Below are 51,226 nucleotides of genomic sequence, written 5' to 3' on the forward strand. Positions count from 1 at the left end.
CGTCCGACACAAAGGCGCCGTGCACGCGGATCGGCAGGCCCGTGCCGCTGGCCATATAGAGCATGTCGCCCATGCCCAGCAGGGCTTCGGCGCCCATCTGGTCGAGGATGGTGCGGCTGTCGATCTTGGAGCCCACCGAGAACGCGATGCGGGTGGGAATGTTGGCCTTGATCAGGCCGGTGATCACGTCCACGCTGGGGCGCTGGGTGGCCAAAATCAGGTGGATGCCCGCTGCGCGCGCCTTCTGCGCCAGGCGGGCGATCAGCTCTTCGATCTTCTTGCCCACCACCATCATCAAATCAGCCAGCTCGTCGATGATGACCACGATGTGCGGCAGGCGCTGCAGCGGCTCGGGCTCCTCGGGCGTGAGGCTGAAGGGGTTGTAGATGAACTCCTCGCGCGCCTTGGCCTCGTCGATCTTGACGTTGTAGCCCGCCAGGTTGCGCACCCCGAGCTTGGACATGAGCTTGTAGCGTCGCTCCATCTCGGCCACGCACCAGTTCAGGCCGTGGGCGGCCTGCTTCATGTCGGTGACCACGGGCGCCAGCAGGTGCGGGATGCCTTCGTACACCGACATTTCCAGCATCTTGGGGTCGATCATCAACAGGCGCACGTCGCGCGCCTCGGCCTTGTACAAGAGCGAGAGGATCATGGCGTTGATCCCCACCGACTTGCCCGAACCCGTGGTGCCCGCCACCAGCACGTGGGGCATCTTGGCGAGGTCGGCCACCACCGGGTTGCCCACGATGTCCTTGCCCAGGCCCATGGTGAGCATGCTCTTGGCCTCGTGGTAGACCTGCGAGCCGAGGATTTCGGACAGGCGGATGGACTGGCGCTTAGCGTTGGGCAGCTCTAGCGCCATGTAGTTCTTGCCGGGGATGGTCTCGACCACGCGGATGGACACCAGGCTCAGCGAGCGCGCCAGGTCCTTGGCCAGGCCCACGATCTGCGAGCCCTTCACGCCCGTGGCGGGCTCGATCTCGTAGCGGGTGATCACGGGGCCGGGCATGGCCGCCACCACGCGCACTTCCACGCCAAAGTCCTTGAGCTTTTTCTCGATCAGGCGGCTGGTCATCTCCAGTGTCTCGGGCGCCACGGTTTCCTGGCGCTGCAACGGGCCGTCGAGCAGGTCCACCAGCGGCAGCTTGCTGTCGGGCATTTCGGTGAACAAGGGTTTTTGGCGCTCTTTCACCACGCGGGTGCTTTGCGGCACATCCACCAGCATGGGCTCGATGATCTGCACGGGCTCTGGGTGATGCTCTTCGCTCTCGGTGCGCTCCTCCAGCACCACCACGGCCCGCTCGCGTGCGGCCTTGCGGCCCACGGCCACGTCTTTGGCCACCTCACGTTTTTCCAGGCGCGACTGCACCAGGGCATCGATGCGGCCGCCCAGAAACTCGGCCACATGGCCCCACGAGAAGCGGAACACCAGCGCCGCCCCCGCCACCGCCAGCACGATCGCCAGCAGGCCGGAACCCGTGAAGCCCAGCCATTTCACGCTGGCCGGCCCCACCAGGTAGCCCAGCACGCCACCGGCATGGCCGGGCAAAAAGGATTCAAAACGGTACAGGCGCGACCATTCCAGCGCCGTGCTGGCACACATCAGCACAACTAGGCCCAGCCAGAAAACGGCCCGCCGCGCCAGCGGGCTGGCGCCCCCGGCCACGGCCTCGCCCCCGCGCATCCAGCGCGCCAGCGACGACAGCCAGGCCCGCACGCCCGCCGCCACACACCACCACACCGAAAAACCCAGCGCAAAATAGCTGCCATCGGCCAGCCAGGCGCCCACCCGCCCCGCCCAATTGGCCACCATGCGGGTATCGTGCGTGCCCGAGGTGGACCAGGCGGCGTCCTGCGCCGAATAGCTGACGAGTGCCAGCAGCCAGAAAACCAGGGCCAGCAGGCCCACCAGCAGGCCGATTTCGTGGCCAAAACGGGCAGCGCCCGTGCGGGGCGGCGACTTGGCCGCCGCCGATGCATTCAATGTATTAAGGGAGTAGGTCATAAGCGTGCCGGGCGAGCTTACCCCATGCACCTCGGAATGTTGGGCTTGCCAGGCCGCCGCAAGGCGGTGCCGTCAGCCCAGCGCGTTCAGCCGGTCGCGCAGCAGGGTTGCGCCGCTCGGCAGCAACTCGATGAAGCCGCGCTCTTCCAGGTCTTTCATCACGCGGCTGACCATCTCGCGGGAGGCACCCACCATCTTGGCCAGGTCCTGGCGGGATATCTTGTCCTTGATCACCAACTGGCCCTGCGCGTCGCGCACGGCAAAGTCCAGCAAGGCATGGGCCACGCGGCCATATACATCCAGTAACGCCAGTGACTCAATTTTGCGATCGGCATGGCGCAGGCGCTTGACCAGGCCCCGCATCACCACCAGCGCCATTGAGGCGTTCTCGGTCAGGCAGCGGGCAAATTCCGCACGCCCGAGCATGAGCACGTCGGTCTGCACCTCGGCGCGCACCGTGGCCGAATGGGGTTCGTTGTCAATGATGCTCATCTCGCCCAGGTAGTCGCCCGGCGCCAGATTGGCCAGAATCACCTCGCGCCCCCGGCTGTCCGACGTCATCACCCTGGCCCGGCCCGTGAGCAGGATGAACAGCGCATTCGACTTCATTCCCTGCTCCACCAGAGCCTCGCCGCGCTTGTAGCGGCGCTTGATCACCGCCCCGCTGATCACCTCGGCCTGGGCCACCGTCAGCAGCGAGAACAAGGGCACCCGGCGCAGCAGGTCCAGGTTGGACAACATCGTCGACATGCAAACATCTCCTCAACAAAAGGGGCGGCCCAACCGGCGCCGCAGCGGGTTATCCATCGCTTCTTACAATCACCGTGATTGAAAAGGGGCCGCTCGATCAAGCGGTGGCCGGTTGATACTTGCCGACCTGACCCTCAGCTTTCCCAACAGCGCTCCATGTTGCGAGCGCAAAACACAGGCTTTTACCATGTCCACCACCCAACACGCGAAAGTTCTGATCCTGGGCTCCGGCCCCGCTGGCTACACGGCCGCCGTCTATGCTGCGCGCGCCAACCTGAACCCGGTGCTCATCACCGGCATGGCCCAGGGCGGCCAGCTGATGACCACGACCGAGGTGGACAACTGGCCCGCCGACGTGCACGGCGTGCAGGGCCCCGACCTGATGCAGCGCTTTCTGGAGCACGCCGAGCGCTTCAAGACCCAGATCATCTTCGACCACATCAACAAGGTTGACTTCAGCAAGCGCCCCTTCACGCTCACCGGCGACAGTGGCACCTACACCTGCGACGCACTGATCCTGGCCACCGGCGCATCGGCCAAATACCTGGGGCTGCCGTCCGAAGAGGCCTTCATGGGCAAAGGCGTGTCCGGCTGCGCCACCTGCGACGGTTTCTTCTACCGCGACCAGGACGTCTGCGTGGTGGGCGGCGGCAACACGGCGGTGGAAGAGGCGCTGTACCTGTCGAACATCGCGCGCAAGGTCACGCTGGTGCACCGCCGCGACAAGTTCAAGGCCGAGCCCATCCTGGTGGACAAGCTCAACGAAAAAGTGGCGGCTGGCAAGATCGAGCTCAAGCTGTTCCACACGCTGGACGAAGTGCTGGGCGACAACACCGGCGTGACGGGTATCCGCATCAAGAGCACCCAGGACAGCACCACCCAAGACATCAAGCTGCAAGGCTGCTTCATCGCCATCGGCCACGCCCCCAATACCGAGATCTTCCAGGGCCAGCTGGCCATGGAAAACGGCTATATCGTCACCCAAAGCGGCCTCAAGGGCTTTGCCACCCAGACCAGCGTGCCCGGCGTGTTCGCCGCAGGCGACGTGCAGGACCATGTCTATCGCCAAGCCATCACCAGCGCAGGCACGGGCTGCATGGCCGCGCTGGACGCCCAGCGCTTCCTGGAACAAGAGGCCTGAAAGAGGCTTGATCAAAAAACGGGCATCAGGCTATAATCTGCGGCTTTGCTGAATTCGGCCCGTTTTTTCGGTGCCCCGAAACAGGCAAATCGGGTTACCGCCACCCTTTCTGGCGAGGTGAGGCCGCAAGCCAACCTGGGCAAACAACAAGCCCAGGGCCCAGCAAGCGGCCGTTAAAAGTATCGGAGTGTCCTCATGGCACGCGTCTGCGACGTAACGGGCAAGAAGCCCATGGTCGGGAACAACGTTTCCCACGCCAACAACAAAACCAAGCGCCGGTTCCTGCCGAACCTGCAATACCGCCGTTTCTGGGTCGAGAGCGAAAACCGCTGGGTGCGCCTGCGTGTTTCGAGCGCTGCCCTGCGTTTGATCGACAAGAACGGTATCGACTCGGTGCTCGCAGACCTGCGCGCCCGTGGCCAGGCTTAAGGAGTAGCACCATGGCAAGCAAAGGCGGACGCGACAAGATCAAGCTGGAATCCACTGCGGGTACCGGCCACTTCTACACCACGACCAAGAACAAGAAGACCATGCCCGAGAAGATGCTGATCATGAAATTTGATCCCAAGGCTCGCAAGCATGTGGAATACAAGGAAATGAAGCTGAAGTAATTCAGCCCGTTGCCCTCAAAAAAACCGCCCCTCAGGGCGGTTTTTTTATGCCCACCCGCGGCCCGATTGCCAGCGGGATCACCGCGCTCACGCGGCTTTGCGGGGCATGGGCGCCTGGGCCAGTTGCGCCGCCAACAAGGCCCCCAGCGTGCGGTAGCCCGCCTCCACCTCGGCCGTGAACGGCATGCCGCAGCTCAGGCGCAAGAAATGCTCGTACCGCCCGGTGTTGGAGAACATGGGGCCCGGCGCCACACGGATGCCGTTTTGCAGCGCCTCGTCGTACAAACGCGTAGACGAAATACCGGCGGGCAGCTCCAGCCACAGGCTCAGCCCGCCCGGCGGCAGGCTCAGGCGCGTACCCACCGGGAAATAGCGGGCCACGGCCCGTGCCGCCTGTTCGCGCTGGATGCGCAACTGCGCCCGCATGCGGCGCATGTGGCGCTCATAGGCTGGCGAGTCCACGCTGCGGGCCGCCAGCAGCTGCGACCAGGTCTGCATGTTGCGCGTGCGCGCGAACTTGATCATCTGCACCCGCGCCTGCCAACGGCCCGCGCTCATCCAGCCCTGGCGCAGGCCGGGCGCAAAGCTCTTGCTGAGCGATGCGCAATAAATGACCTGGCCCGCATCGCCCTGGCGGTCCCAGGCCTTGGCGGGGCGCAGCACGCGGGGGGATTCGACGAACTCGCGGTAGATATCGTCCTCGATAAGCGCCAGCCCGTGCTCCACACACAGCGCTACCAGGCGCTCCTTGTGGGTGTCAGGCATCACGCTGCCCAAAGGCATCTGCAGGTGGGGCACCACCACCACGCCCTTGAGCCGGGGCTCGTTGCGCGCCGCCAGTTCCAGCGCCTCCAGCGACATACCGGTGTGCGGGCTGCTCGGGATCTCCAGCGCACGCAGCCCGCGCACCTCAATCGCCTGCAGGATGCCAAAAAACGTGGGAGATTCGACGGCAATCACATCACCCGGCTCGGCCACGGCATCCAGGGCAAGGTTCACCGCTTCGGAGTTTCCATGTGTCGCCCCGATCTCGGTAGGTGCCACGCACACGCCAAAGGTAAGCGCATGGCGCGCCATGGCCTGCTGGAACTCAGGGTGGGTGGTCGGCGCCGAGGGGCCGTACACCAGGATGTCCGGCTGCTCCCGCAGCAGGCCGTGGGCCAGCCGGTTGAGCGCAGCCGCATCGAGCAGGCTGGGCGCAGGCATGGCACTGCCCAAATCCAGCAGCAGGGGGCCTGCACGGCGGGCTTTGTCAAGAAAGCGGGAAATGCGCTCATTGATGCCCGCAAACACATGCGGGTCGTGGGCCAGCGGCTCATGCAGCTCGGGCTCGCGCGCCCTGGGCAGCACCACGCCACCCGGCTCACTCACGAAGTAGCCCACCCGCGCACGCGCCTCCACGCAGCCCTGCGATTCGAGCTGACGCAGCACCTGAAGTGCCGTCGTCAGGCTCACCTGGTGCCGCTGGCACAACTCGCGCACCGACGGCATGCGCATGCCGGGCACAAGACTGCCTGCGGCGATCGCCTGTTCATACAAGGCCGCCAGTTGGCGGTAAATCGGGGCTTGCCGGGGCTCGGAGGAATGTGGCATGGCTTGGCTCGGTGTGCCGCCGTAGCGCGGACTCAGCATCAGATCAGCGCATCGTGCCCGAACGCCGCTGGCGGGTACAGATACAGGAAAGAGCAAACAGGACCATAACAGCATTCAATAAATCGATGCTGTTCTACCTCTGTGCGTCGGCGCGTGTATCTGTTGAACGGAAGCTGCTTTTTCTACGCTCAAGCCTTCACTGCAGCCTTTTGTTTGTTCGTCCGGAGCCCCAGCACCATGCCCCTGCACAGCACCCCTACCACCACCACGCCCCCGCCGCCTCTTACTCTTTATCTGGCACCCGGCCAGGGTCTCTGGTTTTGCCTGACACCCGGCAGCACACTGCACACCACCCAGGGAGAAGTGGCCATCCATTTTTCCCCACACTCCTGCGGGCAGACATTGTTGACACCGCCTCACGCCCTGCTGAGGGCGGGTGAACACCTGCCGTGGAATGGTCAGACGCAGGCGACCTGGGTCCAGTTGCACAACCCCTTGCGCGGCCCCGCCCAAATTCAGCTCACGGAAGGCGTACCCGTGCCTGGGCTGTGGCAGAAGATCTGGCACGGACTGCGCACCGCCTTCAAAACCCCCAGGAAGGCTGCCAAGGACTCTGTCTATCGCGACGCGTTCACGCCATGCAATAGGGCGAGAACCCCAAAGAAAAAGGCCTTGCCAACCGGCAAGGCCTTGGTTTGGTCAGCGCAAACCGCCTCAGGCCTGCACTGCACGCAGCCGCAGCGAAAACTCGCGCAACGCGGAAATACCGCTTTCTTCGGCGCGGCGGCACCAGGCTTGCAAATCGGCCGTGAGCTGCTCGCGCGACTGGGTGGTGTTGAGCCACAACTGGCGCAGCTCTTCGCGCATCGTCACCATCTTGTCCAAGGCCGGGTGGGCGGCGCGCGCTTGTGCCAGTTGCGGCAGCGCGATGGCGGGCACCTTCTCGGCGTCACGGTGCAGCCAACGTTTGGCGGCTTGCAGCACCGACACATCGGCCTGGCGGGCTTTCAGTGCGGCGATTTCTTCCTGGCAGGCCTGGCGCACGCCGCGCGCGTAGCCCGCCATCACCTCGTAACGATTGGCAATCAGGGCCTCCAGCGTCTTTTCATCGGCCACGGGCTTCACGTCGCCCAGTTGCAGCTTGGGCGGCACCTTCTTGACCGTGGCCCAGCCCACTTTTTTCATCAGGCTGATATAGACCCAGCCGATGTCGAACTCGTAGGGCTTGACCGAGAACTTGGCCGATGTGGGGTAGGTGTGGTGGTTGTTGTGCAGCTCTTCGCCACCAATGATGATGCCCCAGGGTGAGAGGTTGGTGCTGGCGTCCTGCGCCTCGAAATTGCGGTAACCCCAGTAGTGGCCCACGCCATTGACCACGCCTGCGGCCCAGAACGGAATCCACAACATCTGCACGGCCCACACGGCGGCGCCCAGGGCGCCAAACAGGGCCAAATTCAGAATCAGCATGAGGCCCACGCCCTGCCAGCCATAGCGGGTGTATACGTTGCGTTCCATCCAGTCATCGGGCGTGCCGTGGCCGAACTTCTTCATGGTTTCCATGTTCTTGGACTCAGCGCGGTACAGCTCAGCGCCGCGCCACATCACGGTGTCCAGCCCGCGCGTTTGTGGGCTGTGCGGGTCGTCCACGGTTTCGCACTTGGCGTGGTGCTTGCGGTGGATGGCCACCCATTCCTTGGTGACCATGCCGGTGCCGATCCACAGCCAGAAGCGGAAGAAATGCGAGGGGATGGCGTGCAGGTCGAGCGCGCGGTGCGCCTGCGCGCGGTGCAGGAAGATCGTGACCGCCGCAATGGTGATGTGCGTTGTCGCCAACGTGTACAGAACGATCTGCCACCACGTCAGGTTCCACAGGCCATGGCCCAGCCAGTCGATGGCAGCATTCAGCACAGCCCAATCGGGTAACAGCATATTCAAAAAGCCTTATTGCTTCTCAGGAGACAGACAAAGGGGGAACCTGCTCGCCACTGGAACAAACAGGTGCCTGATTTTAGAGGGCCACCCCCTTCAAACGTTCAGGGGTATCCACAGGGTTCGGGGTGATTTCCCGCCCTGATGCGCGTTTAGAGCGGTCACTCAGCCTTTTTTGACCCAGGTGGCTGCAAAAAAACCGTCGGTCTGGTGCAAATGGGGCCACAGCCGCAGATAGGCGCTGCCCGAAGCGCCGCCACTGCACAGGCTCTTGGCGCCCTCCACCTTGAGCTGCGCGAGCAAGTCGCCCGCATCAAGCAGTTCGAAATCAGGGTGCGACGCGCTGAAGGCCTCGGCAATGGCCTCGTTCTCCTGCGGCAGGATGCTGCAGGTGGCATAGACCAGGCGACCGCCCGGCTTGAGCAGGCGGGCGGCGCTGTCCAGGATGGCGGTCTGCTTGGCCACCAGTTCTTCGACGGCCTTGGCCGACTGGCGCCACTTGAGGTCGGGGTTGCGGCGCAAGGTGCCCAGGCCCGAGCAAGGCGCGTCCACCAGCACGCGGTCGATTTTGCCTGCCAGGCGTTTGACGCGGTCGTCGCGCTCATGGGCAATGGCAGCAGGGTGCACGTTCGACAGGCCGCTGCGGGCCAGGCGGGGCTTGAGGGCGTCCAGCCGGTGTGCCGACACATCAAACGCATACAGGCGCCCGGTGCTGCGCATGCCTGCGCCAATGGCCAGGGTCTTGCCGCCTGCGCCAGCGCAAAAATCCACCACCATCTCGCCGCGCTTGGCATCGAGCAGCAAGGCCAGCAGTTGCGAGCCTTCGTCCTGCACCTCGATGGCACCACGCGTGAAGGCGTCGAGCTTGGTCAGCGCGGGCTTGTCGTCAATGCGCAGGCCCCAGGGCGAATACGGCGTGGGGAGGGCCTTGATGCCAGCCTTGGCCAGCTCCTTTTGCACATCGGCGCGCTTGTCCTTGAGGGCGTTGACGCGCAAATCGAGTGGTGCGCTCTGGGCCAGGCTTTCCACCAGCGGCCAGAATCCGTCACCCAACTGGTCCTTGAGGGGTTTGACCAGCCATTCGGGCAGGTTGTGGCGGTGGCGCTCCATCAGGTCGTCCACCGTGACGGCATCGCACTGGTCGAGCCAGTTCTTTTCCTGGTCGGTCAGGGCGCTCTTGAGGAAGTCGCGCGGGCCGTAGAAGCCCAGGATGGCCAGGCGGCGCTCTTTAGGGCCGGAGCCCGAGGGGGCCATGTGGTCGAACAGCAGCTTTTTGCGCAGCACGGTATAGACCGTTTCGGCCAGCGTGGCGCGCTCGCGGGGCCCCAGGCCCCGGTTGTCGCGGAAGAATCGTGACACCACCGCGTCGGCGGGGTGTTCAAACGTGAGGGTGAGCCTGACCAGTTCGGCGCAGGCGTCGAGAAGAACTTTGGGATGCATCCCCCGATTGTCTCCTGAAGCCCCCATGGACACGGATTCGCGCTCAATCCTTCCAAACCGTTCGGGTTGAGCTTGTCGAAACCTTGCGCGGCGCTTCGACAAGCTCAGCGTGAACGGATTTGCCTTCTTTTTTGCCTTCTTTTTGAGTGCCGATCAGCTGGAAGTGCCTTCAGCGCCGGTAAATAGGCTCGAACGCCGAGCGCTCGATCTGCTGCAGCGTGGGTGATTCGCCCGCCCACAGCACCAGCGCGGGGCCGGGCAGGCTCAGGTTGCGCTCCAGCGCCCGGCACAGGTGATAGCGGCTTTCGTCGTCCATGCCGGGCAACTCCACAAACACCAGGTAGGCCCTGCGCTGGGGGTGTTCGCGCAGGTTCTTGCGCACCAGCCAGCAGCGGGTCAGCGCTGTGCAGCGGGCCAGCTCGGACTGCAGTTCAGCCAGTTCGAACGCACTGAGGTCATTGCGCAGGATCTGGCTGAAAAACGAGGTGCCCGACAGTTCTTCCCAGGCCCTCTCCTCGGACTCCTGCGCGCGCTCCAGCCGCTTGCGCCACTGCTTGAAGGCGGCTGCGTCGTGGTCCATGCCCATTCGCGGGGTCTCCAGCTCGGCCAGCGCGGCACGTGCAGCCCAGTAGCGGTCGCTGCTGCCCGCCTCCCACAACCGGTTCAGCAGCAGGAGCTTGGCCTCGCGGTCTTCATCGGGCAGGCAGGACACCAGCCCGCGCAGGGCGGCCGGGTACTCAGGGCTGCGTGTGAGGACCAGCTCGTACAGCGCTCGCACATCGGCGCGGGGGTCGAGGTGGCGCTTGAGGCGGGCCAGCTCCACCAGGTCGGCGGCGCTGCTCTGGGCCGTCGATGCGGCCAGGGCCTCGGCGCGTGCGCGCACGCGCGCCAGCCAGGCGTGGTGCTGCTTCCATTCAGTGGCGTTGTCGCGGCACCATTGTTTGTCGAAATGCGCCACCCAGCGCTTGGCGTCGGGCCCCAGCAGGGCCAGCGCGTTGCCCCGCGACCAGTCTGGTAGGGTGGGCGTGGCGTCCAACGCCTCGATGCGGTCGCGCAGGCCGGGGTGGGTGTCGTCCACGCTGCTCAGGCGCTTGAGCGCCTGGCGCAACGCATCATTGGCAAAAGCCGCTTCCGGGGCCTTGGCCAACACGCGGCGCATGCTGCGATAAGGGCCCACCGGGAGCGCGTTGTCGGCAGCCACGCACCAGTGATCGCCCCAAAACTCCGATTGCAGCCACGCCCCACGGATCTCGATCTCGGCCAGGGCGGCGGCCGTCACATCACGGCCGAGCAGCTTGCCCGCGATGCGGTCGGCCTCGTATTCGTCCTGGCGAGCCAGCGCAAAGGTTTTGGCGGAAAAACGCGGAAAGTACCAGCGCATGAATGCCTGCGTGGCAGCGGCCACCGGGCCGCTATCGTCCGCCAGGCTGTGGTTCAGCCGCATCCACGACAGGCGCGTGCGATAGATCCAGGCCGCAAACCGGCCATGGTCGCCGCGCAAGTGGCCGTATTCATGGGCCAGCACGGCCAAAAAACGCGGCCGGTCCAGCGCCATCAGCAGGGGCAGGCCAATGCTCAGGTGGTTGACAGCGCCGCCCAGCAGGCCAAAACGCGGCAACTGCTGGATGCTGGCGTTGAACTCGTCGTTGAGCGTGACCTTGTGAATATGCGGCCCCTTGATCTTGCGGCGGATACGCTCCAGCGCCTCGAACAGGTCCGGCGCATCCAGTGCCGTGATCTGCTCCCCCTCAGGCTCGTCAAGACGCACCCACAATGCCCGCAGGCTGACCCACAGCAGCCCGCCCGCCCCCAGCAGGGCCCACACCATGGCGAAGCGAAAGCGCCCTTGCAGCATCTGCGGCACCACCCACGCCAAAATACCCACGGCCAGCGCCAGGCACCCCAGCACCCACGCATAGCCCAACGCGGCAAACGCGGCCACGCTGCGGCGGTAGGCACGGCTGTTGTCCGCACTGGCATGCTCGCTCATGCGCACCAAATGCACAAAATCTGCCTGATCCACGGCATCCCTCACTCTTTGGTTTAAGACAGCATCCTAACCATTCACCATCCACACCCCCATGACCGACGAAGACCTGCCCGCCCTCATCCACACGCCCCCCGGCCTGTACCGCCACTACAAAGGCATGCTTTACGAGGTGATCGACACCGTGCGCCACAGTGAATCCCTGGAGCCCATGACGCTGTACCGCGCGCTCTACGGCCAGCGCGGCCTGTGGGTGCGGCCTGCTGCCATGTTTGAGGAGCAGGTACTGGTGGACGGCGTGCTGCGGCCGCGCTTCGAGCGCTGCGGCGATAGCCCGGACAGCGCGGAAATTTGAATGAAAACAGGCTCTAGCGCTTATTCATCAAGCGCAAGCAGCTATCATTTTTGATTAAATCGACTACTCACAACACCTGAACCAGCGCCCGCACGGCGCGCGGGTAGATCACATGCTCTTGCGTGAGCACGCGTGCCGCCAGCGTCTCGGCCGTGTCGTTTGGCAGCACGGGCACCACGGCCTGGTCGAGGATGGGGCCCACGTCCAGCTCGGCCGTCACCTGATGCACGGTGACGCCCGCAAACTTGCAGCCTGCGTCGATGGCGCGCTGGTGCGTGTGCAACCCGGTGAAGGCGGGCAGCAACGAGGGGTGGATGTTGATCAGCCGCCCCGCGTAGTGCGCCACAAAGCCCGGCGTGAGGATGCGCATGAACCCCGCCAGCACCACCAGGGCGGGCTGGTGGCGGTCGATGGTGGCGGCCAGTTCGGTATCGAAGGCCTCGCGGCTGGCGAAGGCCTTGTGGTCCAGCGCCTCGGCGGCAATGCCCTGCTCCCGCGCAAAGACCAGCCCGGCGGCATCGGGTTTGTTGCTGATCACGGCGGCCACGCGGGCACCGTAGCGTTGTGCCCAGTTCTCTTGTTGTGCGGTGCGGACGATGGTGGCCATGTTGGAGCCCCCGCCTGAGATCAAAATCACGATGTTCTTCATTTGCAGCGAATTATCCCAGCCATGCCCTTCGACCCCACCACCCGCCCCCTCACCCCCCACGAAGCCCGTGTGCTCGCCACGCTGATGGAAAAAGCCCGCACCGTGCCCGACAGCTACCCCATGTCGCTCAACGGCCTGCTGACCGGCTGCAACCAGAAGACCAGCCGCGACCCGGTGATGACCCTGAGCGACGCAGAGGCACAAGAGGCGCTGGACTCGCTCAAGCTGCTGACCCTGGCGTTCGAGACCAGCGGCAACCGCACCACGCGCTGGGAGCACAACTTCCAGCGCGGCGTGGGTGTGCCCGAGCAGTCGGCCGTGCTGCTGGGCCTTTTGATGCTGCGCGGCCCGCAGACGGCGGGCGAGTTGCGCATCAACGCCGAGCGCTGGTACCGGTTTGCGGACATTTCGTCGGTCGAGGCCTTCCTCGACGAACTGCAGGAACGCAGCGCTGAAAAAGGCGGCCCGCTGGTTGTGCAACTGCCCCGCGCGCCCGGTGCCCGTGAGCAGCGCTGGGCACATCTGATGTGTGGGCCGGTGGATACCAGCGCCAGCGCCCCCACCGCAAGCAACGGGGGCGGCACATCGGCCGCCTTGCAGGCCCGGGTGGATGCGCTGGAGGCCGAAGTTGCTGGCCTGAAGGCCACGGTGCAGCGGCTGTGTTCTGAGCTGGGCATTTCCGCCGATTCAGCGCCCATGTCGCCACCCGGACAGGAATAAAACGAACGACCGTGCTACAAATAGAAATTCTCAGGAGACAAGCCGTATGGATCTCGCATTCACCCCCGAAGAACAGGCCTTCCGCGATGAAGTTCGCGCATGGGTTCACGCCAACCTGCCCCAGGAAATCTCGCACAAGGTGCACAACGCCCTGCGCCTGACCCGCGCAGACATGCAGGGCTGGGCCAAAATTTTGGGCAAAAAAGGCTGGCTCGGCTTTGGCTGGCCCAAAGAGTTTGGAGGCCCCGGCTGGACGGCCGTGCAAAAGCACTTGTTTGAAGAAGAATGCGCCCTGGCTGGCGCACCGCGCATCATCCCTTTTGGCCCCGTGATGGTGGCGCCGGTGATCATGGCATTTGGCAATGCCGAACAGCAAAAGCGCTTTTTGCCCGGTATCGCCAGCGGCGAAGTCTGGTGGAGCCAGGGCTACAGCGAACCAGGCTCGGGCTCGGACCTGGCCAGCGTCAAAACCCGCGCCGAGCGCGTGGGCGACAAGTACATCGTGAACGGCCAGAAAACCTGGACCACGCTGGGCCAGTATGGCGACTGGATGTTCAACCTGGTGCGCACCAGCACCGAGGGCAAACCGCAAACAGGCATCTCCTTTTTGCTGCTGGACATGAAGTCCAAGGGCGTCACCGTGCGCCCGATCAAACTGCTCGATGGCGAGTGCGAGGTAAATGAAGTGTTCTTCGACAACGTCGAAGTGCCCGCCGAGAACCTGATCGGCGAAGAAAACAAGGGCTGGACCTACGCCAAGCACCTGCTCAGCCACGAGCGCACCAACATCGCCGACGTGAACCGCAGCAAACGCGAGCTGGAGCGCCTGAAACGCATCGCCAAAACCGAAGGTCTGTGGGACGACCAGCGCTTTCGCGACCAGATCGCGCTGCTCGAAGTGGACGTCGTGGCGCTGGAAATGCTGGTGCTGCGCGTGCTCTCGGCCGAAAAATCGGGCAAGAACTCGCTCGACATCGCAGGCCTGCTCAAGATCAAGGGCAGCGAGATCCAGCAGCGTTATGCCGAGCTGATGATGCTGGCCGCAGGCCCCTTCAGCCTGCCCTTCATCGAAGAGGCCATGGAAGCGGGCTGGCAAGGCAACTTCCCTGGCGGCGTGACCGCCAATGCGCCGCTGGCGTCCACCTACTTCAACCTGCGCAAGACCACCATTTACGGTGGCAGCAATGAAGTTCAACGCAACATCGTGGCTCAGACCGTCCTCGGCTAAGGAGACAAGAACATGGATTTCGATTTTTCTGACGACCAGGAACAACTGCGCGACGCCGTGCGCAAGTGGGTGGACAAGGGCTACACGTTTGAGCGCCGCCGCGCCGCCGTCGAGGCCGGTGGCTTTGACCGCGCCGCCTGGGGCGAACTGGCCGAGCTGGGCCTGACCGCCCTGACCGTGCCCGAGGCCCAAGGTGGCCTGGGCCAGGGCGCCATCGACGCCATGGTGGTGGCCGAGGAGCTGGGCCGTGGCATGGTGCTGGAGCCTCTTGCCCAGGCCTTCATCGCCAGCAGCGTGCTCAGCGCCTACGCACCCGCCGCTGTGCAATCGGCCTGGCTGCCCCGCATCGCCAGCGGCGAAGCCCTGGTGGTGCTGGCCTACCAAGAGCGCAAGGCGCGCTACCGCCTCGATGTTTGCGAGGCAAAAGCGGCACCAGCGCAATCTGGATACACGCTAACAGCTAGCAAAAGCATAGTGCCTGCGGGCGACCAGGCCGACGCCTTCATCGTGCCCGCGCAGTTGGACGGAAAAATTGCACTCTTCCTGGTGGAACGCGATGCCGACGGCGTGGCCACACGCGGCTACCTCACGCAGGACGGCAGCCGCGCCGCCGAAGTGGTGATGGACAACGCCGCCGCCACGCTCATCACCACCGACGGCCTGGCCGCGCTGGAGCTGGCGGTGGACACCGGCATCGCCGCCACCTGCGCCGAAGCCGTGGGCGTGATGGACAAAACAGTGGCACTCACCGTCGAATACATGAACCAGCGCAAGCAGTTCGGCGTGTTCATCGCCAGCTTCCAGGCCCTGCGCCACCGCGTGGCCGACATGAAGATGCAGCTGGAGCTGGCCCGCTCGATGAGCTATTACGCCAGCCTCAAACTGAACGCCCCCACCGCCGAACGCCGCGCCGCCATGGCCCGCGCCAAGGTGCAACTGGGCCAATCCATGCGCTTCGTGGGCCAGCAGGCCGTGCAGTTGCACGGCGGCATCGGCGTGACCGACGAATACATCGGCAGCCACTACTTCAAGAAGCTCACACAGCTTGAAATGACCTTTGGCGACACCCTGCACCACCTGGGCGAGGTGTCGGCGCGGATGCAGGACACGGCGGGCGTGTTCGCTTAAACCAAATACACAGCGCACTCTCTACCGGCCGCATCTTTGCAATGCGGCACCCGGCCCCGCAGACTCAAGATGGTCTGCGGGGTTTTTTACACCCTGATGAAACGAAAGTGAACCGCGTCTGGCACACAAAAAAGCCAGCCGCGCACGAGGTACGGCTGGCTTTCAGGCTCCACGACCCAAGCCTCACGCCGGACATGATGGCGTGAGGCCTAGGAAGTGCGCTCAGCGCTTGCGTTTGTATTGGCGACGGGCCACCAGGCCCATGATGGCCAACGTGGCCGCCAGAAGCGCTAGCGGGTTGTTTGCCGGAATCGCTGATGGCGTCGCCGAAACCACAATGCCTCCGTTGCCAACCCTGACCGTCACCACACCGCGGTCACACACTCTTGGGTTATTCGTCAGGCAAATGGTGTACTCATAGGTGTCAGTGCCGTGGGCGGCGGGGTTGTTGGGCGTGTAAGTGCATGTACCGGCCACACTGCTGCATGTCACTGTGCCATTGGCGCCATTCGTGCTGCCCGTGATGGAAAACTGCGGCGAAGGCCCTGTGGGTGAGCCGTTGGCTCCATACAACTCAGCCGTGTCATTGCCTGACACGCTAGTAACCACCGTTGGCGTTCCGATAGACACATTCACCGTGTCATTGATCGCATCGATCAATACCTTCGGGATGGTGTAAGTCGCCGTAGCGCTTGACTCATCGCTATCGTCGTCGATGGCCTTGAAAGTGAACGATGAAGCCGCGGCAGCAGTACTGGCAAACCACAGTTCCGTCGTGGCGTCCACGGGCATGCCTCCGGCGGGAAGGCTGGTAATAGCCACCGGAACAGCGCCGTTTAGATAGTACAAAGTACCGTTGGCAGGCAGGGTCATGATGCGGTAGGCCACCACGGTGCCGTCGCTATCGGTGCCATTCATGGGTGCAGGATTGGTGGAGGCCGGCAGCAGCAAGCGCTGCGCCGTAGTGCCAAGACCTATGGGCGCGGTGTTGACACTGACCGCTACGGGCGGGGCGTTGACGGCGCCGTTTGCTTGAACAACGCGCACGCGGTGGTCCTCGATTTCGCCATCCATGGCAAAACCCAACGCCCTGGAGTCCTCACTCGCGCGAATTGTTACGTTGCCGGCGGGAAACTGTGCATTGAAATTGGGATCACCAGCCGTCTTGGTGGTAATGCGTAGGCGTATGTAGCGATAGCCCTCTGTCAATCCTGTGAGGCTATTCCAGGTGAGGGTGGCCTGGCCGCCTGGTGTATTAGCGGCCGCAACTGCGGATGCGTACTCGCCGGTTTCAAAAACACCGTTGTTGTTCCAGTCCACCCACGCGTGAATGGTGCCGGCAACGTCAACGTTGCTGGAGTCCTTGGTCGTGTTGGTGTAACGCACCCTCAGGCTGTAACTGGTCGCGGTATCCAGAATGGTGGACAGCTCATCGCCAGGCGTGACCGCAAAAAAGCCACCACCATTAACTTCCGTTTCAAAAATCCCGTCCTCCTCCAGAATCACCGTCGGGCTGGCGATGTAGTCGCCAAATTGCCCCACATTCTTGGTACCGCTCACGACATTTTTAGGAGTGGCGTCGTTCTGCTGGGGCGCCCTGGTGCCAAGGAACAAAGGGTTGTTGCTCGGATTCACGCCACCGCTGGCGTAGAAATGCATGGCTTGATTGGCACCACCGCCGTTTTCATACCCCTTGGGTACATCACCGTAATCAAAGCCGGTCGAGCCGCAGATATTCAAAACCGGCGTGGCCTGGCAATTGAAATAATCCTGATCCTCATCACCCATGAACCCATCGCCCATGCTTCCCTTGATCTGGTGCCCAACGTAGCAGAACTGCGGACTGCTTTGGGGCTGGAACACCGTGGTGTGGCCGCCCACTTCAACCATTTGAGCCTTGATGGTATTGGGCGCATGGGCCGTCGGTAGCCCATTTGTATAGGCGGTTCCCATTTCTGGAATGCCCACGTGAAAGCTTCCTGTGGTCAGGTTCGTGCCACCTGCAGTGGTATACCGACCAATCATGCGGCCACTGTTTCTACCCCAGGTGTAAAGCGTGCCATCGTTGGTGATCAACGCACCGGCGGCATATTCTGCGTCATGCTCCTGAACACTGAACAACTTCACCTGCCCCCTCAAGGAGCTTGCACCCACACCATCAGTGAACAGTTTGACAACTCCCCAGCTATTCACCTCCGGCGTCGTTTGATCAATGTTCTGCCCCAATTGGCGGCGTTCGTTGCCCCCCACCGAGTACAGCGTCCCCGTGGAGGAGAGAACAAACATAGTGCTGCCAACCGTCACGCCGATCATTTTGGGCGTAATGTTCACGCCCCCCTCCTGCGGCAGGGTCATGGGCGTTGCGTAGCTAGTGGAAGCGGCACTGGCGCCGTTGCCGAAATAAGGCGTCGCACCCCACGCATAAAGTTTGCCATCACTGGTCTGCACCATCAGCGCTCCGGTGGGGCTGCTATTGCTGCTACCCACTTGGCCACGCAAGGCAACGACATCTTTCAACACCGGGTTACCGTTAGCGTTGGTGCGCACACGATGCCAGATATTGTCCCCGGCGGCATCGCTGGAGCCATCACCGCGCATGGCATGTCTGGTGGAGCCATTGACCAACACCCACACTTCCCCGCCTTTATCGGATTTGGTGACCAAGGCCAGCAGTGCGTGGGTAGCAAAAATCTGCGCCACGTCGTCAGGGTTCACATTAGGCGGCAGACCATCCGCCTTGCCACCTACGGCCACCGGACCGGCGACATCGCCAGCTTTGTTGACAGGGTTCAATACGGAATCTTCATTTCCCCAAGCAAAAAGCCCCGAGGCAGTCAACGCAATGACTTGCTCATAGGCTGAGCCGTCGCTACCTGCCGTTATCAGCAACGGCGCGCTACCCCCGAGCCGACTTGCACCATGTGCCCAGGTTCCCCCATCAATGATGTCGAGCGGACGTCCTACGGAGTTTCCATCGTAAACATAGGGATCGCTAGTGTTGTCTCCACCCAAAGGCCCCATGCGTGCCCCCCAGCCAACCCAGGAGCCATCGGTGCGCTGCGCAAGCGATGAATGGTAGGAACTGATCATGTTGTCATAGAGCTTGTCGGGCTGACAGGTCTGCGCAGCCACTTGTTGCACTCCCACCAAGGACACAGCCAGAGCCATTGCAGCCCTCACATGCTTCCAGCGACTTCCACCCCGCCAAGCATCAGCAACAGTCATTTTCAATCTCTCACCCAATTGATTCAAAAAAGTGAACCGCCGTTTCGCGAAACGCACGCTCCACGTCCCAAACACCACAGACTTGCAAGCCATGTTGGCCGCCTCGTTGCCAAAAAACGCTCCAACCTGCGCAACCATTGCCAACCCGCATGCCAGGCAGTTTGCAAATGTGACAATATTGTGACAAAACAATGACAATCTAAAATATCTTACATATAAAAACAAATTACACACTCAGGCACATAAAGAACTTGACTATTTCAATATCCGCTTTTTGCAATTGTTCACAGTTACATAGAAACTGCTGTCACTCGGAATACACCCACCAGCCCGTTGACACACCAGGACATGCCACGGCGACACTCCACGCCCATGGCCATGAGTTGCACAGCCAAGTTGGCGCGAAGATGCCACTTGGACCAATCCGTTGATAATTCCGCATCTACCACTGGCAACCTCGTACAGCGTTTGCCGCGCCTTGCGTCTTTTTCCTCTTTTTATGAGCGCCACCATTTCCCCCACAGATCCCATCCGCCAGTACCTTGAAATCGCGCACACCCAGATCGCCAAGGGCGAACTCAAGCAAGCTGCCGAAACCCTGAACAAGGCACAGAAGAAGTCACCTGGCGATGCCCGCGTCTTCATGCTGGCGGGCTTGATGGCCGAAAAATCCGGCAACGTCAATGGCGCCTTCGAGGCCCTGCGCAAGTCCGTCGCCCTGGCGCCCGACTGGGGCCCTGGCCTGCTGGAGTTGGCCTTGCTGCTGGCCCGCCAGAACCAGTTCAAGGAAGCCGTGGAAACCGCTGAAAAGGTAGCTGCGCTGGAACCCAAGAACCTGCAGGTGCTGGCGGGCGTCATCGACATCGCCCACCGTGCGGGCCACACCGAAATGGCCGTGCGCCACCTGCGCCGGGGCCTGGAGTTGGTGCCGGGCGACGTGGCACTGCGCCGCCTGTTGGCGCGCGACCTGAGCGATCAAGGCCAGCACGACGAATCCCTGGCGCTGTGGAGCGCCCTGGTGGACGAAAACCCGGCCGACCACCAATCACTCACCGGGCGCGTGCAAGCCCTCATTGCCGCAGGCAAGCCTACGGACGCCCGTGCGAACGCAGAAACCCTGCTGGGGCTGGCCCCCGAAGACGCGGTCTATCAGTACTACGCCGAGCTCGCGCGCGGTGAAACACCGGCCCAGCAGCCAGCGGAGCTGACACGCCCCCTGTTCGACGGCATGGCCGAGTTCTACGACATGCACATGGTGCGCAGCCTGAAGTACCAGTTGCCCAAGCAGGTCGCCGACAAGATCCTGGCCCGCCACCCCGACAAGAAGCTCAACGTGCTTGACCTCGGGTGCGGCACGGGCTTGCTGGGCGTGTGCCTGGGCCGCCTGGACGGCGCCCTCCTCGGCGTGGACCTGTCGATGAAAATGATCGAGCAGGCAGCCCGCCACAACGTGTACGACCGTTTTCACACGGTCAACCTGCACGACGCCCTGCGCGATACACCCGAGGGGCTCTTCCAGGCCATCGCGGCGCTGGACGTGTTCATCTACGCAGGCGACCTGACCGAGGCCATTCCCAACGCCTACCGCGTTCTGGCATCCGATGGGGTCTTGATCTTCTCCTGCGAAGTGGCTGACGAAACCGGGCCCGATCTGGCTTTGCTGCCCAGCGGGCGCTACGCGCACAAGCGCAGCCACGCCGAAGCCCTGTGCAAAGCCGCAGGTTTTGATACGGTGGAGGTCGAAGACACCGTGCTGCGCCACGAAAACCACCAGCCGGTGCACGGCTTCATCGTCACGGCGCACAAGCCTGCTTGAAGGCTGGCGGGGCGATCGGACTAGACGACGCCCCTCTGTTGCCCCGCGTCACGCCAAGAGGCGTGACGACTTGGGCACATGCGCCATCAGAAAATCCATCTGGTCGGCCAGGATGCGCCGGTTGCGCAAAATGAAGTCTTCCCACAGGCTGGGTATGTAGGGTGCATACAGCAGCGGCATATGCGCCTGCTCGGGCGTGCGCGGCCCCTTGCGGTGATTGCAGGGGCGGCAGGCCGTCACCACGTTCATCCAGTGGTCCTGCCCGTTGCGGGCAAAGGGCACGATGTGTTCGCGGGTCAGGGCTTCTTCATGAAAGTGCCCGCCGCAGTAGGCGCACACATTGCGGTCGCGGGCAAAAAGTTTGCCGTTGGTCAGGCTGGGCTTCAGATCGAACGGATTGATGCTGGGCACGCCCTTGGTGCCGATGATGCTGTTGATGGCAATCACCGACTGCTCGCCCGTGATGGCGTTGTGCCCGCCCCGGAACCGGGCGATCTGGGCGCCGGATTCCCAGCGCACTTCACCCGCGGCGTAATGAATCACCGCTTGTTCGAGCGAAATCCACGATTGGGGCAGCCCTTGGGCCGACAGCTTCAAGACCTTCAAAACACGCCTCCTGGAACGCAAAGTACACAAGGATTCGGAACGCAGATGTCTCGCGGGCAGCCTTGCACCGGGCTGCCCGTGGATCACAATATACTCTGTTTTGATGACAAATTGGCGTCTTGCGCTTGATGTACCTGCGCATAGTGCTATCAAAAAGATAACAAACCGATGAAGATCTTTCGCGGATTCCACCACCCAGGCATCGCTGACGCCTGTGCGCTGACCATTGGCAACTTCGATGGCGTGCACCGGGGCCACCAGGCCATGCTGGCCCTGCTGAACAACGAGGCGGCCCACCGGGGGGTGGAAAGCTGCGTGCTCACCTTCGAGCCCCATCCGCGCGACTATTTTGCAGGGGCGCACCACAAGCCTGACCTCGCGCCCGCGCGCATCGGCACGCTGCGCGACAAGCTCACCGAGCTGGAGCGCTGCGGCGTGCAGCAAACCGTGGTGCTACCGTTTGACGCAGCACTGGCCGCACAGTCGCCCCAGGCGTTCATCGACGAGGTGCTGGTGCGGGGCCTGGGCGTCCGCTACGTGCTGGTGGGCGACGATTTCCGCTTTGGCCGCCAGCGCGCGGGCGACTACGCCATGCTGGACGCGGCGGGCCAGCGCCAGGGCTTTGACGTGGCGCGCATGAACAGCTATGAGGTGCACGGACTGCGTGTTTCCAGCTCTGCAGTGCGGCAAGCGCTTTCCGAGGGCGACATGGAGGCCGCCGCGCGCCTGCTGGGGCGGCCCTACACCATCAGCGGCCATGTAGTGCATGGCCGCAAGCTGGGGCGCGAGCTGGGCGCCACCGCAGCGGGTGCGGGCAACGGCTTTCGCACCCTGAACCTGCGCTTTGCGCACTGGAAGCCTGCCGCCAGCGGCATCTTCGCTGTGCTGGTGCACGGCCTCTCTGACACCCCGCTGCCGGGGGTGGCCAACCTGGGCGTGCGCCCCTCGCTGGATCCGAACGACGTCAACGGCGGCCGCGTGTTGCTGGAAACCCATTGCCTGCAATGGCCCGCCGAACTGGGGGCCGAAGGGGCATACGGTAAAATCGTGCGGGTGGAACTGCTGCACAAACTGCACGACGAGCTCAAATACGACGGTCTGGATGCCCTGACGGCAGGCATCGCCAAGGACTGCGCGGACGCACGCGCCTTCTTTGCGTCGGCCCACGCTCCCAACAACCACTCCGAGACCCGGCGCCAGACCACGCGCGACCGAATTTGAGGGGGCTGCCTGCGCAGCGCCTGCACGGCAGGCACTACACACCTCCGATACGCCTCCTCTTTCCCCGTTTTGCTCCGGGCCTGCCCCGGAATGCCCCGTTTTAAGGCTCCCTCATGTCCGACAACGCCAGTACCACCGAATCCACCGCCACGGACTACCGCAGCACCCTGAATCTGCCCGACACCCCTTTCCCCATGCGCGGCGACCTGCCCAAGCGCGAGCCGGGCTGGGTGAAGGAATGGGATGAAAAAGGCATCTACAAGCGCCTGCGCGACGCACGCCAGGGCGCGCCCAAGTTCATCCTGCACGACGGCCCGCCCTACGCCAACGGCCAGATCCACATGGGCCACGCGGTCAACAAGATCTTGAAGGACATGATCACCAAGGCGCGCCAGCTCGAAGGCTTCGACGCGCTGTACGTGCCCGGCTGGGACTGCCACGGCCTGCCGATCGAGAACGCGATCGAGAAGAAATACGGCCGCAACCTCAGCCGCGACGACATGCAGGCCAAGAGCCGCGCCTATGCCACCGAGCAGATCGCGCAGCAGATGGTCGACTTCAAACGCCTGGGCGTGCTGGGCGAATGGGACAACCCCTACAAAACCATGAACTTCGCCAACGAGGCGGGCGAGTTGCGCGCCTTCAAGCGCGTGATGGAACGTGGCTTCGTTTACCGGGGCCTCAAGCCCGTGTACTGGTGCTTTGACTGCGGCAGCTCGCTGGCCGAGTTCGAGATCGAATACGCCGACAAGAAGAGCACCACGCTCGATGCGGCTTTCAAGGCGCACGAGCCTGCCAAGCTGGCCGCCGCCTTCGGCCTGCCCGCGCTGGCAAAAGACGCCTTCGTGGTGATCTGGACCACCACCGCCTGGACCATCCCCGCCAACCAGGCGCTGAACCTGAACCCCGAGATCAGCTACGCGCTGGTGGACGCGGGCGAGCGCCTGCTTCTGGTGGCTGAACCCCTGGTCGCCTCGTGCCTGGAGCGCTACGGCCTCACCGGCAGCGTGGTCGCCACCACCCTCGGCAAAAACCTGGGCGGGCTCGAATTCGAGCACCCGCTGTACGACGTGGATGCAGGCTACCGCCGCCTGTCGCCCGTGTACCTGGCCGACTACGCCACCGCGGACGACGGCACGGGTATCGTGCACTCCTCGCCCGCCTACGGCCTGGAGGATTTCAACTCCTGCCGCGCCAACGGCCTGGCGCTGGACGACATCCTGAACCCCGTGCAGGGCAACGGCACCTACGCGGCCGACTTCCCGCTGTTTGGCGGCCAGCACATCTGGAAGGCCGTGCCCGTCATCATCGAGGCGCTGCGCAATGCAGGCCGCCTGATGGCCTCCAAGGACATCACCCACAGCTATCCACACTGCTGGCGCCACAAGACGCCGGTGATCTACCGCGCAGCGGCCCAGTGGTTCATCCGCATGGACGAAGGCGAAGGCGTGTTCACCAAGGCAGGCGACAAGCCCGCCAAGACGCTGCGCCAGATCGCGCTGGACGCCATCGAGCACACCAGCTTCTACCCAGAGAACGGCCAGGCCCGCCTGCACGACATGATCGCCGGGCGGCCCGACTGGTGCATCTCGCGCCAGCGCAGCTGGGGCGTGCCCATCCCGTTCTTCTTGCACAAGGATTCGGGCGAGCTGCACCCACGCACCATGGAGATCATGGACCAGGCCGCCGACATCGTGGAAAAGGGCGGCATCGAGGCCTGGAGCCGCGTGACGGCCGAGGAGATCCTGGGCGCCGAGGACGCCGTCTGCTACACCAAGAGCACCGACATCCTGGAGGTGTGGTTCGACTCGGGCTCCACCTTCTTCCACGTGCTGCGTGGCACACACCCCGGCGTGCACCACGACACCGGCCCCGAGGCCGACCTGTACCTGGAAGGCCATGACCAACACCGCGGCTGGTTCCACAGCTCGCTGCTCTTGGCCAGCGCGCTGGAAGGCCGCGCGCCCTACAAGGGCCTGCTGACCCACGGCTTCACCGTGGACAGCCAGGGCCGCAAGATGAGCAAGTCGCTGGGCAACGGCATCGACCCGCAGGAGATCAACAAGAAGCTGGGCGCCGAGATCATCCGCCTGTGGGTGGCCGCCAGCGACTACTCGGGTGACATCGCGGGCGACGACAAAATCCTGGCGCGCGTGGTGGACGCCTACCGCCGCATCCGCAACACGCTGCGCTTCTTGCTGGCCAATGTGAGCGACTTCGACCCCGCCAAGGACGCCGTGCCGTTCGACCAGATGCTGGAGATCGACCGCTACGCGCTCACGCGCGCGGCCGAGTTCCAGGCCACCGTGCTCGCGCACTACAAGGTCTACGAGTTCCACCCCGTGGTGGCCAAGCTGCAGCTCTACTGCTCGGAAGACCTGGGTGGCTTCTACCTCGATGTGCTGAAAGACCGCCTCTACACCACCGCGCCCAAGAGCCTGGCGCGCCGCAGCGCACAAACGGCGCTGTACCACATCACACACGGCATGCTGCGCTGGATGGCGCCGTTCCTCTCGTTCACGGCCGAAGAGGCCTGGAAGGTGTTCGGCCACTCCGACTCCATCTTCCTGGAGACCTACGGCTCCATCGCTGGTGCCGACGAAGGCCTGCTGGCCAAGTGGGCGCGCCTGTGCGAGATCCGCGACGTGGTGAACAAAGAGATCGAGACGCTGCGCGCCGAGGGCCTGGTGGGCTCCTCGCTGCAGGCCAACGTGACGCTCACGGCCGCACCCGAGGACCATGCGCTGCTGGCCAGCCTGGGCGATGACCTGAAGTTCGTCTTCATCACATCCGCTATCGAATTGGTAGCTGGTAGCGCTTTACAGATCAGCGTCAAACCCAGTTCTGATGCCAAGTGCGAGCGCTGCTGGCACTACCGCAGCGACGTGGGCCAGGATGCGGCCCACCCCACCATTTGTGGCCGCTGCACCAGCAACCTGTTTGGCACCGGTGAGCACCGGACGCACGCCTGATGGCTGGCGCTTCGCAGAACGGGCGCTCCGGCGCCAGCATCTGGCCCTGGCTCGCCTGGGCCGTGCTGCTGCTGGTAGCCGACCAGGTCACCAAGACGCTGATCCTCGACAACTACCGGCTGGGTGACTCCACGTTCATCACCAGCTTCTTCAACATCGTGCGGGCCCACAACACGGGGGCTGCGTTCTCGTTCTTGTCGAACGCGGGCGGCTGGCAGCGTTGGCTGTTCACCGGCATCGGCGCGGTGGCCACGGTGTTCATCGTGTGGCAATTGCGTGCGCACCCTGGGCAAAAGCTGTTCTGCTTTTCGCTGGCCAGCATCCTCGGGGGTGCGGTGGGCAATGTGGTGGACCGGCTCATGCACGGCTACGTGGTGGATTTTCTGGATTTCCACTGGAACTTCCTCTCGGGCATCTTCCACGGCGGCCATTTCCCGGCCTTCAACCTGGCCGACACTGCCATCAGCGTGGGGGCGGTCTGCCTGATCCTGGATGAGCTGCTGCGGATGCGGCGCGAGCGCTGAATCCTTCGAAGCACCACCCTGCCGACGGCCCGCAACACGCGGGCCGTTTCCTTTTTGCGGGCTGGTTCGGCCCACGCGCCCCAGCGCCAACAGGGACATCCGTGCCGCGCTATGGAATCAGGAGTATGCTTGTATGACAGTTTTGTGACAGTGAGTGGTACGCCCTGGCGCCCCTGGCAGCCGCAACGGTAAACGCCGCAGCACGGGCAGCCGTTCTTAGAACCAGGCACCTGCGGGCCGGGTGCAAACCACTCTCAGCACGTCGCAAGAAAATATTGAGTCGGCATCAACTCACTTGAAACCATTCGGGCTGAGCTTGCCTGTCCTGAGCCTGTCGAAGGGTCGAAGCGCTGCGCAAGGCTTCGACAAGCTCCGCCCGAACGGGTGTTTCAAGTTCAAAATGCCGACTCAATAAGAAGAAACACAACGGTTTTTCATGAAGCATCTTTTGAATCTGCTGGCAGCCGTCTCGCTGCTGATCTGGGGCACCCACCTGGTGCGCACCGGCATTCTGAGCGTGTTTGGCGCCAACCTGCGCCATCTCATTGCGCACAGCGTCAGCAACCGGTTCACGGCCGTGCTGTCGGGCATCGGGGTGACGGCCGTGGTGCAGTCGAGCACGGCCACGGCGCTCATCGTGTCCTCGTTCGTGGGCCAGGGCCTGGTGGGGCTACCTGCCGCGCTGGCGGTGATGCTGGGGGCCGACGTGGGCACCAGCGTGATGGCCGTGGTGTTCTCGCTTGATCTGTCCTGGCTGTCGCCCTTGCTCATCTTCGTGGGCGTGGTGCTGTTCACCGCGCGCAAGGGCACGGCCGTGGGCCGTGTGGGGCGTGTGCTCATCGGCCTGGGGCTGATGCTGCTGGCGCTGCGCCTGATCACCGAATCCACCACCGTACTCACACAGTCGCCCACGGTGCGCACGCTGCTCGGCGCGCTCACCAGCGATTTGTTGCTGGAGATTTTCACCGGCGCGCTGCTGGCCATCGTGGCCTATTCCAGCCTGGCCACGGTGCTGCTCACGGCCGCGCTGGCGGGCTCGGGCGGTATCCCGGCCGATGTGGCGCTGGGCCTGGTGCTGGGCGCCAACCTGGGCAGCGGCGTGCTGGCCGTGCTGACCACCATGAAGGCCGACGTGCAGACCCGCCAGGTGCCGCTAGGCAATCTGTTCTTCAAGATCATCGGCGTGGTCATCATGGCGCCGCTCACCGGGCTGTGGTTGCAGCATGTGCGCCCTTACGTGCCCGAGACCGCCACGCTGGTGGTGCTGTTCCACCTGGCGTTCAACACGGTGGTGGGCATTGTGTGCATCGGCCTCACCGGCACCGTGGCCCGTACCGTGCAGCGACTGCTGCCCTCTGAAAAATCGGCGGCCGCGGGCTCGCGGCCCCAGCACCTGGACCCCTCGGCCCTGGCCACGCCTTCGCTGGCCATCTCGTGCGCGGCGCGCGAGGCGCTGCACCAGGCGGACGTGGTCGAGTCCATGCTGCGCGGCCTGCACAAGGTGATCCAGACGGACGACCTGCAGCTTGCCGAAGACCTGCGCAAGCTCGACGACGAGGTGGACGACCTGTACTCGGCCATCAAGTACTACATGACCAAGATCTCGCGCGAAGCCCTGGACGAGCGCGAGGGCCGCCGCTGGGCCGACATCATCAGCTTCACCATCAACATGGAGCAGATCGGCGACATCATCGAGCGCGTGCTGATCGACATCGAGGACAAGAAGATCAAGAAGGGCCGCCAGTTCTCCGTGGCGGGCATGGACGAGATCAACGAGCTGCACGCCCGCCTGATCGACAACCTGCGGCTGGCGATGAGCGTGTTCCTCAACGGCAGCGTGCGCGATGCGCAAAAGCTGCTGGAGGAGAAGGCCCGTTTTCGCGACCTGGAGCACGCCTATTCGGTCACCCACCTGGCGCGCCTGTCCGACAACACCGTGCAGAGCATCGAGACCAGTTCGCTGCACATTGACCTGATCAGCGACTTGAAGCGCATCAACTCGCTGCTGTGCTCGGTGGCCTACCCCATCCTTGAATCGGCCGGGGCGCTGGCACCCAGTCGGCTCAAGACCATGGTGGACCCCAGCTGAGCGGAAAGCACTTTCAAACCGACAAAAGCCGTTCACGCTGAGCCTGTCGAAGCGCCGCACAGGACTTCGACAGGCTCAGCCGGAACGGTTGTTTTGTCTATTGGAAGGCCAAGGGGACATGCGCCCCCATCACGCCCCCAGAAACCCCGCGATCACCAGCCCCGCCTCTGGCGTGAACTGGCCTTGCGCCACGCGCTGGCGCACGGTGTCCAGGGTCAGTAGTTCGAAGCGTTCGACCTCGCCGTCCTGGTTGGCGGGTTCCATGCCCTCGGGCACCTGGGCGCAAAACCAGTCGATGCGCTCGCGCATATGGCCCGCGCCGCCACCCTCGCGGCTCGTGCGGCTGAAGTCCACATGGCCGCCGTGGCGCACACCGTGCAGCGCGTCCACCTTGAGGCCCGCCTCTTCCCAGGTTTCGCGCGCCAGCGCCTCTGGCAGCGTGTCGGCGGCCGAGACCATGCCGCCCATGAGCGTGTCCCACAGGCCGGGGTTGGTGGGCTTGCTCATCGCACGCTTTTGCACCCACATGCGGCCGTCGGGCGCCAGGCCCACCAGGTGCACGGCGCGGGTGGCAACGCCCAGCACACGCACGGCGCCGCGCTCCACCGTGCCCACCCGCTCGCCCTCTGGGTTGCACACGGCCAGTTGCTCGTCGCGCCAGGGGCCACACAGGTCCGCTTCGCGCAGGGCTGCGGCCAGGGTGTTGAGGGCGTCGGTGGCGGCATCGGCCGGCACATCAAGGCACCAGGTCATCGCACCGGAATGCTCCTGATTTGATAGCTTATAGCGCTTATCCATCAAGCGCTGGAGGTCAATTTGATTCAAAAACCCCTCCACCACCGAGCCCACCACCTGCCCCGCCACCAGCAGCGCCTGGCGTGGCTGCGCGGGCGGCTGCTGGGCTGCCGCGCGCGCGGCGGCCAGCCAGCCGTCAAAGGTCGGTGTTGTCGTGTTCACAGCGTGAGGATGGTGCTGCCCGTGGTCTTGCGCGCCTCCAGGTCGCGGTGCGCCTGTTGCACGTCGGCCAAGGGGTAGCGCTGGTCGATGTGGATCTTCACTTGTCCGCTCGCCACCACGGCAAACAGCTCGTCGGCCATGGCCTGGGTGCTTTCGCGCGTGGCGATGTGGGTGAACAGCGTCTGGCGCGTGACGTAGAGCGAGCCCTTGGCGCCCAGCGAGCCCGGCGCGAACGGCGCCACGGGGCCCGAGGCATTGCCGAAGCTGGCCATCAGGCCAAAAGGCCGCAGGCAGTCGAGCGACTTGTCCCATGTATCTTTGCCCACCGAGTCATAAACCACCTTCACGCCCTTGCCGCCGGTGATCTCCTTCACGCGGGCGGCGAAGTCCTCCGTGTTGTAGTTGATCGCGTGCGCCGCGCCGTTGTCCCGCACCAGCTGGCACTTGGCATCGCTGCCCGCCGTGCCGATGAGTACGAGGCCCAGGGCCTTGGCCCATTGCGTGGCGATCAGGCCCACGCCCCCGGCGGCGGCGTGAAAGAGCACTGGGTCGCCAGGCAACAAGCCCTCCACGGGCAGCGTCTTCTTGAGCAGGTACTGCGCCGTCAGGCCCTTGAGCATCATGGCTGCGCCGGTTTCGAAGCTGATGGCGTCGGGCAGCTTGCACACGCATTTCGCGGGCATCACGCGCACTTCGCAATACGCGCCGGGCGGCTGGCTGGCGTAGGCGGCGCGGTCGCCCGCCTTGAGGTGCGTAACGCCCTCGCCCACGGCCTCGACCACACCCGCGGCCTCCATGCCGATGCCTGCAGGCATGTTCAAGGGATACAGGCCGGTGCGGTGGTAAACGTCGATGAAATTGAGGCCGATGGCGTGGTGGCGGATGCGGACCTCGCCGGGGCCGGGCTCGCCCACGGTGACGTCAACGATGTGGAGTTCTTCGGGACCGCCGTGCTGGCGGATCTGGACGGCAAGGCTCATGGCTGGCTGCTCCTGTAACGGGTGAGAAAACGGCGGCCATCCTGCCACGAATCGCGCCAGCCTGCCGCCAGCCGCCCAGGTGCCGCAGCGCGCCAAGGTCTTCTTGCCAAATGTGGCATGGCAAGGCGCAGGCCGCTACAGTGCTGGCCCATGACGCAAAAACTCACACCCGGCACGGCCGTGCTGCTGGTGATACCGCCCCTGCTGTGGGCGGGCAATGCCGTGGTGGGGCGGCTGGTGCATGACCTGATCCCGCCCATCACGCTCAATTTCATCCGCTGGGTGCTGGCCTTCGCCATCCTGCTGCCGCTGGCCCATGGCGTGCTGCGCGCAGGCAGCCCGCTGTGGCCGCACTGGCGCCGCTATGCGCTGCTGGGGCTGCTGGGCATCGGGGCCTACAACGCGCTGCAATACATGGCGCTGCAAACCTCCACGCCCATCAACGTGACGCTGGTGGGCTCCAGCATGCCGGTGTGGATGCTGGCCGTGGGGGCGCTGTTCTTCGGCGCGGTCGTGACGCGGCGCCAGGTGATGGGTGCGCTGCTGTCGATGTGTGGCGTGCTGCTGGTGCTGAGCCGGGGCGAGTGGCAACAACTGCTGGCCTTCCGCCTGGTGCCGGGCGATGTGTTCATGCTGCTGGCCACTGTCTCGTGGGCGTTCTACAGCTGGCTGCTGGCGCGCACCAGCGAGCCCGCCAGCATCCGCAGCGACTGGGCCGCGTTTTTGATGGCGCAGATGGTGTTCGGCCTGGCCTGGTCGGGCAGTTTTGCCGGGGCCGAGTGGGCCAGCGGCCGCACACACATCGAATGGGGCTGGCCGCTGGCCGCCGCGCTGGCCTTCATCGCCGTGGGGCCTGCGGTGCTGGCCTATCGCTGCTGGGGCGTGGGCGTGCAGCGGGCGGGGCCTGCGGTGGCGGGCTTTTTTGTCAACCTCACGCCGCTGTTCGCGGGCGTGCTGTCGGCGGCCTTTCTGGGCGAGACGCCCCAACTGTTCCACGGCGTAGCGTTCGCGTTGATCGTGGGCGGCATCGTGGTGTCGTCGCGGCGCTGACGATGGCGATGGCCCTGGACGATTGTGAGTAAAAAAGGGGCCTACCGCTTATTCCATCAGCGCGACAAGCTATTAAAAATATAGCAAAAACACAGCGCGGCGCACCCAGCTGCCGTGCTCACCCCTGCCCGCCCGGCACAGCCAAGGCTTCTATCACGGCCTCCAGTTGGGCCACGGGGGTGGGGCGGCCAAACAGGTAGCCCTGGAAGAACACGCAGCCGTGCGCGGCCAGGAAGCTCTTTTGCGCTTCGGTCTCCACGCCTTCCGCAATCACATCGAGCTCCAGGTTGCGCGCCATGCCCAAAATGGTCTGCACGATCACGTCGTCGGTGTGCCGCACGCCCAGATTGCGCACAAAGGACTGATCGATCTTGAGCTGGTCCAGCGGCAGCCGCGTGAGGTAGGCCAGCGATGAATAGCCGGTGCCAAAGTCGTCCACCGAAAAGCGCACGCCCTTGGTCTTGAGCAGGCCGATCTTGGCAATGGTGTCGTCCACGTTGTCCAGCACCAGCGATTCGGTGAGTTCGAGCTTGAGCAGGTGGGGCCGCGCGCCCGTCTCGCGCAGCACCTCGACGACCCGCGCCACGAAGTCGCGCTGGCGGAACTGCCGCGCGCTCACGTTGACCGACAGTTGCAGGTGCCGGTAGTGCTCATTGCCCTCCCAGGCGGCCAGTTGTTCGCAGGCGGTGCGCAGCACCCAGTGGCCCATGGGCACGATGAGCTCGCTTTCCTCGGCCACGCCGATGAAGGCGCCGGGCGCCACCAGCCCGCGCTCAGGGTGCTGCCAGCGGATCAGCGCTTCGGCTCCCACGATGCGGCCGTCCAGGTGGAATTGCGGCTGGTAATGCAACACAAACTGGCGCCCCGTCAGCGCCGCCTGCAGGTCCCCTTCGAGCTGCGCACGCAGGCTGATGGCGATCTGCATCTGCGGGTCGAAGAAACACAGCGCGTTGCGCCCCTGCGACTTGACCTGGTACATGGCGATGTCGGCCTGCTTGAGCAGATCGACCGAAGACTGGATCTGCCCGCCCAACAAGGTGGCACCAATGCTGGGCGTGCTGTGGTGGGCATGACCCCCCAGCGTGTAGGGCACGTTCAGCTTGCGCAGGATTTTTTCGCCCACGCGGCGGGCATAGGCGGCCGCGTCCTCGCTGGTGGTCGACAGGTCGGTGAGCATGACCACGAACTCGTCGCCCCCCAACCGCGCCACCGTGTCTTCGCGCCGCACGCAGGTTTTCAGGCGCTGCGCCACCTGCTGCAGCAGCATGTCCCCCACCTCATGGCCCCGTGTGTCGTTCAAGGTCTTGAAGTGGTCCAGATCGAGGAACAGCAAGGCCCCATATTGCGCGCTGCGCACACTGGCGGCAATGGCCTGCTGCATCCGGTCCATGAGCAAGCGGCGGTTGGGCAGGTTGGTCAGTGGGTCGTAGAAGGCGAGGTTTTCGATCTCGGCGCCCGCCCGCCGCAGGGCGGTGACGTCGTGGTAGCTGATGACGATGCCCCCGTCGGGCGTGGTGCGCTCCGTGATCTGGACGGTGCGGCCGTTGGAGTACACCTGCTCGTGTGGCTCCTGCTGTTGTTTTTGCTGCTGCCTGAGCATGCGCTGCTCCACCCAGCGCTCGTGCTCATGGCTGGCAAGGCGCGGGTGGTGGTGCTTGACGGTTTCTTCGATCACCGCCCGAAAAGGCATCTGCGGCGCGATGATGCCTTTGAGCCAGGGGAAGATGACCTCGAACTGGCTGTTCCACTGCACCACGCGGTTGTCGCTGTCGAGCAGCAAAAAGCCGCTGACCATGGACTCCAGCGCCTGATCAAGCGTGGCCTTGGACTGCGCGATGGCAACACGCGCCTGCGACAGGCGGTTCAGGTAGCGCAAGGCCAGCACGCCCGCCGCCAGGATCATGGCGATGAAAAGCAGCGCGGTCAGCGCGATGGCATCCCGCTGGTCACGCCAATCGCTCAGCGCCTCGTGCAGCGGAATGCTCGCGGAAACCCGCAAGTCCTGGTACAGGATGGGCCGATAGACCACCAGCGCCGGGTCGCCGGTGAGGCGCGCTGGCGCTTTCCAGTCCAAACCCAGGTCCGTGATCTCGGCCAGCGGCGGCGACAGCGTGAGCACGGAGCTTTCCTCACGGCCGGGCCCTCCGAACAACAGCTCGCCCCCGGCCCGCTCCAGCGTGACTTGCAGGCCGCGAATGTCCACCCCCTGGAGCAGCACCGAACTCAATGCACCCACCGGCAATTCGGCCACGGCCGCCACACGCGTGTTGTCGGCCAGCCGAAGGTGGCGCGCCACATACAGGACACGCTCAGAGCTGGCGAAACTGACCACCGGGGCACTGACCATCAAGGTGGACACGGGCTGTCCCAGCACCGACTCCAGGAACCCTGTCGGCAATTGCACCTTCAGGTCGCTGCCCGACGGGTCGGAAGACGCCAGGGGCTTGCCGGTGTCGTCCAGCAAGGTGACGTAACGCACCATCAGGTTCTGGCGCGTGGAACTGCGCAAGCGTTGGTTGGCGGTGGTGGTATCGATCCAGGTGACCACGGCATCCGACAGCCCCAGCAGTTCATCGACGCTGGCCAGCAGCACGTCCACAGCCAGCAGCGACCGATTGAGTGCAGCCTCGCCGCCCGCGACGAAGCGCGTGGCCTGCACCGCACTATCGTCCAGCGCGACCTTGCGGGCGTTCCAGGCCACCGCTGCGGCCACCAGCATCACGGCCACTACAAATACCACGACCGCAGCCCACACGAAGGCCTTGATGCGAAGTGGCGTTGTAGGCTCCTTCATTGATTCATTTCACGGGAGCTGCCATCAGGCCACGCGCAGGGCCGATCGTCTGGTTCCAGGCCTGGACACAGCGCGCACCGCAGCGCTGTATCCAGCGCGGCAGCACGGTAGAGGCCAGGATCGTCTGGCGGTTGTGCTCATCCTGGGCGGACACCGGCACCACCACCATCGCGCCCTTGGTGCCCCTGGTGCAGGTGGGCGCACCCCGGTTGCAGGCCATGCCGTCGGCCGTTTCACGCTCGGACTCGGCCCAGATGGCGGACTCCAGCCGGGGCAACTCGCGCTTGAGCAGATCACGCAGTTCGGACGGCAAACCCGACCATGCGGCCTGGTTGGCCCCGAAAATAGCCAGCCCCCAGGTAAGAGGCAAGGCATGCACGTGGGTGGTCAGCTTGGGCAACCCCAGAACGTTGCCCGACATGGTGCCCGTGACCACGCATTCGGTCGTGCCGGCCTCCAGGCTGGGCACGATCTGGGAAAAACTGGTCAACACCGGCGTGCCACCCAAGGCCCCCACGAAGTCGGCCTGCGTGGACGAGGACACACGAACGCGGCGCCCCGACAGCTCAGACAGCGAGCGCAAGGGGGCCTTGCAGAAAACCACCTGTGCGGGGTAGACATAAATCGCCAGTGCCTCCACACCATGCTGCTCGCGCAGGGCCTTTTCGAGATAAGGGCGGAACGCGGTGAGCGTGGTCTTGAGCGTGGCGATGTCAGGGTTCAGCCCTGCAAGATCGGGGGCGGTGTACTCGGGGTACTGCGACGTGAACGAGCTCATCAAGGTGGTACCAAACGGCACCACGCCCAATTGCAGCAGCCGCAGCATCTCGTTGCCCGGCACGCCCGCCTGGTCAAAGGGCACGATCTCGGCCTGGAACTTGCCACCACTCAGGCGAGACAGCTCCTTGCTCCAAAACGGCTCTTCCTGCCGGGTGTACTGGTTCACCCCCGCCAGCCCGCCTACCACACGCAGTTTGTAGACCTTGGCGCCACCCGCCAACGGCTCTGCGGCAAACACGCCCACACAAGCGCCCAATGCCACGCACAGAAGCGCCGCACGGCGAAGCAGGCGGGGGATCAGGGCGTTGGACTCTTGATACATGGCAACAATCAGAACCCAATTAAGAAACAATTCGGAAACAGTATTTCATTAATTTCGCAATCCGAAAGGCAAGCTGTCGGCAAAACACCACGTGCAAGCCTTGAACAGAACCAACGAACAGCGCAATGCATGAAAACACCTACCGAAATCTACCTCATCGGCCGAGGTTTGCATTATCAGAAAGTGCCAGGGTAGGCGCCTCCGTCCGCCAGCACGTTCTGCCCCGTCATGTAACCCGCCTGCATGCTGCACAAGAAAGCGCAGATCGCGCCAAACTCGTCGGCCGTGCCGTAGCGCCCCGCCGGAATCTGCGCCTGCTGGGCGGCACGCACGTCATCCACGCTTTTGCCCGCCTTGCCCGCGGCGGCCGTCACGGTGGCTGCCAAGCGATCGGTGTCGAACTTGCCGGGCAGCAGGTTGTTGATGGTCACGCCCCGCGCCGCGATCTTGCTGCGCGACACCCCGGCCACAAAACCCGTGAGGCCGCTGCGCGCGCCGTTGGACAGGCCCAGGATGTCGATGGGCGCCTTCACTGCGCTCGACGTGATGTTGACGATGCGGCCAAAACCACGCTCTGCCATGCCGTCCACCGTGGCCTGGATGAGCTCGATGGGCGTGAGCATGTTGGCATCCACCGCCTTGATCCATGCATCGCGGTTCCACTCGCGGAAATCGCCCGTGGGCGGCCCCCCAGCGTTCGTGACCACGATGTCGAAATCGCGCCCAGGGCCGCCCGCCACCGAGAACACCGCATCGCGCCCCTCGGGGGTAGTGATGTCGGCGGCGACGGCAAGTACCTGGGGCTTGAGAACCTTGGAGTCATTTTGACCTCTAGCGCTTGATTGATCTGCGCTGGCAGCTATTAATTGAATAGCAGCCTGATCCAATGCACCGGCATTGCGGGCGTTGATGACCACGTTCACGCCCTCGCGCACCAGCGCCAGCGCACATCCATAGCCCAATCCCTTGCTGGCACCACACACCAGCGCCCATTTGCCTGCAATACCCAAATCCATAACAATCTCCTGTTCTTGCGCTGCGCCCTGCAGCCCTGGCAAATCATAAGTGGAGAGTTGCAAGATGAAATGGCTGCATTGCAGAGCCCTGGCCGCCTGGCTGGCATGTGCCGCACTGGCCCTTTTGGCAGGCGCTGCGCAAGCGCAGGATGCAGCCGTGGTCAAGCGCGCCACGCAGTTGCGCGACAGCCCCGCCGAAACCGGTGCCAGCGTAGCGCCCCTGGAGGCAAACACCGTTGTTACCCGCAGCAGCGAGCGCAAGGGCCCCTGGACCAAGGTGAGCACCCCCCAGGGCGCCACGGGCTGGGTGCACATGTTTGACCTGGGCCCGCAATCGGGTGCCGCAGCAGCCAGCAACAACGCGGCCACCGGCGGCCTGCGCAGCCTGGGCGGCCTGTTCGGTGGCAACAGCGGCAACACCACCGCCACATCGACCGTGGGCATTCGTGGCCTGGGCGCTGAAGACATTGCCAAGGCACAACCCAACCCGGCCGCCGTGAGCCAGGCTGAGGGCCTGCGCGTGAATGCGGACCAGGCACGCCAGTTCGCCAGCAACGCCGCCTTGCAGCCACGCACCGTGCCGCCGCTGGCCGAGCCGCCACGCCCATCGTCATCCAGCGGAGGATCGGGGGCTGCAGGCTCGTCGAACAACCCGTCGGACCCCAACTTCAGCCCCAACTAACCCGGAGCTGCCACCCATGCGCACGCCCTCCTCCCCCGCCCGCATCCGGCTGCTTGCGGCTGCCTGCACGGCCCTGGCCCTGACCCTGCTGCCCAGCCAGGGGCAGAGCCAGAACGTGTTGAACCTGCTCAACAATGCCTTGGGAGGTGGCGGCAGCACCTCCAGCAACACCGGCGGCGGCCTGTTGGGCGCCATCACCGGGGGGGGCAGCTCCGCCAACCAGGGCGACGACCTCATCAGCCTGCTCACACGCTCGGTCGAGAGCATCGACGAGCCGCGCGAGATCGAAATCGGCCGCCAGTTGGCCGCCGTGCTGCTGGGCAGCAAGCCCCTGCACCCCGACATGGCGCTGCAGCGTTACGTGAACCAATTGGGGCGCTGGATCAGCCTGCAATCATCCCGCCCTCACCTGCCCTGGACCTTCGTGGTGCTGGACGACCCCGGCTACAACGCCTTCGCGGCGCCTGGGGGCTATGTGTTCGTGACCAAGGGCCTCATCGACCGCTGCGCCGACGAGGCAGAGCTGGCGGGCATCCTGGCCCACGAGATCACTCATGTCACGGCCAAGCACCACCTGCTGGCCATGCGCAAAACTGCACAGTCGGGCATGCTGACGCAGATCGCGGCCTCGCAGATCAAGACGAACGCGGTGGGCAACTTGGTGGCCTCGCAATTCCTGGCCCTCGGGCGCAACCTCTATGCGCGCGGGCTGGACCAGGCCGATGAATACGATGCCGACCGCACCGGCGTGGCGCTGGCCACCCGGGCGGGGTTCGACCCCTATGGCCTGGTATCGGTGCTGCAGCAATTGCGCACGGCCACCCCTGACAACCCCATGTTCACGCTCGCCCTGGCCACCCATCCCCCCGCCCAGGCACGCCTGGAGCAACTGGAACTGGCCATGGGCAGGAACCTCGACACCTTTGCCGGCACCACGCCGGTGACCGTGGCCCAACGCATGCAGACCAGGGCGGCCCCCGCTGCATCGACAGCGCCTGTGCCCGCAGCGCCAGCCGTGGCACCAGCGCGCAAGGCGCCGCCCAAAAAAAAGGCGTCCTGATCTCCACAACCTGAGCGGCGCTGCCGCTCAGGCACCGCCCGTCCGCCGCGCCATGCGGGTGAACACAAAAATCCCCGCCACCACCAACGCCGTGCCCGCCGCCACCCACACGGTGAAGGGCTCACCCAGAATCCACACCCCCATGAGGATGGTGGACAGCGGCCCCACCATGCCCGCCTGCGCCGCCATGCCCGCACCAATGCGCTCGATGGCCATCATCACCATCAGCACCGGCACAGCCGTGCACAGCGTGGCGTTGAGAACCGAAAGCCAGATCACCTCGGGCGCCACCACGGCCGCGCTCAGGGGGCGCAGCACCAAAAACTGTGCCAGGCAACACAGGCACGCCACCGTGGTGGCCAGCCCCACCAGGCGCAGCGCGCCCAGGCGCTGCACCATCTCGCCGCTGTAGACGAGGTAGATGGCATAGCTCACCGCGCTCAGGAACACCAGCAGCGTGCCCCAGGCTGCGTTGGTGCCCTGCAGGTTGGCCTCGTGGCCAAACACCAGCACCACGCCGCTGTAGCTCACCAGCATGCCCGCCGCCTGGCCCCAGCGGATGCCCCGGCCATACAGCGCCCAACCCAGCAGCACGACCAGCGTGGGGTTGAGGTACAGGATGAGCCGCTCCAGGCTGGCGCTGATGTAGGCCAGCCCGGCAAAGTCCAGAAAACTGGCCAGGTAGTAGCCAGTGACGCCCAGGCCCAACACACCCAGCCAGTCCTTGCGCGTGAGCGGCGGCTTGCCCCGGCTGGCCCACCAGGCCATCGTGGCAAAAATGGGCAGCGCAAACAGCATGCGGTACATGATGAGCGTGACCGCATCCACCCCGTAGCGGTATGCCAGCTTGACGATGATGGCCTTGCCGCTGAACGCGATGGAGCCGAACAGTGCCAGCAGCAGGCCTGTTGCTATGTTTTTTGTAGCTTTTTGCGCTTGTATCGATGGGGTTGGAGGCACTTTTGGCTCGAATTCTCGTCCGCACAGGGCCACCCAGTGTGGCACGGCGCCACCGGTGCGCGCCATCGACACTCTGCGCGGCGGCCCCCTTCAACAACGATGGCGGGCCGAGAACCTGTTCTCAGTCGTGCTTATGGAACACGCGGTGGTGCAGGCGCCGCAGCGACCACCACACGCCCACGGCCACCACCGGGATCGCGATGGCCGCCGTGGTCTCGGGCGACAGCGGCCAGCCCAGCTTTTGCGCCCCCTTGGCCAGGTAGCTCACCAGACCCACGATGTAGTAGGTGATGGCCGCCACAGACAACCCCTCCACCGTGGACTGCATCTTGAGCTGCAGGTCTTGCCGGTGGTTCATGGTGGTCAAGAGCGCCTGGCTGCTTTGCTGCTGCTCGATCTCCACACGCGTGCGCAGCAGGTTGCTCATGCGCGAGACACGCTGCGACAGTGCATCCTGCCTGCGGGTCGCCCACTCGCAGGTGCTGCGCGCGGGGGTCAGGCGCCGGTCCATGAACTCGCGAATGGTCTGCATACCTGCCAGGCGCGACTCGGCAATGTCCTCGATGCGCTTGTCCAGCAGCTCGAAGTAGGCACTGCTGGCCGAAAACCGCGAATGCGAGGCCGCGTACTGGCTCTCCACCTGCCCGGCCAGCCGGGTCAAACGGTCCAGCAGGGCGGGTTCGTCGTCCCGGTTGACCGTGCGGATGGCGTTGGCCAGTTCGGCCAGTTCGCGCTCAGCAAAAACCAGCACGCTGGCCGCCTCGCGGGCGGCGGGCAGGCCCAGCAGGGCGGCCATGCGGTAGGTTTCGATCTCCAAGAGGCGCTGCACCAGGCGCCCCAGGCGGCGCGGCGTCATGCCGCCTGCCAGCAGCACCATGCGCGAAAAACCGTCGGCATGGATCGCGAAGTCGGTATAGACCTCGCCATGGCCGTCGGCCACGGTGGACGCGACCAGCGAGTCCTCATACAGCACATGCTTGACCAGCGAGCCCGAGCCAAACGTGTTCGTGGGCAACACCCACAGGTTCAAACTGCACAGGCACTGCCCAGGCAGGGCGGCCAGCCAGCCGCGTGGCACGGCATCCACGGCGCTGGCAGGCTCACGCTCGCCAAAAGACTCTGCCTGCGCAGGCACCATGAAGGTCCAGGACACAAATTCGGTGTGCAGTTCCCAGCGGATGCGAAACGCCCCCAGGTCCATCCGCAGATGGTTGGTGTCGGCATCGGGCAGCGCCAGGTGGTGGTCGCGCAAGAGTGCGGCCACATGGGCGCGGCTCGCCTCGCGCCCCGCAGCGTCGGCCAGCATCACGATGTGGGCAATCGCCAGCGGGGCGGTGATCGCCTCGGGTGGGCGGGCGTGGATTTCGTTGTGCAGCATCGCCCGGTGGGGATGCTGGGCAAGATGGAATGGTGTGGGCATGCAGTCCTGGTCCTCAGCACGCAATTGTGTACCGCCAGCGCCAGCGCACGAAAACACCTCCTGTACAAAAAACAACGGCACCCGAAGGTGCCGATGGTCAGACGAGGGAAGAAAGAGGCCCGAAGGCGCCCATCATCAGTCTTCCACGAAGGCTTCTTCGCGCTTGTTCTTCACCGAAGGCAGCAGCACGATGACGAGCAGCAGGGCGGCAGCCGCCAGCAGGCCAGCCGACAGCGGACGCGTGACAAACACGCTCCAGTCGCCACGCGACAGCAGCAGCGCACGGCGCAGGTTCTCTTCCATCATCGGGCCGAGGATGAAGCCCAGCAGCAGAGGCGCAGGCTCGGTGCCCAGCTTGTGGAAGATGTAGCCCACCAGACCAAACAAGCCCACCATCCAGATGTCGAAAGTGTTGTTGTTGGTGGAGTAAACACCCACCGCGCAGAACAGCACGATAGAGGGATAGAGCCAGCGGTAAGGCACCGTCAGCAGCTTGATCCAGATGCCGATCAGCGGCAGGTTCAGAATCACCAGCATCGCGTTGCCGATCCACATCGACGCGATCAGGCCCCAGAACAGTTCGGGGTTGCTCGTCATCACCTGGGGGCCAGGCTGGATGTTGTGGATGGTCATGGCACCCACCATCAGCGCCATCACGGCGTTGGGGGGAATACCCAGCGTCAGCAGCGGGATGAAAGACGTTTGCGAACCGGCATTGTTGGCCGACTCGGGAGCCGCCACGCCACGGATGTTGCCTTGGCCGAAAGGCACTTCACCAGGGTGCAGCTTGGTCTTCTTCTCGATGGTGTAGGCGGCAAAAGCCGACAACAAGGCGCCGCCGCCCGGCAAGATGCCCAAGGCCGAGCCCAGGGCCGTGCCGCGCAGCACCGCAGGGAACATGCGCTTGAAGTCTTCGCGGGTCGGGAAGAGCCCCTCCACCTTCGCGGTGAACACTTCGCGCTCTTCGTCAGGGCGCGACAGGTTGGCAATGATTTCACCGTAACCGAAAACGCCCATGGCGATGGTCACGAAGCCGATGCCGTCGGTCAGCTCGGGGATGTCGAAGCTGAAGCGGGCCACGCCCGAGTTCACGTCGGTACCCACCAGGCCCATCAAGAGGCCCAGCACGATCATGGCCACGGCCTTGAGCAGCGAGCCCGAGGCCAGCACCACGGCGCCGATCAGGCCCAACACCATCAGCGAGAAGTATTCGGCGGGGCCGAACTTGAACGCCACCTCGGTCAGCGGGGGGGCAAAAGCCGCCAGAATCAGCGTGCCCACGCAGCCTGCGAAGAACGAGCCCAAGCCCGCAGCGGCAAGCGCCGGGCCCGCTCGGCCCTTGCGCGCCATCTGGTAGCCGTCGATCACGGTCACCACCGACGACGACTCGCCTGGCAGGTTCACCAAAATGGCGGTGGTCGAGCCGCCATACTGGGCGCCGTAGTAAATACCGGCCAGCATGATCAGCGCGGCCACGGGGGGCAACGCGTAGGTGGCGGGCAGCAGCATGGCGATGGTCGCCACGGGGCCGATGCCCGGCAGCACGCCGATCAGCGTGCCCAGCAAGCAGCCCACAAAGCAGTAAATCAGGTTCTGGAACGTGAAGGCCACGCCAAAACCCAGCGACAGGTTGTTAATGAGATCCATGGTCTGTGCTCCTGCTTAACCCGTGATGAAACTCGGCCACACAGGGAACTGCAGCTTGAGCGCCCAAACGAATGCCACGTAACTGCCCACAGCAAGCACCGTGGCCAGAACGAACACCGCCTTGGCATTGAATTCATTGCCCGCCAGGCTGGAAATGAAGGTCAGCGCATAGATGCCCACGATCAGGCCCATGGCTGGAATGCCCAGGCTGGGCAAACCGCCCAGCAAGATGCCGAAGGCGAAGTTGGCGGCCAGGATGTAGAACAACGGCTTCCAGGCCCACTTGCCGATCTTGTCACCGTCCTGAGTTTCCACCGTGGTGGCCTTGAAGGTGATCACGCTGCCGATGATGGCCAGCAAGATGCCCAGCAGCAGCGGAAAGTAGCCCGGCCCCATGCGGGCGCCGCTACCGACGTTGTACGTGGTGGCACCCCACGCAAACGCCACGCCAATCCCCATGAACATGAGGCCGGCAAAGAAGTCTTTTTGACTTTTGATTTTCACGAATTGTCTCCTAGGCGGAATCTCGACTGGCCGATTGTGGGGTCAACCCGCCCGTTCGCGGATGTGGATTCCACCTACATCCGGCAACGCCCCAGCAGCCCGGCCAACGCCGTCCGCCCGCAGCGCATCACATCATTCCAGCGGCGGCGTGGCCGCGATCACCTCTTCCATGGTGGTCAGGCCCTCGGCCACCCGCAGCGCGCCCGCCAGGCGCAGGGGGCGCATGCCGTCCTGCACGGCCTGGCGGCGCAGCGTGTCGATGGACGGGGCCTGGGTGATCTTGTCCTTGAGCGCCTCGCTCACGGTGAGCAGCTCATACAGCCCCATACGCCCCCGAAAACCGCCCATACGGCAATCCACGCAGCCAACGGGTTTGTAGGGCTGGTAGGCGCCGTTGATCTTCCAGGGCTTGACAACCTCGGCCAGCGCCTCCCGGGATGCGGCTTCGTCGGCCTCTTTGCATTGTTTGCACAGCGTGCGCACCAGCCGCTGGGCCAACACGCCGAGCAAGGTGGCGTTGATCAGGTACGAGGGCACACCCAGCTCCATCATGCGGGTGATGGCGCTGGGAGCATCGTTGGTGTGCAGCGTGGAGAAAACCAGGTGGCCCGTGAGCGCGGCCTGGATGGCCATCTCGGCGGTCTCCAGGTCGCGGATTTCGCCCACCATGATGATGTCCGGGTCCTGGCGCATCAGGGCGCGCAGGCCTTCGGCAAAGTTGAAGTCGAGCTGGGGCTGCACCTGGGTCTGGTTGAAGCTGGGCTCGATCATTTCGATCGGGTCTTCCACCGTGCTCACGTTGACCTCTTCGGTGGCCACGCGCTTCAGGGTGGAGTACAGCGTGGTGGTTTTACCCGAGCCTGTGGGCCCGGTCACCAAAATGATGCCATGCGGGCGTTTGACCAGCGCCTCCCAGCGCTGCGCATCGTGCTGCGCAAAGCCCAGGGCATCGAGGTCTTTGACGGCGTTGTCCGGGTCGAAGATCCGCATCACCATCTTCTCGCCAAACGCGGTGGGCAGGGTCGAGAGGCGCATTTCCACCTCTTCGCCGCGCTGGTTGCGTGTCTTGATGCGGCCGTCCTGCGGGCGGCGCTTTTCCACCACGTCGATGCGGCCCAGCAGTTTGATGCGCGCCACCATGGCGTTGTGCACGCCCATGGGCATCTGGTAGACCGGGTGCAGCACGCCGTCGATGCGAAAACGGATCACGCCCTGCTCACGGCGCGGCTCCAGGTGGATGTCGCTGGCGCGCTGGTCAAACGCGTACTGCCACAGCCAGTCCACCACCTTGACCACGCCCTGGTCGTTGGCGTCGAGCTGCTTGTTGCTTTTGCCCAGCTCCACCAATTGCTCAAAACTGCTGCCACCCGCGCTGCCCCCGGCCTTCTGCGCCGCGCGCACTGACTTGGCCAGCGCAAAGAATTCGGCGGTGAAACGGTGAATGTCTTGCGGGTTGGACACCACACGGCGCACCGTGCGGCGCGACTGGCGCTCCACCTCGGCCACCCAGTCGTCGATGAAGGGCTCGGCGGTGGCCACCACCACCTCCTTGGCCGTCACCTGCACCGGCAGCACCTTGTGGCGCTCGGCATAGATGGCGCTCATGGCGTCGGCCACGCGGCCCACGTCCACCTTGAGCGGGTCGATGCGCAAATAGTCCAGCCCGGCCCGCTTGGCCAGGTATTCGGACAACGCCTCGATGTCGAGCGGCTTGCCGTCGCTGGCGCGCGCCATGGCCACGCTGGCCAGCCGCACCAACGCGTGCTGCGAGCTTTCGGCCTGCGAGCAGCGGGCAATGGTGCGCTGCGCTTCTTCGTGCGAGATGACCTTGTCATCGCTGAGCCACTGCACCATGCGGCGCCAGTCCAACGGGCCGACAAAGGGAGTCGCCTTCAAGCGGCCAGGGACATCCACGGAAGCAGTCATATCAACAACCTTTCAGGGCGTCACGGGCTTGAACGCCCGCAGCCATTTGGTGGTGGGCAGATCCCAGCGTGCCTGGATCGCCTCGGCCCGCTCGGCCAGCTCCGCGCGTTTGGGTCGGGTGGGGGTGCGCTGCGCCAGCACCACGGTGTTGCCCTCGCGCGTGGGCTTGAACGACCACAGCGCCTCGTCGCCAAACGCCTGCGCCATGCTTTTGAGGCTGCGGTCAAAGCTCGACGCCCTGCCGAACAGGTTCACCGTCATGCTGCCGGTGTCGGTCAGCAGCGCGCGGCAATCGGCGTAGAACTCGGGGCTGTCCAGCACCGGCGCCGCTGCCTCGTGGTCGTACAGGTCCACGGCCAGCGCATCCACGGTGCCCAGCCACATGGGGTTTCGGATCTCCTGGGCCGCATCGGCCAGCACCACGCGCAGCTTGGGGCCGTCGGGCGGCAGCTTGAACCAGTGGCGGCACACGGCCACCACCTGGGGGTTCAGCTCGACCGTGGTGGTGCAGATGCGCAGCTTCTTGTGGCAGAACTTGGTGATGGCACCGGCCCCCAGGCCCAGTTGCATGGCATGGCCCTTGGACACCTGGGCCAGGTCGGCGGAAAACAGCAGCCAGGCCATCATGCGCTGCACATACTCCAGCTCCAGCGCAAAGGGGTCGGCGATGCGCATGGAGCCCTGGATCCAGGGCGTGCCCAGGTGCAGGTGGCGCACTTCGCCATCGTCAGACACGCTGACTTCGGGCAGTTCTTGCAGTTTTTCTTTTTTGCGGGTCATTCAATGTGTTCAAAGCAGGTGGTGGGCCGACAGCAGTGCGGCCCAGGCCGCCAATTTACGGTCAAAGCTCCACGAGGCATTCGCGGGGCTGGTAGAGGGGAGCTTGCACACCGGCACACCCAGCGCCGCCGTGCTGCGCGCGTGCTTGAAGCTCTCCCCGCCATTGTGGGCGATGGCCGCCAGGCGCGGACAACGGGCGCGCAGGCCCGCGAAATCATTGACCTCGGCGTTGCGAATGCGCGCATCCAGGCTGCCCTCGCGCTCGCAGGCCGCGTACACATCCCACAGGCCCAGGCCGCGCGCCAGCAGCCAGTCGCAGCGCGCGGCGTATTGCTCGCGCACGGGCAGCGGGTGCTGTGGCCACAGCGCCTGCAGCAGGCGCCAGAACTGGTTTTGCGGGTGTGCGTAGTACTGCTGCGCGCGCAGCGATGCCACGCCCGGAAAGCTGCCCAGCACCAGCAGCACAGTGCCCGCCCCCACCACGGGCGGCAGGCCCTGCAGCCGTGGTGCGGCCACGGCGGCGCCTGATACGGAGGCTTCGGCGGCGGGAGGGCTGGAGTGCATGGGTAGAAATACTATCAATTTAATAGCTGCTTGCGCTTATTAATAAAGCGCTACAGCCCATTTTTATCATTATTTCAGTCCGCCCAGTGCTGCAAGCCGTGGCAGCGCCTGCAGCGCATTCGCCGCTGTCTGCTCGGCCAGCGCCGCCAGCGGCATGCCGCGCAGATCGGCCAGCACCTGCGCGATACGCGGCAACTCGGCGGGCGCATTGCGCCCCTGCGGCTGGCCCTGCGCGCGCCGCTCGGCGGTGGTGTACAGCCAGTGGGGCGGGATGTCGGGCGCATCGGTCTCCAGCACCAGGGCGTCTGCGGGCAGCTCGGCGGCCAGGCGGCGCAGCTGCAAAGCGCGGTCGTAAGTCAGCGCGCCGCCAAAACCCAGCTTGAAGCCCATGCCAACAAATGCCTGTGCCTGCTGCAGGCTGCCGTTGAAAGCATGCGCAATGCCACCGCGCACCGGCACATCGCGCAGACCCTTGAGCAACTTGTCGGCCGAGCGGCGCACATGCAGGATCACCGGCAGGTCCCACCGGCGCGCCAGTTGCAACTGGGCACGGTAAAACCGCTCCTGCCGCACGGGGTCGAGGCCGGGCACGAAATAGTCCAAGCCAATTTCGCCGATGGCCACCAGGCGCGGGTCGGCATGGTGCTGCTGCAGCATCTGCTCCAAAAGCGCCAGGTCCCCGTCATCGGCACGCCCGGTGTAGAGCGGGTGAACGCCCAGCGCATAGCTGTCGCCGTGCTGGTGCGCCAGCAGGCGAACGGTGTCCCAGTTGCTGCGCTCCACGGCCGGAATCACGCAATGGGCCACCCCTTGCGCAGCCGCCTGGCTGCGCACCGCGCTGCGGTCGGCATCGAACTCGGGGGCATCAAGGTGGCAGTGCGTATCAATCCAGGCGGTCATGTGCGGATGATGCACGATGAAACCCCGCGCGCTGTGCACGGTAGCCCTGCGGATGCATTCGCGGGCAAACCGTGCTACTGTCATTTGCATGCGCCAGCTTCTGGCGTTTCATTCCGTTTCAAAATCAAGCGAGTGCGCGAAGGCGAAGCGCAGGCAGTGCTAAAGCACGACAAGCGAAGCCGACAAAGCAATCGTTTGATTTGGGAATGGAATCAGAGCAAAGGTGACAGGATGCCCCGGCCCGCCCTCTACAGCAGCTCCCGCTCCGCCCGCAGCCGCCCTCCCGCAGAGGCGGCCGCCCCCGAAGCGGCTGCGCCCGCCGCCCTGCCCCCGCAGCCCGACCCGGCGGCGGCTACGCCCTCTGCCCCTCATTCCCCCGCGCTCAGACGCCAGCTCTATGCCCTGTGGGCCATCGTGCTGCTGTTGGCAGCCCTGCTAGCGGCCAGCGCCTGGCAGCACAGCAGCTCCGTCGCCCGCAAGATCACCCAGGAAGACATCGACGCCGCCGTGCTGCGCACGCTGGAGACCACAGTCCCACCATCCGCCGCCGCGCGCGCGGTGGAGAGCATTGCGCCATCTATCGTGCGGGTGGTGGGCTATGGCCGCAGCAAAAACGGCAAGGAAGAGATCGAGCGCGGCATTGGCACGGGTGTGGTGATTGTGGACAAGGGCATCATCCTGACCAACCTGCATGTGGTGGCGGGCGCCGACCGCATCGGCATCACTTTCCACGATGGGCTGGAGACCACCGCCGTCATCACCGGCGCCCAACCTGAAAACGACCTGGCCGTGCTGCAGGCCCACAAGGTGCCCGACGACCTGGAGGCCGCCACCCTGCGCTCCACCCAAGACCTGCGCCCCGGCGACCATGTGGTGGCCGTGGGCTTCCCTTTTGGCATCGGGCCCTCGGCATCGGCGGGCGTGGTGTCGGGCCTGGGGCGCGAATTCACCTCGCCCGAGGGTAAGCGCCAGCTCAGCAACCTGATTCAGTTCGACGCCGCGGCCAACCCCGGCAACTCGGGCGGCCCGCTGGTCACGCTCGACGGCGAGGTGGTGGGCATCGTCACCGCCATCTTGAACCCCACGCCTGCGCGCACCTTCATCGGCATCGGCTTTGCCGTGCCCATAGAAAACGCCGCAGCCGCTGTGGGCACGCCCCCGTTCTGACCAAGAAAGGAATCCCATGGAAACCACAACGAACAACACCGCCACCCTGATGGAGCAGGTGCTCTACGAAGTCAAGCGCGTGGTGGTTGGGCAAGACCGCTTTCTGGAGCGCGTGATGGTCGCCATGCTTGCCCAGGGCCATCTGCTGGTCGAGGGCGTGCCCGGCCTGGCCAAAACGCTCACGGTGAAGACGCTGGCCAGCACCATCCAGGGCAGCTTCAAGCGCATCCAATTCACGCCCGACCTGGTGCCCGCCGACCTGGTGGGCACCCGCATGTACAACCAGAAGACCGGCGAGTTCAGCACCGCGCTGGGCCCCGTGTTCACCCACCTGCTGCTGGCCGACGAGATCAACCGCGCACCCGCCAAAGTGCAAAGTGCGCTGCTGGAAGTGATGCAGGAGCGCCAGGTGACGATTGCCGGTGAGACACACAAGGTACCCGAGCCCTTTTTGGTGATGGCCACGCAGAACCCCATCGAGACCGAAGGCACCTACGCCCTGCCCGAAGCGCAGGTGGACCGCTTCATGATGAAGGTGCTGCTGGATTACCCCACCGAGGAAGAAGAATTCGTGATCGCCCAGCGCGCGCTTGCCCTGCCCGTGCAGGTGCTGCCCGTGGCCACCACCGCCCAGCTCGCCGCGCTGCAGGCCGAATGCCGCACGGTGTATGTGGACCCCTCCCTGCTGCAATACGCGGTGAAACTGGTGACCGCCACCCGCGTGCCCGCGCGGCACGGCCTGAAGGATCTGACGGGCTACATCGCCTGCGGCGCCAGCCCGCGCGCCACCATCGCCCTGGCCGAAGGCGCCCAGGCCCTGGCCATGCTGCGCGGGCGCAACTACGTGCTGCCCGAAGACATGGCCGACCTGGCCGCCGACGTGCTGCGCCACCGCGTGGCACTGTCGTACGAGGCGCTGTCCGAGGGCCTTGACGCCGATGCACTCATAAAACGCATCATGGCCAAGATACCTGCACCTGCGCGGCCCCTGCACCATGAACAAAAAGCCGCCTGAAACCGCTTCGTCGGCCACGGTCCATACGCTGCCCACCCTGCCGGGGCAGGCCGACCGCTTGCTGCGCGAGCTGGAGTGGAAGGTCATCCGCCGCCTGGATGGCCTGCTGCAGGGCGACTACCGCACGCTGATGCGCGGCACCGGCCTGGACCTGGCCGATCTGCGCGAATACCAGCCACACGACGACGTGCGCCACATCGACTGGAACGTGACCGCGCGCCTCAACCAACCCCATGTGCGCGTGTTCACCGAAGACCGCGAGATGACCGCCTGGTTCCTGCTCGACCTGAGCCCCTCCATCAACTTCGGCCCCGAGGGGCATGCCAAACGCGACATCCTCACCGGCTTCGTGGCCGTGCTCTCGCGCCTGCTCACCCGCCACGGCAACCGCGTGGGGGCCATGCTGTATGGCGGCGCCAGCGGCGAGGCCGAACGCGCGGTGGACGCCATGCTGCCGCCCCGCAGCAGCCGCGCCCATGTGCTGCATCTGGTACACCGCCTGCTGGCCCCCAGTCAGCCCGCCAGCACACCCCCCATGGGCGGCGGCGCGGCCACCGAGCTGCACCGGCTGCTGCAGGCCGCGCTGGCCAACCTGCGCCGCCGCTCCACCGTGTTCATCGTCTCAGACTTCATCAGCGCGCCCGGCTGGGAAAAGCCCCTGGCCCAGCTCGCGCAGCGCCACGACGTGGTGGCCGTGCGCCTGCTGGACCCGCTGGAACTGGAGCTGCCCGACCTGGGCCTGATCACCTTGCGCGACGCCGAAAGCGGCGAACAACTGCAGGTGGACACGCACGATACCGCCTTTCGCCGCCGCTTTGCGCAACTGGCCTCAGAGCGAGAAGCCGCCCTGCGCGATAGCCTGGCGCGCGCAGGCGCCGACACGCTGGAGCTGTGCACCGACGACGATCTGGTCGATGCCCTGCTGCGCTTCATGGACCTGCGCGCGCGCCGCGTGCGGGCACCACGCGCGGCCACGCCCGCTGCGGCTCCTCCTCGTCTTCACCATCAATACGCCACCTGAGGAACTGCACCATGGTTTTTCTCTGGCCCACCCTGCTCTGGCTGCTGCTGCTCGCCCCCCTGTTGGTCCTGCTGTACTGGTGGCTGCTGCACCGGCGCAAAAAGACGGCGCTCGCCTACTCCAGCCTGTCGCTGGTGCGCGAGGCCCTGGGCCCCGGCCAGCGCCTGCGCCGCCACATCCCGCCCGCCCTCTTCCTGCTGGCCCTCGTCGCGCTGCTGCTGGCCTCCGCCCGCCCGATGGCCGTGATCACCCTGCCATCGCAAGACCAAACCATCATGCTGGCCATGGACGTCTCGGGCAGCATGCGCGCCACCGACGTGGAGCCCGACCGCATCACCGCCGCCCAGAACGCCGCCAAGGCCTTCATCGCCGAGCTGCCCCGCCATGTGCGCGTAGGCATCGTCGCGTTTGCGGGCAGCGCCCAACTGGCGCAGTTGCCCACACAAAGTCGCGAAGACCTGGTCAAGGCCATCGACAGCTTTCAGCTACAACGCGGCACGGCCACAGGCAACGGCATCATGCTGTCGCTGGCCACGCTGTTCCCCGACGCAGGCATCGACATCGCCGCCCTGGGCGGCCGCCAGGCCATGCGCCCCCGCCCCATCGACGAAATCGGTAAACAACAACAAGACGCGGCCAAACCCTTCACCCCAGTGGCACCCGGCTCCTACAATTCCGCCGCCATCATCATGCTGACCGACGGCCAGCGCACCACAGGCGTAGACCCCCTCGAAGCCGCCCAATGGGCCGCCAACCGGGGCGTGCGCGTATACACCGTGGGTGTGGGCACGGTGCAGGGCGAAACCATCGGTTTCGAAGGCTGGTCCATGCGCGTACGCCTCGACGAAGAAACCCTCAAGGCCGTGGCTGCGCGCACCCAGGCAGAGTACTTTCATGCCGCAACGGCGGCAGATTTAAAGAAGGTGTACGAAACCCTCAGCTCCCGGCTGACGGTGGAGAAGAAGGAGACGGAGATTTCTTCTCTGCTGGCTTTGTTGGGGGCTGCACTGGCGTTGGTAGCGGCGGGGTTGTCGGTGTGGTGGTATGGGCGGGTTTTTTGAGCTATTTTTGGCTCTGGCGCTTTTCCACCAATCGCTATTAGCTATTATTTGTGTAGCAAAACTTCTACGCCGACCGTTCAGGCTGAGCTTGTCGAAGCCGTGCGCTCATCAAGCTGGATGCCTGAGCCAGGGGCGGGAGCCGGGGTGTGCGCCCGGCGGCGCAGTGGCTTTCTTTTGCTTCGCCAAAAGAAAGTCACCAAAGAAAAGGCGACCCTGCTGTCTGCGACCCCTTCGCTGCGCTGCGGGGCAACCTGGGGTGCTCGGTCACGGGGTGCACCGCAGAACTCACTTCGCTGCTACGCAGCTACGTTCGGACAACTGCGGTGAGTCAGTTCACGAAGCACGCGCGCTCCGACGCGCGTGCCACCCCGCGCCCTGCGCGCCCCAGGCGCATACAGAAGGGACCCACGAATCGGACATCCCCACGGGCCATCGCGTTGCTCGGCCCCATCTCGCGGGCGCAAGCGCCACGCGCTGCGCAGGCTGGGCCGAGCGCAGCGATGGCCCGTATGGCTGTTTGGATGTTTGGCTCTCACCCCATCTGGCTGCGCCTGCGGCGGGGCGGTTGCGGGGTGAGCATGGGCGTCGAAGCGCCCATGCTTCGTGAACTGACTCGCCGTGGTTGTCCGAG

41 protein-coding genes are annotated in these 51,226 nt (G+C 64.8%); 19 read left to right on the forward strand and 22 right to left on the reverse strand.

What is annotated here, in order from left to right; all coding sequences use genetic code 11:
* Together Q0105_RS16600 and Q0105_RS16605 are read right to left on the reverse strand one after the other, a co-directional pair.
* Window positions 1–2,005 (reverse strand): DNA translocase FtsK (locus tag Q0105_RS16600; RefSeq protein ID WP_298213244.1); only part of this gene is annotated, 2,005 nt, incomplete at its 3' end.
* A 72-nt stretch (window positions 2,006–2,077) separates the two neighbouring features.
* Complete coding sequence (locus tag Q0105_RS16605) at window positions 2,078–2,755, reverse strand: Crp/Fnr family transcriptional regulator (RefSeq protein WP_298213245.1); 678 nt, start codon at window positions 2,753–2,755, stop codon at window positions 2,078–2,080.
* 187 nt (window positions 2,756–2,942) lie between these two features.
* Here Q0105_RS16605 and trxB point away from each other — a divergent pair, with 187 nt between their 5' ends.
* The 3 genes from trxB (at window position 2,943) to rpmG (ending at window position 4,507) form a co-directional block, all read left to right on the forward strand.
* Entirely contained in the window at window positions 2,943–3,896 is a 954-nt protein-coding gene (gene trxB, locus Q0105_RS16610; protein WP_298213246.1) for a thioredoxin-disulfide reductase, read from the forward strand.
* A gap of 195 nt (window positions 3,897–4,091) precedes the next feature.
* Entirely contained in the window at window positions 4,092–4,325 is a 234-nt protein-coding gene (gene rpmB / locus Q0105_RS16615) for a 50S ribosomal protein L28 (protein WP_005797187.1), read from the forward strand.
* Window positions 4,326–4,336: 11 nt separating this feature from the next.
* Window positions 4,337–4,507 carry a 50S ribosomal protein L33 gene (gene rpmG / locus Q0105_RS16620; RefSeq protein WP_008904999.1) on the forward strand — a complete coding sequence of 57 codons (171 nt, stop codon included), beginning with the start codon at window positions 4,337–4,339 and terminating at the stop codon, window positions 4,505–4,507.
* 87 nt (window positions 4,508–4,594) lie between these two features.
* Here rpmG and Q0105_RS16625 read toward each other — a convergent pair whose 3' ends face one another.
* The 4 genes from Q0105_RS16625 to Q0105_RS16640 all read right to left on the reverse strand — a co-directional run bounded on the left by Q0105_RS16625 (window position 4,595) and on the right by Q0105_RS16640 (window position 11,492).
* On the reverse strand, window positions 4,595–6,100 hold the full coding sequence (locus tag Q0105_RS16625) for a PLP-dependent aminotransferase family protein (protein ID WP_298213247.1): 1,506 nt from the start codon (window positions 6,098–6,100) through the stop codon (window positions 4,595–4,597).
* A gap of 714 nt (window positions 6,101–6,814) precedes the next feature.
* The gene (locus tag Q0105_RS16630; RefSeq protein WP_298213248.1) at window positions 6,815–8,029 is read right to left on the reverse strand and encodes a fatty acid desaturase; all 1,215 of its coding nucleotides are present in this window, start codon (window positions 8,027–8,029) and stop codon (window positions 6,815–6,817) included.
* A gap of 165 nt (window positions 8,030–8,194) precedes the next feature.
* The gene (locus Q0105_RS16635; RefSeq protein ID WP_298213249.1) at window positions 8,195–9,469 is read right to left on the reverse strand and encodes an RsmB/NOP family class I SAM-dependent RNA methyltransferase; all 1,275 of its coding nucleotides are present in this window, start codon (window positions 9,467–9,469) and stop codon (window positions 8,195–8,197) included.
* 169 nt (window positions 9,470–9,638) lie between these two features.
* Window positions 9,639–11,492: a M48 family metallopeptidase gene (locus Q0105_RS16640; RefSeq protein WP_298213250.1), complete on the reverse strand. Its 1,854-nt coding sequence runs from the start codon at window positions 11,490–11,492 to the stop codon at window positions 9,639–9,641.
* 58 nt (window positions 11,493–11,550) lie between these two features.
* Between Q0105_RS16640 and Q0105_RS16645 the strand changes: the two genes are divergently transcribed.
* A complete protein-coding gene (locus Q0105_RS16645) occupies window positions 11,551–11,811 on the forward strand; it encodes a DUF1653 domain-containing protein (RefSeq protein WP_298213251.1) in 261 nt (86 codons plus the stop codon).
* 67 nt (window positions 11,812–11,878) lie between these two features.
* On the opposite strand, the gene purN is transcribed toward Q0105_RS16645, so the two are convergent.
* A complete protein-coding gene (gene purN, locus Q0105_RS16650) occupies window positions 11,879–12,460 on the reverse strand; it encodes a phosphoribosylglycinamide formyltransferase (RefSeq protein WP_298213252.1) in 582 nt (193 codons plus the stop codon).
* A gap of 21 nt (window positions 12,461–12,481) precedes the next feature.
* Here purN and Q0105_RS16655 point away from each other — a divergent pair, with 21 nt between their 5' ends.
* The 3 genes from Q0105_RS16655 to Q0105_RS16665 are packed head-to-tail and all read left to right on the forward strand — an operon-like array spanning window position 12,482 to window position 15,536.
* Window positions 12,482–13,180 carry a YceH family protein gene (locus tag Q0105_RS16655; RefSeq protein ID WP_298213253.1) on the forward strand — a complete coding sequence of 233 codons (699 nt, stop codon included), beginning with the start codon at window positions 12,482–12,484 and terminating at the stop codon, window positions 13,178–13,180.
* A gap of 46 nt (window positions 13,181–13,226) precedes the next feature.
* Window positions 13,227–14,408 carry an acyl-CoA dehydrogenase family protein gene (locus Q0105_RS16660; protein WP_298213254.1) on the forward strand — a complete coding sequence of 394 codons (1,182 nt, stop codon included), beginning with the start codon at window positions 13,227–13,229 and terminating at the stop codon, window positions 14,406–14,408.
* Between the two features lie 12 nt (window positions 14,409–14,420).
* The gene (locus Q0105_RS16665) at window positions 14,421–15,536 is read left to right on the forward strand and encodes an acyl-CoA dehydrogenase family protein (protein WP_298213255.1); all 1,116 of its coding nucleotides are present in this window, start codon (window positions 14,421–14,423) and stop codon (window positions 15,534–15,536) included.
* Between the two features lie 222 nt (window positions 15,537–15,758).
* Here the strand turns inward: Q0105_RS16665 and Q0105_RS16670 are convergent, their stop codons facing one another.
* Window positions 15,759–18,959: a GEVED domain-containing protein gene (locus tag Q0105_RS16670; RefSeq protein ID WP_298213256.1), complete on the reverse strand. Its 3,201-nt coding sequence runs from the start codon at window positions 18,957–18,959 to the stop codon at window positions 15,759–15,761.
* Between the two features lie 301 nt (window positions 18,960–19,260).
* On the opposite strand from Q0105_RS16670, the gene Q0105_RS16675 reads away from it, so the two are divergent.
* Window positions 19,261–20,577 (forward strand): tetratricopeptide repeat protein, encoded by a 1,317-nt coding sequence (locus Q0105_RS16675; protein ID WP_298213257.1) that lies wholly within the window; start codon window positions 19,261–19,263, stop codon window positions 20,575–20,577.
* Between the two features lie 48 nt (window positions 20,578–20,625).
* Here Q0105_RS16675 and Q0105_RS16680 read toward each other — a convergent pair whose 3' ends face one another.
* Complete coding sequence (locus Q0105_RS16680) at window positions 20,626–21,183, reverse strand: HNH endonuclease (RefSeq protein WP_298213258.1); 558 nt, start codon at window positions 21,181–21,183, stop codon at window positions 20,626–20,628.
* 168 nt (window positions 21,184–21,351) lie between these two features.
* Here Q0105_RS16680 and Q0105_RS16685 point away from each other — a divergent pair, with 168 nt between their 5' ends.
* From Q0105_RS16685 to Q0105_RS16700, 4 genes are all read left to right on the forward strand, one after another.
* On the forward strand, window positions 21,352–22,404 hold the full coding sequence (locus tag Q0105_RS16685; RefSeq protein ID WP_298213259.1) for a bifunctional riboflavin kinase/FAD synthetase: 1,053 nt from the start codon (window positions 21,352–21,354) through the stop codon (window positions 22,402–22,404).
* Between the two features lie 113 nt (window positions 22,405–22,517).
* The gene (gene ileS / locus Q0105_RS16690; RefSeq protein ID WP_298213260.1) at window positions 22,518–25,376 is read left to right on the forward strand and encodes an isoleucine--tRNA ligase; all 2,859 of its coding nucleotides are present in this window, start codon (window positions 22,518–22,520) and stop codon (window positions 25,374–25,376) included.
* Window positions 25,376–25,900 (forward strand): signal peptidase II, encoded by a 525-nt coding sequence (gene lspA / locus Q0105_RS16695; protein WP_298213261.1) that lies wholly within the window; start codon window positions 25,376–25,378, stop codon window positions 25,898–25,900. The genes ileS and lspA overlap by 1 nt, the downstream gene beginning before the upstream one ends.
* A gap of 436 nt (window positions 25,901–26,336) precedes the next feature.
* Window positions 26,337–27,989 carry a Na/Pi cotransporter family protein gene (locus Q0105_RS16700; RefSeq protein WP_298213262.1) on the forward strand — a complete coding sequence of 551 codons (1,653 nt, stop codon included), beginning with the start codon at window positions 26,337–26,339 and terminating at the stop codon, window positions 27,987–27,989.
* 129 nt (window positions 27,990–28,118) lie between these two features.
* Here Q0105_RS16700 and Q0105_RS16705 read toward each other — a convergent pair whose 3' ends face one another.
* Both Q0105_RS16705 and Q0105_RS16710 read right to left on the reverse strand, forming a co-directional pair.
* Entirely contained in the window at window positions 28,119–28,946 is an 828-nt protein-coding gene (locus Q0105_RS16705) for an NUDIX domain-containing protein (protein WP_298213263.1), read from the reverse strand.
* Window positions 28,943–29,926, reverse strand: a complete 984-nt coding sequence (locus Q0105_RS16710) for a quinone oxidoreductase (RefSeq protein ID WP_298213264.1) — start codon at window positions 29,924–29,926, stop codon at window positions 28,943–28,945. The genes Q0105_RS16705 and Q0105_RS16710 overlap by 4 nt, the downstream gene beginning before the upstream one ends.
* A gap of 150 nt (window positions 29,927–30,076) precedes the next feature.
* On the opposite strand from Q0105_RS16710, the gene Q0105_RS16715 reads away from it, so the two are divergent.
* Window positions 30,077–30,976 carry a DMT family transporter gene (locus Q0105_RS16715; RefSeq protein ID WP_298213265.1) on the forward strand — a complete coding sequence of 300 codons (900 nt, stop codon included), beginning with the start codon at window positions 30,077–30,079 and terminating at the stop codon, window positions 30,974–30,976.
* A 118-nt stretch (window positions 30,977–31,094) separates the two neighbouring features.
* Here the strand turns inward: Q0105_RS16715 and Q0105_RS16720 are convergent, their stop codons facing one another.
* The 3 genes from Q0105_RS16720 to Q0105_RS16730 form a co-directional block, all read right to left on the reverse strand.
* A complete protein-coding gene (locus Q0105_RS16720) occupies window positions 31,095–33,770 on the reverse strand; it encodes an EAL domain-containing protein (RefSeq protein ID WP_298213266.1) in 2,676 nt (891 codons plus the stop codon).
* Between the two features lie 4 nt (window positions 33,771–33,774).
* Window positions 33,775–34,872 (reverse strand): TRAP transporter substrate-binding protein, encoded by a 1,098-nt coding sequence (locus tag Q0105_RS16725; RefSeq protein WP_298213267.1) that lies wholly within the window; start codon window positions 34,870–34,872, stop codon window positions 33,775–33,777.
* A 176-nt stretch (window positions 34,873–35,048) separates the two neighbouring features.
* Window positions 35,049–35,888, reverse strand: a complete 840-nt coding sequence (locus Q0105_RS16730) for an SDR family oxidoreductase (RefSeq protein WP_298213268.1) — start codon at window positions 35,886–35,888, stop codon at window positions 35,049–35,051.
* Between the two features lie 64 nt (window positions 35,889–35,952).
* Here Q0105_RS16730 and Q0105_RS16735 point away from each other — a divergent pair, with 64 nt between their 5' ends.
* The gene (locus Q0105_RS16735) at window positions 35,953–36,570 is read left to right on the forward strand and encodes an SH3 domain-containing protein (protein WP_298213269.1); all 618 of its coding nucleotides are present in this window, start codon (window positions 35,953–35,955) and stop codon (window positions 36,568–36,570) included.
* 16 nt (window positions 36,571–36,586) lie between these two features.
* Window positions 36,587–37,630, forward strand: coding sequence for a M48 family metalloprotease (locus Q0105_RS16740; RefSeq protein ID WP_298213270.1), 1,044 nt, complete (start codon window positions 36,587–36,589; stop codon window positions 37,628–37,630).
* Window positions 37,631–37,657: 27 nt separating this feature from the next.
* Here the strand turns inward: Q0105_RS16740 and Q0105_RS16745 are convergent, their stop codons facing one another.
* The 8 genes from Q0105_RS16745 to Q0105_RS16780 form a co-directional block, all read right to left on the reverse strand.
* On the reverse strand, window positions 37,658–38,590 hold the full coding sequence (locus Q0105_RS16745) for a DMT family transporter (protein WP_298213271.1): 933 nt from the start codon (window positions 38,588–38,590) through the stop codon (window positions 37,658–37,660).
* A gap of 121 nt (window positions 38,591–38,711) precedes the next feature.
* Complete coding sequence (locus Q0105_RS16750) at window positions 38,712–40,010, reverse strand: DUF3422 domain-containing protein (RefSeq protein WP_298213272.1); 1,299 nt, start codon at window positions 40,008–40,010, stop codon at window positions 38,712–38,714.
* 135 nt (window positions 40,011–40,145) lie between these two features.
* Entirely contained in the window at window positions 40,146–41,657 is a 1,512-nt protein-coding gene (locus tag Q0105_RS16755) for a tripartite tricarboxylate transporter permease (RefSeq protein WP_298213273.1), read from the reverse strand.
* 15 nt (window positions 41,658–41,672) lie between these two features.
* A complete protein-coding gene (locus Q0105_RS16760) occupies window positions 41,673–42,161 on the reverse strand; it encodes a tripartite tricarboxylate transporter TctB family protein (RefSeq protein ID WP_298213274.1) in 489 nt (162 codons plus the stop codon).
* A gap of 132 nt (window positions 42,162–42,293) precedes the next feature.
* Window positions 42,294–44,087: a type II/IV secretion system protein gene (locus Q0105_RS16765; RefSeq protein WP_298213275.1), complete on the reverse strand. Its 1,794-nt coding sequence runs from the start codon at window positions 44,085–44,087 to the stop codon at window positions 42,294–42,296.
* A gap of 12 nt (window positions 44,088–44,099) precedes the next feature.
* A complete protein-coding gene (locus tag Q0105_RS16770) occupies window positions 44,100–44,867 on the reverse strand; it encodes a spermidine synthase (RefSeq protein WP_298213276.1) in 768 nt (255 codons plus the stop codon).
* A gap of 9 nt (window positions 44,868–44,876) precedes the next feature.
* A complete protein-coding gene (locus Q0105_RS16775; protein ID WP_298213277.1) occupies window positions 44,877–45,431 on the reverse strand; it encodes a DNA-deoxyinosine glycosylase in 555 nt (184 codons plus the stop codon).
* 69 nt (window positions 45,432–45,500) lie between these two features.
* Complete coding sequence (locus Q0105_RS16780; protein ID WP_298213282.1) at window positions 45,501–46,331, reverse strand: TatD family hydrolase; 831 nt, start codon at window positions 46,329–46,331, stop codon at window positions 45,501–45,503.
* Between the two features lie 231 nt (window positions 46,332–46,562).
* Here Q0105_RS16780 and Q0105_RS16785 point away from each other — a divergent pair, with 231 nt between their 5' ends.
* The 4 genes from Q0105_RS16785 to Q0105_RS16800 are packed head-to-tail and all read left to right on the forward strand — an operon-like array spanning window position 46,563 to window position 50,595.
* Window positions 46,563–47,498 (forward strand): trypsin-like peptidase domain-containing protein, encoded by a 936-nt coding sequence (locus tag Q0105_RS16785; RefSeq protein ID WP_298213278.1) that lies wholly within the window; start codon window positions 46,563–46,565, stop codon window positions 47,496–47,498.
* A gap of 16 nt (window positions 47,499–47,514) precedes the next feature.
* Window positions 47,515–48,513 carry an AAA family ATPase gene (locus Q0105_RS16790; RefSeq protein WP_298213279.1) on the forward strand — a complete coding sequence of 333 codons (999 nt, stop codon included), beginning with the start codon at window positions 47,515–47,517 and terminating at the stop codon, window positions 48,511–48,513.
* Complete coding sequence (locus Q0105_RS16795) at window positions 48,494–49,534, forward strand: DUF58 domain-containing protein (RefSeq protein ID WP_298213280.1); 1,041 nt, start codon at window positions 48,494–48,496, stop codon at window positions 49,532–49,534. The genes Q0105_RS16790 and Q0105_RS16795 overlap by 20 nt, the downstream gene beginning before the upstream one ends.
* 11 nt (window positions 49,535–49,545) lie before the next feature.
* Complete coding sequence (locus Q0105_RS16800) at window positions 49,546–50,595, forward strand: VWA domain-containing protein (protein ID WP_298213281.1); 1,050 nt, start codon at window positions 49,546–49,548, stop codon at window positions 50,593–50,595.
* Window positions 50,596–51,226 lie beyond the last annotated feature (631 nt).

It is taken from the genome of Acidovorax sp., from assembly GCF_027492855.1.
Classification (GTDB): domain Bacteria; phylum Pseudomonadota; class Gammaproteobacteria; order Burkholderiales; family Burkholderiaceae_C; genus Acidovorax.

What these genes read in the sequence shown, in the direction of transcription:
- Q0105_RS16665 (WP_298213255.1), top strand. Translation starts at nt 14,421, where the DNA reads ATGGATTTCGATTTTTCTGACGACCAGGAACAACTGCGCGACGCCGTG.
- Q0105_RS16770 (WP_298213276.1), bottom strand. Translation starts at nt 44,867, where the DNA reads ATGACCCGCAAAAAAGAAAAACTGCAAGAACTGCCCGAAGTCAGCGTG.
- Q0105_RS16780 (WP_298213282.1), bottom strand. Translation starts at nt 46,331, where the DNA reads ATGACCGCCTGGATTGATACGCACTGCCACCTTGATGCCCCCGAGTTC.
- Q0105_RS16765 (WP_298213275.1), bottom strand. Translation starts at nt 44,087, where the DNA reads ATGACTGCTTCCGTGGATGTCCCTGGCCGCTTGAAGGCGACTCCCTTT.
- Q0105_RS16785 (WP_298213278.1), top strand. Translation starts at nt 46,563, where the DNA reads ATGCCCCGGCCCGCCCTCTACAGCAGCTCCCGCTCCGCCCGCAGCCGC.
- rpmG (WP_008904999.1), top strand. Translation starts at nt 4,337, where the DNA reads ATGGCAAGCAAAGGCGGACGCGACAAGATCAAGCTGGAATCCACTGCG.
- Q0105_RS16605 (WP_298213245.1), bottom strand. Translation starts at nt 2,755, where the DNA reads ATGTCGACGATGTTGTCCAACCTGGACCTGCTGCGCCGGGTGCCCTTG.
- Q0105_RS16725 (WP_298213267.1), bottom strand. Translation starts at nt 34,872, where the DNA reads ATGTATCAAGAGTCCAACGCCCTGATCCCCCGCCTGCTTCGCCGTGCG.
- purN (WP_298213252.1), bottom strand. Translation starts at nt 12,460, where the DNA reads ATGAAGAACATCGTGATTTTGATCTCAGGCGGGGGCTCCAACATGGCC.
- Q0105_RS16645 (WP_298213251.1), top strand. Translation starts at nt 11,551, where the DNA reads ATGACCGACGAAGACCTGCCCGCCCTCATCCACACGCCCCCCGGCCTG.
- lspA (WP_298213261.1), top strand. Translation starts at nt 25,376, where the DNA reads ATGGCTGGCGCTTCGCAGAACGGGCGCTCCGGCGCCAGCATCTGGCCC.
- Q0105_RS16630 (WP_298213248.1), bottom strand. Translation starts at nt 8,029, where the DNA reads ATGCTGTTACCCGATTGGGCTGTGCTGAATGCTGCCATCGACTGGCTG.
- Q0105_RS16720 (WP_298213266.1), bottom strand. Translation starts at nt 33,770, where the DNA reads ATGAAGGAGCCTACAACGCCACTTCGCATCAAGGCCTTCGTGTGGGCT.
- Q0105_RS16675 (WP_298213257.1), top strand. Translation starts at nt 19,261, where the DNA reads ATGAGCGCCACCATTTCCCCCACAGATCCCATCCGCCAGTACCTTGAA.
- Q0105_RS16625 (WP_298213247.1), bottom strand. Translation starts at nt 6,100, where the DNA reads ATGCCACATTCCTCCGAGCCCCGGCAAGCCCCGATTTACCGCCAACTG.
- Q0105_RS16800 (WP_298213281.1), top strand. Translation starts at nt 49,546, where the DNA reads ATGGTTTTTCTCTGGCCCACCCTGCTCTGGCTGCTGCTGCTCGCCCCC.
- Q0105_RS16735 (WP_298213269.1), top strand. Translation starts at nt 35,953, where the DNA reads ATGAAATGGCTGCATTGCAGAGCCCTGGCCGCCTGGCTGGCATGTGCC.
- Q0105_RS16655 (WP_298213253.1), top strand. Translation starts at nt 12,482, where the DNA reads ATGCCCTTCGACCCCACCACCCGCCCCCTCACCCCCCACGAAGCCCGT.
- Q0105_RS16790 (WP_298213279.1), top strand. Translation starts at nt 47,515, where the DNA reads ATGGAAACCACAACGAACAACACCGCCACCCTGATGGAGCAGGTGCTC.
- ileS (WP_298213260.1), top strand. Translation starts at nt 22,518, where the DNA reads ATGTCCGACAACGCCAGTACCACCGAATCCACCGCCACGGACTACCGC.
- Q0105_RS16710 (WP_298213264.1), bottom strand. Translation starts at nt 29,926, where the DNA reads ATGAGCCTTGCCGTCCAGATCCGCCAGCACGGCGGTCCCGAAGAACTC.
- Q0105_RS16730 (WP_298213268.1), bottom strand. Translation starts at nt 35,888, where the DNA reads ATGGATTTGGGTATTGCAGGCAAATGGGCGCTGGTGTGTGGTGCCAGC.
- trxB (WP_298213246.1), top strand. Translation starts at nt 2,943, where the DNA reads ATGTCCACCACCCAACACGCGAAAGTTCTGATCCTGGGCTCCGGCCCC.
- Q0105_RS16685 (WP_298213259.1), top strand. Translation starts at nt 21,352, where the DNA reads ATGAAGATCTTTCGCGGATTCCACCACCCAGGCATCGCTGACGCCTGT.
- Q0105_RS16700 (WP_298213262.1), top strand. Translation starts at nt 26,337, where the DNA reads ATGAAGCATCTTTTGAATCTGCTGGCAGCCGTCTCGCTGCTGATCTGG.
- Q0105_RS16750 (WP_298213272.1), bottom strand. Translation starts at nt 40,010, where the DNA reads ATGCCCACACCATTCCATCTTGCCCAGCATCCCCACCGGGCGATGCTG.
- Q0105_RS16660 (WP_298213254.1), top strand. Translation starts at nt 13,227, where the DNA reads ATGGATCTCGCATTCACCCCCGAAGAACAGGCCTTCCGCGATGAAGTT.
- Q0105_RS16795 (WP_298213280.1), top strand. Translation starts at nt 48,494, where the DNA reads ATGAACAAAAAGCCGCCTGAAACCGCTTCGTCGGCCACGGTCCATACG.
- Q0105_RS16775 (WP_298213277.1), bottom strand. Translation starts at nt 45,431, where the DNA reads ATGCACTCCAGCCCTCCCGCCGCCGAAGCCTCCGTATCAGGCGCCGCC.
- Q0105_RS16635 (WP_298213249.1), bottom strand. Translation starts at nt 9,469, where the DNA reads ATGCATCCCAAAGTTCTTCTCGACGCCTGCGCCGAACTGGTCAGGCTC.
- Q0105_RS16755 (WP_298213273.1), bottom strand. Translation starts at nt 41,657, where the DNA reads ATGGATCTCATTAACAACCTGTCGCTGGGTTTTGGCGTGGCCTTCACG.
- Q0105_RS16715 (WP_298213265.1), top strand. Translation starts at nt 30,077, where the DNA reads ATGACGCAAAAACTCACACCCGGCACGGCCGTGCTGCTGGTGATACCG.
- Q0105_RS16740 (WP_298213270.1), top strand. Translation starts at nt 36,587, where the DNA reads ATGCGCACGCCCTCCTCCCCCGCCCGCATCCGGCTGCTTGCGGCTGCC.
- rpmB (WP_005797187.1), top strand. Translation starts at nt 4,092, where the DNA reads ATGGCACGCGTCTGCGACGTAACGGGCAAGAAGCCCATGGTCGGGAAC.